40 protein-coding genes are annotated in these 44,404 nt (G+C 61.7%); 22 read left to right on the forward strand and 18 right to left on the reverse strand.

The features are described from left to right. A partial coding sequence (locus SGJ19_08680; protein ID MDZ4780313.1) for a DUF1501 domain-containing protein occupies positions 1–665 on the forward strand: 665 nt, incomplete at its 5' end. A gap of 358 nt (positions 666–1,023) precedes the next feature. On the opposite strand, the gene vsr is transcribed toward SGJ19_08680, so the two are convergent. From vsr to SGJ19_08705, 5 genes are all read right to left on the reverse strand, one after another. After that, positions 1,024–1,461 (reverse strand): DNA mismatch endonuclease Vsr, encoded by a 438-nt coding sequence (vsr, locus tag SGJ19_08685; GenBank protein ID MDZ4780314.1) that lies wholly within the window; start codon positions 1,459–1,461, stop codon positions 1,024–1,026. A 298-nt stretch (positions 1,462–1,759) separates the two neighbouring features. Then, positions 1,760–2,812 carry a DUF4928 family protein gene (locus tag SGJ19_08690; GenBank protein MDZ4780315.1) on the reverse strand — a complete coding sequence of 351 codons (1,053 nt, stop codon included), beginning with the start codon at positions 2,810–2,812 and terminating at the stop codon, positions 1,760–1,762. Then, positions 2,742–4,202 carry a DNA (cytosine-5-)-methyltransferase gene (gene dcm / locus SGJ19_08695; protein MDZ4780316.1) on the reverse strand — a complete coding sequence of 487 codons (1,461 nt, stop codon included), beginning with the start codon at positions 4,200–4,202 and terminating at the stop codon, positions 2,742–2,744. The genes SGJ19_08690 and dcm overlap by 71 nt, the downstream gene beginning before the upstream one ends. Before the next feature lie 276 nt (positions 4,203–4,478). Further along, positions 4,479–5,084, reverse strand: coding sequence for a DUF1349 domain-containing protein (locus tag SGJ19_08700; GenBank protein MDZ4780317.1), 606 nt, complete (start codon positions 5,082–5,084; stop codon positions 4,479–4,481). Then, positions 5,081–6,166: an NADH:flavin oxidoreductase/NADH oxidase gene (locus tag SGJ19_08705; protein ID MDZ4780318.1), complete on the reverse strand. Its 1,086-nt coding sequence runs from the start codon at positions 6,164–6,166 to the stop codon at positions 5,081–5,083. Before SGJ19_08705 ends, SGJ19_08700 begins: the two co-directional genes overlap by 4 nt. A 181-nt stretch (positions 6,167–6,347) precedes the next feature. Between SGJ19_08705 and SGJ19_08710 the strand changes: the two genes are divergently transcribed. Both SGJ19_08710 and SGJ19_08715 read left to right on the forward strand, forming a co-directional pair. After that, positions 6,348–9,347, forward strand: coding sequence for a PSD1 and planctomycete cytochrome C domain-containing protein (locus tag SGJ19_08710; protein ID MDZ4780319.1), 3,000 nt, complete (start codon positions 6,348–6,350; stop codon positions 9,345–9,347). A gap of 20 nt (positions 9,348–9,367) precedes the next feature. Further along, on the forward strand, positions 9,368–10,804 hold the full coding sequence (locus SGJ19_08715; protein MDZ4780320.1) for a DUF1501 domain-containing protein: 1,437 nt from the start codon (positions 9,368–9,370) through the stop codon (positions 10,802–10,804). Between the two features lie 22 nt (positions 10,805–10,826). On the opposite strand, the gene SGJ19_08720 is transcribed toward SGJ19_08715, so the two are convergent. The 7 genes from SGJ19_08720 to raiA all read right to left on the reverse strand — a co-directional run bounded on the left by SGJ19_08720 (position 10,827) and on the right by raiA (position 17,666). Then, positions 10,827–11,777: a hypothetical protein gene (locus SGJ19_08720; protein ID MDZ4780321.1), complete on the reverse strand. Its 951-nt coding sequence runs from the start codon at positions 11,775–11,777 to the stop codon at positions 10,827–10,829. A gap of 166 nt (positions 11,778–11,943) precedes the next feature. Continuing rightward, on the reverse strand, positions 11,944–13,638 hold the full coding sequence (locus SGJ19_08725) for an Rne/Rng family ribonuclease (protein MDZ4780322.1): 1,695 nt from the start codon (positions 13,636–13,638) through the stop codon (positions 11,944–11,946). Positions 13,639–13,723: 85 nt separating this feature from the next. Further along, positions 13,724–14,350, reverse strand: a complete 627-nt coding sequence (locus SGJ19_08730; protein MDZ4780323.1) for a TIGR03936 family radical SAM-associated protein — start codon at positions 14,348–14,350, stop codon at positions 13,724–13,726. A gap of 148 nt (positions 14,351–14,498) precedes the next feature. Further along, complete coding sequence (gene ptsP / locus SGJ19_08735) at positions 14,499–16,241, reverse strand: phosphoenolpyruvate--protein phosphotransferase (protein ID MDZ4780324.1); 1,743 nt, start codon at positions 16,239–16,241, stop codon at positions 14,499–14,501. A 229-nt stretch (positions 16,242–16,470) separates the two neighbouring features. Then, positions 16,471–16,758: an HPr family phosphocarrier protein gene (locus tag SGJ19_08740; GenBank protein ID MDZ4780325.1), complete on the reverse strand. Its 288-nt coding sequence runs from the start codon at positions 16,756–16,758 to the stop codon at positions 16,471–16,473. 19 nt (positions 16,759–16,777) lie between these two features. Further along, positions 16,778–17,254, reverse strand: a complete 477-nt coding sequence (locus SGJ19_08745) for a PTS sugar transporter subunit IIA (GenBank protein MDZ4780326.1) — start codon at positions 17,252–17,254, stop codon at positions 16,778–16,780. A 112-nt stretch (positions 17,255–17,366) separates the two neighbouring features. Beyond that, entirely contained in the window at positions 17,367–17,666 is a 300-nt protein-coding gene (gene raiA / locus SGJ19_08750; protein MDZ4780327.1) for a ribosome-associated translation inhibitor RaiA, read from the reverse strand. A 578-nt stretch (positions 17,667–18,244) separates the two neighbouring features. Between raiA and SGJ19_08755 the strand changes: the two genes are divergently transcribed. The 9 genes from SGJ19_08755 to SGJ19_08795 all read left to right on the forward strand — a co-directional run bounded on the left by SGJ19_08755 (position 18,245) and on the right by SGJ19_08795 (position 26,501). Beyond that, complete coding sequence (locus SGJ19_08755) at positions 18,245–18,652, forward strand: hypothetical protein (GenBank protein MDZ4780328.1); 408 nt, start codon at positions 18,245–18,247, stop codon at positions 18,650–18,652. Between the two features lie 68 nt (positions 18,653–18,720). Continuing rightward, complete coding sequence (locus SGJ19_08760; GenBank protein ID MDZ4780329.1) at positions 18,721–19,149, forward strand: hypothetical protein; 429 nt, start codon at positions 18,721–18,723, stop codon at positions 19,147–19,149. Further along, positions 19,146–19,412 (forward strand): hypothetical protein, encoded by a 267-nt coding sequence (locus SGJ19_08765; protein MDZ4780330.1) that lies wholly within the window; start codon positions 19,146–19,148, stop codon positions 19,410–19,412. The genes SGJ19_08760 and SGJ19_08765 overlap by 4 nt, the downstream gene beginning before the upstream one ends. 28 nt (positions 19,413–19,440) lie before the next feature. Beyond that, a complete protein-coding gene (locus SGJ19_08770; GenBank protein MDZ4780331.1) occupies positions 19,441–19,764 on the forward strand; it encodes a hypothetical protein in 324 nt (107 codons plus the stop codon). A gap of 299 nt (positions 19,765–20,063) precedes the next feature. Further along, positions 20,064–22,817 carry a glucosidase gene (locus SGJ19_08775; GenBank protein MDZ4780332.1) on the forward strand — a complete coding sequence of 918 codons (2,754 nt, stop codon included), beginning with the start codon at positions 20,064–20,066 and terminating at the stop codon, positions 22,815–22,817. 201 nt (positions 22,818–23,018) lie between these two features. Beyond that, complete coding sequence (locus SGJ19_08780) at positions 23,019–23,321, forward strand: hypothetical protein (protein MDZ4780333.1); 303 nt, start codon at positions 23,019–23,021, stop codon at positions 23,319–23,321. Positions 23,322–23,333: 12 nt separating this feature from the next. Then, on the forward strand, positions 23,334–24,239 hold the full coding sequence (locus SGJ19_08785; protein MDZ4780334.1) for a hypothetical protein: 906 nt from the start codon (positions 23,334–23,336) through the stop codon (positions 24,237–24,239). A gap of 95 nt (positions 24,240–24,334) precedes the next feature. After that, entirely contained in the window at positions 24,335–24,748 is a 414-nt protein-coding gene (locus SGJ19_08790; protein MDZ4780335.1) for a type ISP restriction/modification enzyme, read from the forward strand. A 358-nt stretch (positions 24,749–25,106) separates the two neighbouring features. Further along, on the forward strand, positions 25,107–26,501 hold the full coding sequence (locus SGJ19_08795) for a sigma-54 dependent transcriptional regulator (GenBank protein MDZ4780336.1): 1,395 nt from the start codon (positions 25,107–25,109) through the stop codon (positions 26,499–26,501). A 23-nt stretch (positions 26,502–26,524) separates the two neighbouring features. On the opposite strand, the gene SGJ19_08800 is transcribed toward SGJ19_08795, so the two are convergent. Together SGJ19_08800 and SGJ19_08805 are read right to left on the reverse strand one after the other, a co-directional pair. Beyond that, on the reverse strand, positions 26,525–27,778 hold the full coding sequence (locus SGJ19_08800; GenBank protein MDZ4780337.1) for a protoglobin domain-containing protein: 1,254 nt from the start codon (positions 27,776–27,778) through the stop codon (positions 26,525–26,527). A 56-nt stretch (positions 27,779–27,834) separates the two neighbouring features. Next, positions 27,835–28,344, reverse strand: a complete 510-nt coding sequence (locus SGJ19_08805; protein MDZ4780338.1) for a hypothetical protein — start codon at positions 28,342–28,344, stop codon at positions 27,835–27,837. Positions 28,345–28,807: 463 nt separating this feature from the next. Here SGJ19_08805 and SGJ19_08810 point away from each other — a divergent pair, with 463 nt between their 5' ends. The 8 genes from SGJ19_08810 to SGJ19_08845 are packed head-to-tail and all read left to right on the forward strand — an operon-like array spanning position 28,808 to position 35,996. Continuing rightward, on the forward strand, positions 28,808–29,896 hold the full coding sequence (locus SGJ19_08810; protein ID MDZ4780339.1) for a c-type cytochrome: 1,089 nt from the start codon (positions 28,808–28,810) through the stop codon (positions 29,894–29,896). Beyond that, complete coding sequence (locus tag SGJ19_08815; GenBank protein ID MDZ4780340.1) at positions 29,896–30,501, forward strand: hypothetical protein; 606 nt, start codon at positions 29,896–29,898, stop codon at positions 30,499–30,501. The genes SGJ19_08810 and SGJ19_08815 overlap by 1 nt, the downstream gene beginning before the upstream one ends. 2 nt (positions 30,502–30,503) lie before the next feature. After that, positions 30,504–31,889 carry a cbb3-type cytochrome c oxidase subunit I gene (locus tag SGJ19_08820; protein MDZ4780341.1) on the forward strand — a complete coding sequence of 462 codons (1,386 nt, stop codon included), beginning with the start codon at positions 30,504–30,506 and terminating at the stop codon, positions 31,887–31,889. Beyond that, complete coding sequence (locus SGJ19_08825; GenBank protein MDZ4780342.1) at positions 31,882–32,574, forward strand: cbb3-type cytochrome c oxidase subunit II; 693 nt, start codon at positions 31,882–31,884, stop codon at positions 32,572–32,574. The genes SGJ19_08820 and SGJ19_08825 overlap by 8 nt, the downstream gene beginning before the upstream one ends. Further along, positions 32,564–32,890: a hypothetical protein gene (locus tag SGJ19_08830; protein MDZ4780343.1), complete on the forward strand. Its 327-nt coding sequence runs from the start codon at positions 32,564–32,566 to the stop codon at positions 32,888–32,890. Before SGJ19_08825 ends, SGJ19_08830 begins: the two co-directional genes overlap by 11 nt. 51 nt (positions 32,891–32,941) lie before the next feature. Further along, on the forward strand, positions 32,942–33,118 hold the full coding sequence (locus SGJ19_08835) for a hypothetical protein (GenBank protein ID MDZ4780344.1): 177 nt from the start codon (positions 32,942–32,944) through the stop codon (positions 33,116–33,118). After that, on the forward strand, positions 33,115–35,298 hold the full coding sequence (locus SGJ19_08840; protein ID MDZ4780345.1) for a cation-translocating P-type ATPase: 2,184 nt from the start codon (positions 33,115–33,117) through the stop codon (positions 35,296–35,298). The genes SGJ19_08835 and SGJ19_08840 overlap by 4 nt, the downstream gene beginning before the upstream one ends. Continuing rightward, complete coding sequence (locus SGJ19_08845) at positions 35,295–35,996, forward strand: sulfite exporter TauE/SafE family protein (protein ID MDZ4780346.1); 702 nt, start codon at positions 35,295–35,297, stop codon at positions 35,994–35,996. The genes SGJ19_08840 and SGJ19_08845 overlap by 4 nt, the downstream gene beginning before the upstream one ends. 16 nt (positions 35,997–36,012) lie before the next feature. On the opposite strand, the gene SGJ19_08850 is transcribed toward SGJ19_08845, so the two are convergent. Together SGJ19_08850 and SGJ19_08855 are read right to left on the reverse strand one after the other, a co-directional pair. Further along, positions 36,013–37,794: a CRTAC1 family protein gene (locus SGJ19_08850; protein ID MDZ4780347.1), complete on the reverse strand. Its 1,782-nt coding sequence runs from the start codon at positions 37,792–37,794 to the stop codon at positions 36,013–36,015. A gap of 65 nt (positions 37,795–37,859) precedes the next feature. Next, positions 37,860–39,197 carry a tetratricopeptide repeat protein gene (locus tag SGJ19_08855; GenBank protein ID MDZ4780348.1) on the reverse strand — a complete coding sequence of 446 codons (1,338 nt, stop codon included), beginning with the start codon at positions 39,195–39,197 and terminating at the stop codon, positions 37,860–37,862. Between the two features lie 348 nt (positions 39,198–39,545). On the opposite strand from SGJ19_08855, the gene SGJ19_08860 reads away from it, so the two are divergent. Beyond that, complete coding sequence (locus SGJ19_08860; protein ID MDZ4780349.1) at positions 39,546–40,907, forward strand: trypsin-like peptidase domain-containing protein; 1,362 nt, start codon at positions 39,546–39,548, stop codon at positions 40,905–40,907. A gap of 203 nt (positions 40,908–41,110) precedes the next feature. Continuing rightward, positions 41,111–42,043, forward strand: coding sequence for a thiamine-phosphate kinase (locus tag SGJ19_08865; protein ID MDZ4780350.1), 933 nt, complete (start codon positions 41,111–41,113; stop codon positions 42,041–42,043). 107 nt (positions 42,044–42,150) lie between these two features. Here the strand turns inward: SGJ19_08865 and SGJ19_08870 are convergent, their stop codons facing one another. Both SGJ19_08870 and SGJ19_08875 read right to left on the reverse strand, forming a co-directional pair. Continuing rightward, complete coding sequence (locus SGJ19_08870; GenBank protein ID MDZ4780351.1) at positions 42,151–42,453, reverse strand: hypothetical protein; 303 nt, start codon at positions 42,451–42,453, stop codon at positions 42,151–42,153. A 192-nt stretch (positions 42,454–42,645) separates the two neighbouring features. Further along, the coding region (locus SGJ19_08875) for a TolC family protein (GenBank protein ID MDZ4780352.1) at positions 42,646–44,404 on the reverse strand (1,759 nt) is incomplete at its 5' end.

Genomic DNA, 44,404 nt, shown 5'->3' on the forward strand with positions numbered 1-44,404 from the left:
AAAATTATCCCGGCAATCAGGAACTCGCCGCGCGCATTTCCAATTTCGAAGTTGCCGCACGGATGCAAACCGCGGTCCCGGACGTCTTGAATCTCTCCGACGAAACCGCCTCGACGCGCCAACTCTACGGACTCGATAACCCCGTCACCGCCGAATACGGCACGCGCTGCCTGATCGCCCGCCGTCTCATCGAGCGCGGCGTCCGCTTCGTGCAGCTCTACCTCTCCGGCCAACCCTGGGACACGCACAGTAAGAACGCGGAGTCGCTCAAAGACCTCTGCGGAAAAACCGATCAACCCAGCGCCGCCCTCGTGAAAGACCTCAAGCAGCGCGGGCTGCTCGATCGCACGATCGTGATGTGGGGCGGCGAATTTGGCCGGCTACCCATCTCCCAGGGCACGGACGGCCGCGACCACAACCGCCACGCCAACTCCATCTGGCTAGCCGGCGGCGGCTTCCGCCAAGGCTACTGCCACGGCGCCACCGACGACTTCGGCTACAAAGCCGTCAATCAAATCCTCAACGTCCACGACCTCCACGCCACGCTGCTGCACGCGCTCGGCCTCGACCACCGGCAACTCACGTATCCCCACGAAGGCCGCCCCGGCAGCCTGACGGATGTGGCGATTACAAAAGCGAAAGTGGTCCGCGAACTCTTGGCCTGAACCCCCAACCCGTAGGTCAGGCACCCCAGTCGAAGCCAAGTCACGTCGCACCGCATCGACTTCAACCAACATCCCAAATTCCCGCCAGCCAATTGCCTGACAAATCGACGTCGTTTCCCGTCAGGCAATTTGCCGGCATCGGCTGAGGATGTTGCCGTAGTTGCATCAGCCGCTAGGCAATTTGCATACAACCAGGGTGCCTGAGCTACTGAACGGAATCGCTGCAAGCGCCAAGCCCCAAGGGGCGACCGACAAATCACGCCGCCCGCCCCAAGCCCAGGGAAGGCCCCTAATGACCTTGCCTGCAATGAAGTCCGTGGTGGCCTTCCCTGGGCTTAACGCGCAAGACGACGTCCTACTACGTCGCCTCCCCCTCCAAATCCTCCGCCAAAAACCTCTCCAATCGCGCCTTCAGCGCTCCCATCCGCCCCACTCGCGTCTGACACTCCCAAACCACCAACACGTTCCACCTCAACCGCCGCAGCGCCCGCCGACTCCGTCGATCCCGCGCCACATTCCGCGCAAACTTCGTCGCCCAGTAATCCGCTCGACTGGCCGGCATCGACCTCCCCGCCGCGCAACAATGCCGGTGCCAGAAACAGCCATGCACAAAAATAATCTTCCGCCGCGCAGGCAACACCAAATCAGGACAACCCGGCAACTGCGCCGCGTGAAGTCGATACCGACCGCCCAGGGAATGCACTAACCGACGCACGATCATCTCCGGCGTCGTATCGCGCGACTTGACCGCCGCCATGATCCGGGACCGCTCCGCCTTACTGAACACGTCGGCCATGTCGGCGATGCTCCGAATTTGGGAGCAAACAATGGAAAGAGTAGAATCCGCTCAGTCCTCAACCAACGGGAGCATTGAGATGACGGACCAGGATATAGCCGAGCTGAAAGCGGATTTTCTGGAATGGAGCGGCGGAACGCTTCCCGAATCGGAGTATCAGATTACGGTACATTGCGACTATGCGATGCCAACCATATTCGCTGAATTGGAAGTCCGAGACTGTCTGCGAACCTGGACGTAGATCAATAGTCTAACGTACCGCAAGCTAATCAAGGCGCTCGCGAAAGGGGAAACTCGTTCACGTTCTTTGCGTATCTTCGTCGGCCGTAGCAATTCGAATGCCGCCGCTGCCGGCCGATGGCAACCAAGTCTCGTTGTAGATCTCGATGAGCCGCGCGAGCTGCTCTAACACGCCCGCTGACGAAAAGCCGCCCAGTTCGGAGACGTTTTGACCTACGAAGGCTTCCACACAGAGTACCGCGACACGCCCGCGGCGATCTGCTGATACCTTTTTCTTGATGGTTGCTTGCCACCTTTCGCGGTCGCGTCTGCGTACCAATAGCCACACATCGAGACCGGTGTCTTGAAGAATTCCGTTGGTCTGATTTAAGTGTCGATCGTCCGGCGGACTTACGGTGACTTCGATGGCGGCATTACCTAAGCGAAAATCGGCTAGCGCTGTGCCGCTCGGCGTGTTTACGTTTTTTGGCTTGACGACTTCGCTCCCAAAACGAAGTTGCAGCTTTGCTCCAACGAGATACTCAGCGACGTCCTTAGCACGGTTCTTAGCTTGCGCCTGATCAAGAATGTCCTCGATCACCGCTAATGCGGTTCCGCAAGTGAACCGCGCCAATAGCGGTTTGCTTTCATTGATTGTCGTTAGTCGCGCGGACGCCACTGCTTGAGCGCTCGTCAGGAACTCTTCCCGCGACGTCAGTTGAAGTGACTCAAAGCCGCGCGCCTTTAGCCATGCAACCAGCGAGTTGATCCAGCCAGCCACAAACGACGACTTTCGGCCAAATTCGATGAGCGGCGACGTAAGTGAAAATCGTCGCAGTGCCGCTTGCACCATCTCGTTGTGATCGATCAGTTGAGTTCCGCTTGCGGCGAGGTGGTTTGCGGAGAGGTCTGTTTGTGTCCGCAGATGTTCGAGAAACCCCATCACGGTAAGCAATCTGGCCGGAACATCGCGCGACGTTTGCCGCATGTTTGCGTCAAGCCATACTTGAAAATCTTCTAGGTGTGGCGCAAACGCACCGTTTCCGTGCACAGTTGTCATATCAGTTGTAATTGCAAATTTCGAGCTGTTGTAGAATCCACTCCACCGCCGGCACGCAGACCGCGTCCCCAAACCCAAACAGCGCCTGATTCAGCGGCACGTCGATCACGTAGTCGTCAGGCACGCCCTGCAAGCGAGCGCACTCCCGCGCCGTGAGCAAACGGACTTGGTAGCGCCCGTGACCAGCCTTGAAGAGAATCTGCCGACCGCTGCCGCCTCGCGGCGTTCGCAAGCAGCCGGCGATGCCGTCCGTCCGCAGTTCCGCCATGCTCCGTCCGTGTCGCACGCGCCGAAACGCCGTCGCAAAGGAATAATTCCTTCCGGCAATCATGTGCGCCGCGACAGCTTCATGCCGTTCGCTCAATTGCGTCATCAAGTAGCTGGACCGTTCCTCGTTCCACCAATGGGGATCATCGTCCGGCAGGTCCTCCAAAATATCGGCAAGTCGCATGTTGCGCGTTGGCAGCGGCGGCATGTCTCGCAGATTCCAGCGAATCTCCGGGTGCGCGGCAATGAAATCGATCAAAGGCGCCGGCCGCGCGTCGCTGACTAACGCGAACGATTTGTGCTCGTCGTGGCCATTCAAGGTCGCTGTGACAAACAATCGCGCGCGGCTCTGAGGCGTCCATCGCGAAGCGTTCAGGATCACCGCGTCGACCGCATAGCCCAATTCGTTTAAAGCCAGCAGCGCCTGTTCGAAATCCTTCCCGCCATGGCTCATCAAGAAGCCGACCACGTTTTCCAACAGCACAGCGTGCGGACGCCGAGGCCCCAGGTCGCGCAAGATGCGGATGAGTCCCCAATATGCGGACGACTCCTTGCCGCTGAGCCCTTCCCAGCGTCCCGCGATCGAAAGGTCGTTGCAAGGGAACGACGCCGTGAACAGCTCGCAGGCAGGAATGCTCGCCGCGTCGAGCGAATGAATGTCGGCGACGGAGAGATGGTCGTCGTTGGGCCAATTGTGCCGGTACATTTCCGCCTTATTCGGATCGAGATCGTTCGCGAATACGACGTCCCAGCCCTGACGTTCCAGCGCCAACCGCACCAACCCGATCCCGGCGAAAAACTCCGCTGCTTTCGGCCGACGCCCGTTCTGGCCTTTCCCGCGCCGCACCGATAACCGATAGCGCCGCCCATGCATCCGCGTCAACGTGACTACTTCGCCAGCCGACACCTGGTGATGCTCGAAGAACTTTCGCACCCATGTCCGGCCCCGGAAAAAACCTCGCGGCGCGCCGGTCGTCGCGTTCGTGCCTACGTCGGTCGTGACGGTTTCACCCAGCCCGTCCAACTCGATCTCGATCGGCGACGGACCCGAGCCCATATGCTTGCCGCGCGCCGGACCGATACAATCCGGGGGCAAAAAATCGTAGATTCCCCGCACATACAGATGGCTTTGCCGCAGATTCCCCGGCGTCACCGTCAAGTAACGCACCGCCGAGTCTTCCGTCCCTCGACTCATGCAACTTCTCCCGCAATCAATCCGCCCCCCGTCGCGCAATACGGGGCAGGGGTACACCGTCTGCATAATAGCGCGACGCCGCTACCCACGCAACTCCCTCCACCCACCTGCTCCGTGTCCTCCGCCCCTTCGTGGCGAACCCTCCCCCTTCCGCGTGTTCAGCGTGTTTTGCGGGCACCATCTCCCCTCTTCCCCTCGGGCATTCCCACCACACCATCGCACGCCGTCGAACATCGGTTTCGTCGGCGCCAACTGTACCATCACGCGCCGGGCCGCCTACTCCCCACTCCGAACTTCCCCTAACCGGCGCGGTTGCCATTGGATTTCTGAGAACTCCGCCGTGCATTGTTGGCCCGTTGGCGACTGCGCCGAAAAGCCAATCCGTGGGCTGCGCAACGGGCCCAACGAAAAATAACGCACCAATCGCCAGACGCGACCATCCGTCGAGTAGTGAAACGCGATCGTCGTCGACATCACCGCGACGCGCAGGTAAACCTCATCGCCTGAAATCACGGCGGAGTTGCAGTCATCCGAGTTCCCGCGCGTGACCACCGAAACAATCATCGGCTCCCCGGCGGGCGAGTACTCGAAGCACAGCTTGGCCCATAAGTCGTCGCGCTCGCGAAGTTGGATCACGCCAGCATCGAACGTGGACGCAAACGCAACCTTCACGCGGGCGCTCAACATGAACTCCGGAACCGGCGGCGTGAACAGCGCACAAGGCGCATTGTCCTGCGGCGTCCCCGTCGCCGGATCAACGAACCAATCCGTGCGCTCCCCGGCGACGATCTTCAACGAATCGCCCGGCCCAACGCTCCAATCGAACGGAGAATTCTGCCAGTCGAACGCGACGGGAAGCGTCGATAAGTTGAAAGCGTTCATCGCTGGCGCACGGCCCGCCCATATTGCACCGGCAGCATCTGCCAGGCGTCCGTCACGCCGAGTTTGACCGCGGCGTGATAAGGCCAATACGGATCGCGCAGCATCTCGCGCGCCAGCAACACCATATCCGCATGCTCGTCGCGGATGGCGCCGTCGGCTTGTTGCGGATCAGTGATCATCCACCCGGCCGCCGTGGCGATGTCGGCTTCGCGGCGAATGCGACCAGCGAGGGGAATCATGAAGCCCGGCGCCCAAGGGATGTGGGAAATGTCGGGCGCAACGAAGCCTTGACTGACATCGAGCAGATCCAATCCCGCGGCCTTAAAGCGGCGCGCGGTTTCGATCGATTCCTCGATCGTCACGCCGCCGTCGAGCCAATCGGTCACGGACAACCTTGCCGTCAACGGCAGCCGCTCCGGCCAGACTGCGCGGACGGCGTTCAAGGTTTCTAGCATGAAGCGAATGCGATTGTCAAAGCTCCCGCCGTATTGATCGGTGCGCTGATTGGCCAACGGCGAATAGAACTCGTGCGCGAGATAGCCATGCGCAAAATGGAGTTCGAGCCACTCATAGCCCGCGGCCAAGGCGCGCTTCGCGGCCGCGACGAAGTCTTGCTTCACCCGATTGATGTCCTCGAGCGACATCTCACGCGGCACCTTTGGCAAATTGCCGCCGAAGGCAATGGCGGACGGGGCAATCGTGTCCCAGCCGCCGTCGTCGTACTCGATGTGATTGTCTCCGTCCCAGGGACGCCGCGCGCTTGCTTTGCGGCCGGCATGCGCAATCTGGATCCCGGGAACAGCTCCGTGTTCTTTCAAAAAACGGCCGATCTTCGCAAACGGTTCCACGTGGGCATCCAAATAGATGCCGCTATCAGCAGGGCTGATACGCCCCTCCGGGGACACCGCCGTGGCCTCGACGATCACCAGGCCGGCGCCGCCGACGGCGCGAGAACCGAGGTGCACGAAATGCCAATCGTTCGGAAAGCCGTCCTCCGACGAGTACTGACACATCGGCGAGACCGCGATGCGGTTCCGCAACTCCACGTCCTTCACGCGAAACGGGTCGAACAATCCGCTCATTGCAATGGCTTCCTCTTATCGTGCTGTGGAATCAGCGAGCCGCCCGGCCACAAAGCCAACATCGCCAGCCAATGATAGAGGAGACACGTTTGCCGGCAAGTAGTCGCGATGATTGCGGCTCCTCGCGGGTCCGGAGTACAATGGACCACGCTTTCGCCGCCGATCCGCCGAGAATGTGAACATGATGTTGCGGAGTATCCTGCTGCTGGCCATGATCGCCGCGCCACGTTCGGCCGCGGCCGACGAGATTCGGTTCAATCGGGATGTTCGACCCATCCTTTCCGAACATTGTTGGCAGTGCCACGGGCCAGACGAGGCGAACCGACAGGGCGAACTCCGGCTCGACGACCGCGACCAGGCGATACTTGATCATGGCAACGGCGCAACCATCGTGCCTGGCGAGGCGGCGAACAGCTTGCTGATGCAGCGGGTGACCAGCGACGACGACGGCGAGCGGATGCCGCCGGTAGATCATGGACCGCCGCTGGCCTCGAAAGAGATTGAAACGCTGCGGCGCTGGATTGACGAAGGAGCGCATTTTGAAGGGCATTGGGCGTTCCTGCCGATCACCAATCCGGCGCCGCCCGCGATCGAATCCGGCGAATCGGCCCACAATCCGATCGATCACTTTGTCTTGAAGCGGCTGCACGAAAGTGGACTACGTGCCTCGCCCGAGGCGGACAAACGCACGCTCTTGCGGCGCGTTTATCTTGATCTCATCGGCTTGCCGCCGACGCCGGAAGAAGCCGACGCGTTCGAGCGCGACACGCGACCCGAGGCGTACGAGGAAGTCGTCGAACGGCTGCTTCAAAGTCCGCACTATGGCGAGCGCTGGGGCCGGCATTGGTTGGACCAGGCGCGCTACGCAGACTCGAACGGTTACACGATCGACGCGGTTCGCGTGATGTGGCCGTATCGCGATTGGGTGATCCGCGCCCTTAATGCGGATATGCCCTTTGATCAGTTCACGATTGAGCAGTTGGCCGGCGATCTTCTGCCCGACGCGACGCGCGAGCAACGAATCGCCACGGGTTTCCATCGCAATACGCTCATCAATCAAGAAGGGGGAGTGGACGACGAGCAGTTTCGCATTGAAACGGTGATGGACCGCGTAGCCACGACCGGCGCCGTCTGGCTGGGCTTAACCATCGGCTGTGCACAATGCCACACGCACAAGTACGATCCGATCAGTCATCGCGAGTACTACCAATTCTTCGCGTTCTTCAATAACTGCGAGGACATGAACAACGTCGGCCCGACCGTCGACGTGCATGAAGGCGAATTGTTCCTGCCGGAGGAATCAACTCCGTTGCACGATGCATTGAACAACGGACTCGCGCACGTGGAACACCTGATCGCCCAGCGGCCAGCGCGTCGCGCCGCGTGGGAGCAAGAACTAGCAGCCAAGCTGCAAGCAACTGCTTCAACTCCGCCGCCGCAATGGAACACGGTGCCAATTCGTTCGGCCACCGCCGAAGCCGCCACCTTCACCGTATTGGAAGATCAATCGGTGTTGGCGACGCCGGGAATTCCCCGCGAGACGTATCTTATCGACGCCGCGCAATTGGTGCCAGGCACGAAGGTCGGCTCCCTGCGACTGCGATTCATTCCGCACGAATCGCTCCCAAAACAAGGGCCAGGACTGGCGACGAATGGCAACTTGGTGCTCAGCGCCGTTGAAGTGTATCTCGGCGAGGAGCGGTTGGCGCTCGTCGCCGCCAGCGCCGATCACGCACAGAAGGATTATCCCGTCGATTCCCTGATCGATGACGATTCCGGCACCGGCTGGTCGATCAACGTCGAGCCGGGATCGATTGCACAAATGAATGCCGAGCACGTCGTTATCTTGACGTTGGGCAGCCAGGTGGATGTCGGCGATCGCCCGCTGCGGTTTGTGCTCAAGCACGAATTGAACAACGACTTCAACGTTGGTCGCGTGCAATTCTCCGTCGCCGAGGAAGTCGTTGATCCGCTGACGGATCCGGTGTTCGTCGCGGCATTGATGGTCGAGGACGCCCAGCGCAGTGGCGAGCAGCGCAAGCTCATCGAAGGAAAGTTCGACGCCGGCGATCAGGACCTCAAAGCGGCACGCGCGCAATTGGAATCGGTCCGCGTGCAATTGGATCTCGGGCCGACGGTCAAGACGATGGTCCTGCGGGAAGCGTCGCCGCCCAGGAACACGTTTCTGCTGAAGCGCGGCGATTTTCTGCAGCCAGACAAGGACGCGGGACCGCTCACCGCCGGGGTCCCGCAAACTTTCCCGCCGCCAACGCCACGCGCGGACGGTGGCGCCTTCGATCGCTTCGATCTGGCGCACTGGCTCGTGGCGAAAGACAATCCGTTGACGGCCCGAGTCACCGTCAACCGCGTTTGGATGCATTACTTTGGGCGCGGCCTGGTGGAGACTGAGAACGATCTCGGTACGCGTGGCTCCGCGCCGACGCATCCCGAATTGCTGGATTGGTTGGCCTGGAACTTCATGAAACAAGGCTGGTCGCTGAAATCTTTGCACCGCACGATCGTGACTTCGGCGACCTATCGGCAGTCGTCACACGCCCGCGAGGATGCCGTCGCCGTCGATCCGCTCAACTTGCTGTTGGCGAGGCAGAACCGGCTGCGGTTGGAAGGCGAGATCGTCCGCGACGTTGCGCTCAGCGCTTCGGGAAAACTCTCCGCCAAGGTTGGCGGCCCGGGCAGTCATCCGCCGCAGCCGGACGGGGTCTACGCGTTTACACAGAATAAAAAGGTCTGGCGGACGGAAACCGGCGAGGGGCGTTATCGACGCGGCATGTACACCATGTTCTATCGCAGCGCGCCGTATCCCATGCTGAGCACCTTTGACGCGCCGGATTTTCAATCGGTCTGCACGCGGCGGCAGCGCTCCAACACGCCGTTGCAAGCACTGACCATGGCCAACGACGTCGCGATGTACGAACTGGCGCAGGAACTCGCGGCCCGGGCATTGGAGCAGTTTCCGGACAGCGAGCCGGACGCGTTGGAGAATCGCGTGAAGTTGATCTTCGAGCGAGCACTGAGCCGACCTCCACAGCCCAGCGAATTGAAAATGGTGATCGATTCCTTAGCACGGAGTAACGCGGCGGAGGCTAGCGACGAGCAGTCGCGTTGGACGGCCGTCGCGCGCGCCGTCATGAACACCGACGAATTCATCACCCGCGAATAGACGCGCACAGGAGCGATGGCGTGAATCCGGCAGCATTGCGAGCAACAACGCGGCGACACTTTTTCGGCGATTGCCGCGTGGGACTCGGCGCACTGGCCCTAGGGCAACTATTGGGCGACGCTCAAACTGCCGGTGCGGCGACGGGAGCACAAATCTCCGGCGCGAATGCCCCTCATTGTCCAGCCCGCGCCAAGCGCGTGATCTACTTGTTCATGGCGGGCGCGCCGAGCCAGTTCGAACTCTTCGACTACAAGCCGGAGCTACAAAAGCACGACGGCGAACCAGCGCCCGACGCGTTCTTTCCCAAGGAGAAGAGCTTCGCATTTATCGGCAAAGGGGCCAAGCTGCTGGGCACGCAACGGAAATTCGCAAAGCACGGCGCATGCGGCGTCGAGTTGAGCGAATTGTTGCCGCACATGGCGACGATCGCGGACGATGCTTGCTGGATCAAGAGCATGAAGACCGATGTCTTCAATCATGGACCGGCGAAGTTGTTCATGAACACGGGCTTTCAAGCCCCGGGGCGGCCGAGTTTTGGTTCCTGGGTCATCTATGGCATTGGCAGCGAGGCGGAAGACTTGCCAGGGTTCGTTGTGTTGCAGTCCGGGCCGCGCGGACCACGGGCCGGTAACTCGCTCTGGTCCAGCGGCTTCCTGCCGACCAATCTGCAAGGCGTACCGTTTCGCGGGACTGGCGACGCCATCCTTAACTTGCGCAGTCCGGAAGGCTGGAGTCCGGCGCGCCAGCGCGAATTCGTTGACCTGACGAATCAACTCAACCGCGAACGGCTGCAATTGACGGGCGATCCGGAGATTGCCACGCGAATCAACGCCTATGAGATGGCGTTCCGGATGCAGACCAGCGCGCCTGAGTTAATGGAATTGGCGGATGAACCGGCGCACGTGCTCGCGGCATACGGCGCGGAACCGGGGCAGGCTTCTTTCGCCAACAACTGCCTGCTCGCCCGACGGCTGATCGAACGCGGCGTCCGCTTCGTGCAGCTTTACCACACCGACTGGGACGATCACGGCGGCCCCAACGAAAACCTGGGCGAGCCGCTGGCGCGGCGCTGCCGTCAGATCGATCAGCCCTGCGCCGCGCTGGTGAAGGATTTGAAGGTGCGCGGATTGCTGGAAGACACGATCGTGATTTGGGGCGGCGAATTCGGGCGCACGCCGATGGGCGAAGTCCGCGAAGGCATTCCCGGCCGCGACCATCACGTCGAAGCCTTCACGATCTGGGTCGCCGGCGGCGGCTTCAAACCGGGACATATTCAGGGGGTCACCGACGACTTCGGCTACTTTGCGGTCGACGGCCAAGTTCACGTACATGACCTGCACGCTACGCTGCTGCACCAACTCGGCTTCGACCACAAGCAACTGACGTATCGCTTCCAGGGACGCGATCACCGCCTGACCGACGTCCATGGCGCAGTGCGGCACGAGCTATTGTCGTAGTCGGTCCGCGTGAAGCAAGGGATTATCGCTCCCGCCAAAACGCCTCCACCTCAATCCCCAGTTTCTCCCGCGCCGCCAAGACCTGCTCGTGAAAGCGCGCCGCGTCGCCGGGATAGCCGGCCGTGGGTCGCAAGTCTTTCACGTGGCCGGACCAGAAAGCGTTGAAGGCGTGCATCGCCAGTTCTCGCAAGTATTTGGCCGCCATCGAGGCCAACGCCGTCGGCGGCTGGCATTCTCCTCGGGCGCGGAATTCGATTCGCACGTTGCGATTCGCTAGCCGGCAATCGTAAGCACTGAGCGCGGCCCCTTCGCAACGCGGCGTGATCCAACCGTCGGCGAAACAATGTTGCAACACGCCGGTATAGTGATTGCGCCCGCCATGCTTGTCGCAGCAGATCAGCACGTCGTCGTCCGAAGTCTGCGCCAACGCTTGCGCGGCGAGTTGCAATGTCGCTTGCGAAAGCACGTGGGCCTTGTTGCCCAACCGGCGCACCTCGGCGTTGAATTCTCGCGGAAACAACGCGCGACAGTTCACGCTGACGAGCCGCCAACCATGCGTTTCGAGGATCGCAGACAACTCCTGACGTCGCGCGTCAATATCGTCGGGTTGACACGCGACCGGCCAGCGTGCGTGCGGCGCGGCGTACATGGTTTCCGCGTCGAGGGCAATCAATGCCGCGGGAGCGAGCTGCGTCCAGACGTCGCGCGCGTCGAATGGTGACACGCCGCAAGCTGCCAGCGCAGCGAGCAAGCAGCTTTCCAATCGCGCTAGGCCGACGCCCGGCGAATAGAGCTGCTTCGAATCGGCGATGGCCACGGTGCGATCAGCGGCCGGACCGACCGCTCGCGCCAAGGTCGCGAGCGCCTCATCAAGCGGCAGCGAACCGCCGTAATGCCAGACGGTCGCGCCGATCACCAGCGGCCCGAGGTTTGGACCGTACCCGGCTTCGTCCGTGCCGATGACCCAGGGCATCGCGTCCGTCCATGCTGGCTGGAGTGAATCACGCTCTTGGCGCGCCGCGCCGACGCGCGTTAAGCCCAGGGAAGGCTACCCGAGACGATCCATACAATTGGGTTCTCGATGGCCTTCCCTGGGCTTGGGCCGCGCGCCGTCTAACTCGACTCAAAGCGCACCTTCGTCAATCGAACGGAAATCGCACTTCGCGGCCGTTCGCGTCCATGCATTCGATCGACAGGGTTTCCGGCAGCGCGCCTTCTTTGTGATAAACCTGGACGACCATGTTGCCGTCGTCTTCGATCCGGGCGAGGTCGCGGCGTTTCTTGTTGTTGAGATACATCGCCACATCCGACGCGACGCCGACCGACACCTTGGCGACTTCCTCGCGATGCGCGATCAACATCAACAAACGCATCACCTCGATGGCCATGCTCTCCGCGGTCTTCACCACGCCGGTGCCGACGCAGCCGGGGCAATCGGTGTACACGCTGCGCTTCAAACTCGGGCGAATGCGCTGCCGCGTCATTTCGACCAGGCCGAACGGGCTGGTGCGCAGAATCTTCGTGCGGGCGCGATCACGTTTCACCGCTTCGCGCAAGGCGCGTTCGACGCCGCGGCGGTGTTTTTCTTTCCGCATGTCGATGAAGTCGTTGACGATCACGCCGCCCAGATCGCGCAAGCGCAGCTGCCGCGCGATTTCCCGGGCGGCTTGCAAGTTCATCTGGTAGGCGGTTTCCTCGGCCGAATCGTCGGCGCGGAAGTTGCCGCTGTTGACGTCGATCGCGACCAGAGCCTCGGTTTGATCGACGACGATCGAGCCGCCCTGGCGCAGAGGCACCTTGCGCTGATGGATGCGGCTGATTTCTTCATCGAGCCGATACTTGTGGAACAGCGGCTCCTTGCCGTCGTAAAGTTGCAGCCGGCTGACGTAGCGCGGCATGACGATTTGCAGGAATTCCTTCGCCCGTTCGTAGGCCGAGGCTTCGTCGATGTAGATCGCATCCACGTCTCCCGTGAAGATATCCCGGATCGTGCGGATGATCATGTCGCTCTCTTCATAGATGTCGATCGGCGCGGGAAACTTGCGAATCCGGCGCACGATGACCTTCCAGAGGCGCAACAGGTATGCCAGATCGCGCGAGAGTTCTTTCTTGGTGCGGTCGATGCCGGCAGTGCGGACGATGAATCCCAGCCCCTTCGGCGGATTCAATTCGAGCATCACGTCGCGCAGTTTGCGGCGGACTTCGTCGTCTTCGATCTTGCGCGAAACGCCGACTCGGCCCAGCGCCGGCATCAGCACCAGGTAACGCCCCGGGATGCTGATATACGTGGACAGCGTCGGCCCCTTGGTGCCAATGCCTTCCTTGATAACCTGCACCAGCACTTCGTCGCCGCGGCGGAAGATTTCTTGAATCGGCGGCTTGATACGGGGCCGCGCGCCGGGGCGCGGTCCGCGTCCCCGGCGGCGCTGGGGTCCGTCTTCGGAGATATCGTCGTCCACGTCCGCATCGACATCTGCATCGTGGCCGTTCTCATCGCCGTTCGGTTCGTGCCGTTCGGCGGCAGCAGGTCGGCGATCGCGGTCTCGGCCCCAACTCGGCGGCTCGATCGGACGCGAAGGATCGTAGCCGCCTTGACGGAAGTATTGCGGTTCGACGTCGCTGATATGGAGAAAGCCGTTGCGGCCGACGCCGAAATCGACGAACGCCGCCTGGATACTCGGCTCCAGATTGACGATTTTTCCTTTGTAAATATTGCCGACGTAGTTGTCCTGACTCGTTCGCTCGACGTAGAGCTCTTCGAGAATTCCATCTTCCACGATCGCGATCCGGCATTCCTCCGGCTGCGATACGTTGATCAGCATTTCTTGCTTCATGGGCTCACTTTCTGTGTCAGTCGTCGCCGAACGACGCGCTGTCCGCTCAGTGGCGGCGCGGCTGGTGCGGGCACGATCGCGAGTTTCAGTCATAGAGTTCCACTTTCGTGCGCGCGAGCGGACCGGAAGCCCGCTCCAGGTCGTTGAATTCGAGCGCGGCCAGCAACTCGCGTGGTCGCGCGGACACCGCGCGCGTCACCCGCAAGCGGATGCGCAACGCGTCGTCGGCTAATTCCAGGTTCAAAAGATCCGCGCGCAAATCCACTTGCCGGCCCCGCGCTTCGTCGCGCGTGACCAGGCATTCGGACTGCGCCAAAAGTCGTTCCACGGCGGCCTGTAGCTGGGGCCGCGAGGCGGCCGGCACGGGCACGGTGTATTCCACGGCTTGCGCCACGGCGGACGGCGCGCTCGCCGGCAAAGGCTCGGCGCGCGTCACGGTCCACCCCGGCGGGGCGTGTTGTCGCAACCGATCGAGCAGCATGTTGGGATCGATCGGCGCGGCTAGTTCCACTTCGCAGACTTCGTCCAATCCGACAATTCCCAAGGCCAGGGCCGACGGAAAACTCAATCGCGGCTTGGGACTGAATCGACCACTCATCGCCAATGGCAGCTCGGCCCGGCGAAACGTCCGTTCGATCGCCCGCACCAGATCGTGATGGCCGATCCAACACAAATCGCCTTCCTTGCGAAATCGAAGTTGATAGCGGGGCATGCGCGGGGATGAACGGTAGAAATGAAGGTTGAATCGATTTCGTAGGTCAGGCTTTCCAGCCTGACAGGTTACGTCGTAGGTATCAGTTGTTGTTGCGTCGATTGTCGATGTGTTAATTGTCAGGCTGGAAAGCCTGGCCTACGGTTTCTCAATGCACCAAATCCGCTGCTACTTTGCGCAATTCTTCCCGCAGGAACTGCTTGATATCGCGGGCGTTGTCCATCGTCAGAACACGGGCCGCGACGGCTTCGCATTGCGGAATCGTCACGGCGCGGCAAGCTTGTTTGATCTCCGGTACGGCGCTCGGCGAAACGCTCAGTTGGCGCAGCCCGAGTCCCAAGAGCAGCATCAAATAAATCGGGTTGCTGCTCATCTGCCCGCACAGGCTGACCGGTTTGTGGCAACGTCGCGCGCCGTCGCAGGTCTGCGCGATCAGTCGCAGCACCGCGGGGTCGCACGAGTTGTACAGATTGACCACGTCTTTGTTGGTTCGGTCGACGGCCAGCGTGTATTGAATCAAGTCGTTCGTGCCGATGCTGAGGAAATCGACGGCCGGCGCCAACAGGTCGATCATCACCGCGGCGGAGGGCACTTCGACCATGATGCCGACTGGGACGTCGCGCCTACAGGGAATGCCGTGCTCTTCGAGGTCCTCGCAAACGTCGGCCAGAATCATTTTGGCCTTACGCAGTTCCATCACCGTCGAGATCAACGGGAACATAATCCGCACGTCGCCGAGCACGCTGGCTCGGAGAATCGCGCGGAGCTGCGTGCGAAAGGTCGGTAGATGGCGCAACGATAAGCGAATGCTGCGCAACCCGAGGAACGGATTGCGTTCCGGTTCCAAGGCTTGCAGATGCGTCAACTTATCGGCGCCCAAATCGAGCGTGCGAATCACGACCGGTCGACCTTGCATGGCCTGCACGACTTCCGCGTAGGCGCGGTAGTGAACTTCCTCGTCCGGCTCGACTGTGGTGCCGAGGTATAAAAACTCCGTGCGGTAGAGCCCGATCCCTTCGCTGCCGCGCTCCAGGCAATGCGCGACCTCTTGGGGAAACTCGATGTTCGCCAGCAGCGTGATCCGCTCGCCATCGCCAGTCTGGGCGGGGAGATCGCGCAGCGACTCTAATTCGACCGCGTGGGATTCCTGATGTTCGACGCGCCGGCGATATTCCGCCAACGTCGCTTCGTCAGGACGAACGATGACGTTGCCATGATCGCCGTCGATAATGACTAGATCGCCAGAGGCGGCCTCATTCAGCAAATTGCCGACGCCCAACACCGCGGGGATCTCCATGCCCTGCGCGACGATCGCGGTGTGGCTCCCGGGGCCGCCAGCGTCGGTGGCGAAGCCCAGCACCAACCGCTTATTCATGCAGGCGGTTTCGCTGGGCGTAAGGTCATGCGCAAGCACGATCGCCGGCGAGGTCAATTTGGAGAAATCTTGCCGGGGCTGTCCGGAGAGTTGCCGGATCAACCGTTTTTCGATGTCGTTGATATCGGTGGCGCGTTCGGCGACAAAGCTGCCTTCCAGGGACTGAAAGACCTTCGCATAGCGCCGCAAGGTGCGGTTGACGGCGTATTCGGCCGAAAAGTGCCGCTCGCGGAGCAGTTGCTCCAGTTCGCCGCGCAGAATGGGGTCGCGGAGCATCTGCAGGTGGGCGTCGAAGATCGCGCCATAACGTGCGCCCAACTCCTTGGCGACGGCATCGCGATCGCGCGAGATTTCGGCGGCCAGACCTTGAATGGCGCCGTCGAGTCGCAGCAACTCCGCGTCCGCCGCGCTGGGCGGCAGAAACCGTCGAGGGATGTGTCCCCCTTCGCGGTCGATGACCAGGGCCTCGCCGATGGCGATGCCTGGCGAGACGGCGATACCTTCAAGTTTCTGCATGCGGTGTGTCGTCGCCGGATCAGGGCGGGATCGCTGGTAAATTCGCTGGAAAGAACCGAGCCTCGCTCAAGGGCGGACTAGCCGCCGGAGGCGCGGTTCGTTCAAGCGACCGCGTTCTACCACCACTGCCTGACTACGCCACACGATTCGATTGTTGCTCGGGCGTGCCGAACTCGCTCTATCTACTGCGCGAGTTGAAGACGCTTCGCCTCGATCGAACCTGCTTCGCTTATTCCTCGTGCGCTTCGTGAAACTGGTGAGCGATCAATTCCGCCAGGGCTTCGACAGCAGATTGCGCGTCTTCGCCCTCGGCTTCGATCACCAGTTCCGTACCTTGTTCCGCGGCGAGCGTCAGCAACGAGATGATGCTGCGCCCGTCGACCCTCTCGTGTCCCTTGCAGATTTCAATTCGGCACTTGTACTGCGACGCCACCTTGCCCATCTGGTCGGCGGGACGCGCGTGCAAGCCATTGGGGTTCACAATGGTGACGACGCGACGATAGGTAGATACTTCCATCTGCGCGCCGCCGCCGTGATTACGAACCAACCTGATTGCCGTCCGCCTCGTCCAGCAATGTCGTCACGTCCACCGCGGTTTTGGCTTGCTTCAAGAACCGGCAAAACGTGTCGTCCCGCAACTGGCGCGAAATATTCTCCAACGCCCGCAAGTGATCGCCGGGGCGATCCGGGGGCGAAATCAACAAAAACAACAGTTCGACTTTCTCGCCGTCGAGGCTGTGAAAGTCGACGCCCGAGTCGCTCACCGCCACGGTGCCGACCAGCCGATCGACGCTCGGCTGCTTGGTATGCGGAACGGCGACGCCTCGGCCGATGCCGGTGCTGCCCAACTCTTCGCGCTTGAGAATCGCTTTGACGATGCTTTCGTACTCATCCGTCGCGATTCGGCCGGCTTCCAACAAGGCCTGGGTCATCTCGCGGATCACCCCTTCCTTATCTTCGGCACGCAAGTTGGCACGAATCGCCTCGCGACTAATAAAGTCGGAGAACTTCATGCAGCCATGTCCTTTCTGAGTCGCCCCGCGCGGGCCTGAGTTATCAGGCGAACCGCGCTAATGTGTTTGCCGCTCGTATGGTGTGGCGCCACGATCCTCGGCCTGCGAAGGCCTAGCGATGGTGGTCCTGAACTTTCTCTTTGTACTTGCGGAGCTGTTGCTCCAACTTATGGACGGCCGCGTCGACGGCGACCATCAATTCCTCGGCCTCTTCCCGGGCCACGAAATCGTGCTTGTGTTCGGCCGAAACCAGAACTTCCACGACCAGGGCGTCCTTATTCTCCAGGTCGACCGCCACGGTGATCGCCGTCAGCCGCTCGAAAATGCGGGTCAGCTTCTCGAACTTGGCCCCGATCTTTTCTCGGGAGGCCTCGCTCAACTGCCCGTGACGCGCCGAAATGCTGACCTGCACGAATACCTCTCCTGAATGCTATCTAAGTGTTGCTGAGCTGGACACTTGCGCCATCCGAGCCAACGGCCCTGGGGCACAGCGATCAGAAGAAAGCCAAGCCCCAGCCGGCGCGGCTGGTCCATTCTAGCCCCTCCCCGGCGCCAAATAGGCGGTTCGACGAGGTCTGAGAAGTCGTAGATTCTAACACCGGCCCAGCAGGTTGAAAACGGGGGATAAAGAGGCCCCCCTAGGCCGCGCTTCGCGCTTCCTCCCCACCACCCCATTGCCGTCCCGCGGCAGTGGATTGACGTTTCCAGTTTTTGGAGCAGCCGCCCCGATTCAGGCCAAAAGCGCGCTAGTCGATCGGGCGTTCCCGGAAACTCGGTCGAACAGCTCGATGAGTTTGACCTCCGCGCCGCGCCGCAAGACAATAGGGGGGATGAAAGCAATCTGCGCCAGCATTCTGCCCCAACCCGTCGGCCCCGACTTTTTCCGGGCCTGCCCGTCGTGCGGTCGGCCCAATTTCCTGGAATTCAAACGGTCAGAACCGCATGAGCTACTGAGGGAACTGAGAATCTACGCCTGCAAATTCTGCGGCCATGAGTTGGCGTTCGGACGTGAACTGCCGCGACACGTCATTTGACCAGCGATCGGCGGGCGCGATGAAACCGCGGTTCTCGATTCTTGCGTTGCTGAGTATTACGGCGTTCGTGGCACTAACCTTTGCCGCAATGTTATCGCCGCTGTGGTCGGCAGTTTGGATCGTCGCGTGGTTGGTATGTGTCGCCCACTTCGTAACACATGCGACTGACACTTCAAATCCGGTAACGGCTGCGTGCGGACGGACGGCTATCGTTTGCATCCTGCTGTATTTGGTAATTCCGGTCCTGAACAACCAATACAGCATTGAATACCTGATCGCTGCGGTCGTCTTCGGACGCAATCCCTCGTCGTATATTCAACCGCAGTCAGTGCTTCAATATGCACTGGCTTTGGGATTCGGCTGAGTGGGCTACTATATGGCAATCCGGCACTACCGCCGGCAAGAAAAGCGGGCCAACCAGGAGAAGGTGGAATGAAACCCAGGTTTTCCATTCTTACATTGCTGGGCATCACGGCTTACTTGGCATTGGTGATTGCGGGCCTGCTCAGTGAAGTTTGGAACGTTGTTGCAATCGCCGTGTGGGCCATCGGAACACTCTTGTTGTTTGCAGTTGTTACCGGGCAGGCAAGCGGTCAAGTCCAATTTGCACGTGGATTTGTTGCCGGGCTAACGTGGAGTGGTATCACGTTCCTTTTCACCGTCAAGCTATGGCAGAGGTGGTTGTACGACGCTGCAAACGCATTGAGGGAGAGCTTCAACACTACTCTCAATATTTCGGAACTTGAAACCCATATCTTGCAGCTTATCGCCACCGCAATCGGCTTAGTCTTTGGCACATTGGCATGCTGGCGATACCGCGTGCTGGAACGGCGGGCTAATCAGGTGAAGTCTGGGGAATGAGTGACAATCCCTACCAATCCCCGCAATCAGATTTGACCCCGCCAGATTTGCGTCATCGGCGGGAGAAGTTGGTGGCCTGGCTGAAAGACCGGGCGCTACTTTGGCTAACCGGGTTTGGCGTATTTGTATTTCTCATGGTCATTTCCTTGACCTTGCCAAATATCAACAATTCCGTTGCCAAAGCAGTGTTGGCGGTTCTTGCCATCATCGCTTGGTGGACTCTTCAAAGCCGCGTACTTCAGAGGAAAACCCCGTCCCAGTAAGTAAGTACACTGGGACAGAGCACACTTCATGGAACGCTGCGATGACAATCGCGTGATGGACGAGAACCCCTACCGATCGCCGGAGACCGTTGGCGCCGGACACCCTGGTGAAATCGCACTCTGGTTCAGCCGCATCGTCTGGTTCGGCCTCGGCGGGCTGGGGGCGAGTGCCACGGCAATGGGTCTGCTGATTCTCGGCATGTCCATTCTCCAGTCCACGCGCGCCGCAGGCGTAGAAGTGCTCATTGGTTTCGGATTCGGTCTCGTCGTCGTTTGGATGGGCGGCTTCCTGGTCTGGCGTGCGACCAAGCGATTCAGGCGCCATGATCAAGCGCAGATCGCGATTCGATGATTTCGCGGTTCTCTTTATCGTGGCGCACGCGGCGTGGCCACGGCGAGCCGGCTACAGCGACGCTCGCGTAACATGACGCCCGACGATGGCAAGGCCGCGACGACCGCGTCGCTCGGCCGCATGGATGGCTAACAGGCCTCACGCCGTTTCGCGCGGAATCGACATCGGCGGCGCATCCGCCGTTTTTTCCCAGAGGCCCGCGCTTCCCAGGCGGTTCCCGCCCCTTGCTTGTCGCGGAACGAGCCTCCCGTGCCCCCTACGCCGTTCTATACTTCTAGGAACCGCGAACAGGGCCATTCATGACGCTTGCAACCGAACCTGGTGACGAACGCCGTCGACTGAGCGAAGCCGCGGACCGCACCCACAATTGGCAACGCTGGGGACCGTACGTCGCCGAGCGGCAGTGGGGCACCGTGCGCGAGGACTATTCCGCGCAGGGCGACGCCTGGGACTACGTCACGCACGACCAAGCGCGCAGCCGCGCCTATCGCTGGGGTGAAGATGGCTTGCTGGGAATCTGCGATCGCGAATGTCGGCTCTGTTTCTCGCTTGCGCTTTGGAACGGCCGCGACCCGATCCTCAAGGAACGCCTCTTCGGCCTCGCCGGCACCGAGGGGAATCATGGCGAGGATGTGAAGGAGTGTTACTACTACCTCGATTCGACGCCCACGCATTCTTACATGAAGGCGCTCTACAAGTATCCGCAGTCCGAATTTCCGTACGCGCGACTCGTGGAAGAGAATCGCCGACGCGGTAAGCAGGATGCCGAGTTCGAGCTCGTCGACACCGGCGTGTTCGATGAACACCGTTATTTCGATGTGGTTGCGGAGTACGCCAAGGCGTCGCCGGACGATATTCTGATTCGCGTCACCATTGCCAATCGGGGACCGGAGTCCGCAGCGATTCACTTGCTCCCGACACTGTGGTTTCGTAATTCTTGGTCTTGGGGTTGCACCCACGATGGTTGCGAGGTGAAACCGCGGCTGGAGGCAGCAGGTTTGGCGGCCATCGTCGCTCGGCATGTTTCGCTCGGCGAATTCCGACTGGATGTGGAACCGTCCGCCGGCGCTGAGCCCGCGGAGTTGGTGTTTACTGAAAACGAAAGCAATTCCAACCGCGTGTTCAATTTTGAGGACGGCAATCGCTACGTCAAAGACGCGTTCCACCGCTATGTGATTCAGGGCGACTCTCAAGCAGTCCACTCGCTAAAACACGGCACCAAGGCGGCGGCGATCTACCGTCTGACGATTCCGTCGGGGACGCACACCGTGGTCCGCATGCGGCTCACGAAGGCCAATGAAACGACGAGCCGGCCATTCTCAAACTTCGATGACGTCTTTGCCGAACGCATCGCCGAAGCCGACGCCTTCTACGCCGATCGCATTCCCGCTGCGCCAGGCAGCGAGACGGCGAATGTCGCGCGGCAGGCCTATGCCGGACTCCTGTGGAGCAAGCAGTTCTATCACTACGTGGTCAAGGACTGGCTGGCCGGCGACCCGGATCAACCGGCGCCGCCGCAAGAACGCAAGCAGGTGCGTAATCACGATTGGCCGCACCTGTTCAATCGCGACGTCATCTCGATGCCGGACAAGTGGGAGTACCCCTGGTACGCGGCCTGGGATTTGGCGTTTCACATGATCCCCATGGCAACCGTCGATCCGGAGTTCGCCAAGGGGCAGCTCGAACTGTTCTTGCGCGAGTGGTATCTCCACCCCAACGGGCAGATGCCGGCCTATGAGTGGGCGCTGTCGGACGTCAATCCGCCGGTGCATGCCTGGGCCTGTTGGCGCGTGTACAAGATGACCGCGCCCAGGGGACAGCGCGACGTCGCCTTCCTCAAGCGCGTGTTCACGAAACTGCTGCTGAATTTCACCTGGTGGGTCAATCGCAAAGACGAAACCGGCAACCATCTGTTCGCGGGCGGATTTCTGGGGCTGGACAACATCGGCGTGTTCGACCGTTCCAAGCCGCTTCCCGACGGCGGCCGACTGGAGCAGGCCGACGGCACCGCCTGGATGGCCTTCTATGCCTCGACGATGCTCGCCATGGCCTTGGAGTTGGCGCAACACGACGACACCTACGAGGACATTGCCTCGAAGTTCTTCGAACATTTCATCCACATTGCCGACGCCATGAACACGCTCGGCGGCCTGGGCCTGTGGCATGAAGGGGACGGCTTCTACTACGATCAAATCAAGGTGGGCGAGAGCGTTGCGCCGTTGGGGATCCGCTCCATCGTGGGCATCATCCCGCTGTTCGCGGTCGAGGTGCTGGAACAGGCCGACATCGATCGCCTGCCGGGCTTCCGCAAACGCATGGAGTGGTTCCTCAAGCATCGCCCCGATCTGGCCCGGCACATCGCGTATTGCGAACGCTCGGGCGTCATTGCGGATCGCGACGACCAACAACGCGGCCGCGGCCGCCGGTTGCTCGCCATCCCGTCGCACGAACGCCTGGAGCGCATGCTCCACTACTTGCTCGATGAAAGTGAGTTTCTGGCGCCGCATGGCGTGCGCGCCCTCTCACGGTATCATCACGAACACCCTTTCGTGCTCTGGGCCGACGGACAAGAGCACCGCGTGGAATACACGCCGGGCGAATCCATCACCGGGTTGTTCGGCGGCAACTCCAACTGGCGCGGTCCCATCTGGTTCCCGGTGAATTACTTGGTCATCGAAGCCCTGGAGCGCTATCACCACTTCTACGGCGACGAAGTGCAAGTCGAATGCCCGACCGGATCCGGCCGCGTGATGAACCTCTTCGAAGTGTCGCACGAACTGCGCCGCCGCATGGCGTCGCTGTTCCTGCCGGATGCATCAGGGCGTCGTCCCTGCCATGGCGACGATCCCCGCTACGCCACGGATCCTCATTGGAACCATTTTCCGCTGTACTATGAATACTTTCACGGCGACGACGGCCGCGGCGTGGGCGCCAGCCATCAAACCGGCTGGACGGCGCTGGTCGCGTCCATTCTCCGCGACCTCCAAACGCCGTCGAGCGACGGCGATCATCTCGCAGAGCCGACGCGCGCGGCAGCGACCGTTGAAGCGTAATGCGCGCGCGTGAGCGCGTGCCGCTCGCGAAGGCGAAAATCGCGGTTCCTCCCTGCCGAGGCCCCAGACCTCGGCCGCGGAAGACGATACATTCATGCCTGTCGCGCCGGGAGACCTGCGGTCGGTAGGGGTGCGGGGTCGGGAGACCCGCGCACAACGGTGGCGTCCGTTCCATTGCCATTCGAACAAAAAGTCGGCTCCATGGCGAAAAAACCCCAGCCGAGTAAGCAACACAAGTCGCTGCTCAAGCTGATCGACAAGTATTACGCCGACCTCGCCGACTTCGCGCGGCAGCACGTGTTGTTCGAGATGGGCACGCGCCAGGCCTTTCACCGCCTGCTGGCCGACGCCGGCAAACCGCACGGTTGGACGCTGATCGCCGAGCAGTCCAAAAAGGTGAACGGCAAGACCATCCGCCCGGACGGCACCTTCAAGGACGAAATGAACCTGGTCCGCGGGTATTGGGAAGAGACGTACGAATTGACTAAGTCCACTCGATTCTAAAGGTCAATTGCAATGTCGCATGGAAAAGGCAAGCGAGGTCAACGTAAGGACAAACGCCTCAAACCTAACAGTATTGGTGTCGATGGCGGCAAACTACCAGACGTACGGAATCAGCAATTCGAAAAGAAACAAGTTCGACACTTACCGGGGCAGCCCGCCAATCGCGATGCCGCGCCAACCACGCCGAAATCCCCACATGCGACCGACTCTGGCTCAAGCGAAACGCCACCAGGGCCACTCCGCGATGCGACAACTGGCGGGCACGGTGACTTGTGTGTTTCGGACCGACCAGCGACCACCGAGCGATTCGCTGAAGCGCAAACGAGATACTCTTGGTACCTACTACTGGCAACCGTTGCCGCAGTGTTCATTGCCGGCTGCCAAGTGTACTTAATGTATGCCCAGAATTGCCTTTTCGATCGACAGAACGGCATCATGGACAAACAGAACCTGATCATGACGCTTGAAAACCGGCCTTGGGTTTTCGGAATGAAAGTTCACGTCGAGGCGTGTAATGCAACTGAATCACTTAAGTTCAAGGTCACGACGAACAATTCTGGCAAGATCCCCGGCCGAATTCGATCCACACGCTATGCGGCATCCGTGGTGAGGAACGGCGATTCTGTGGATCGAGTCGTAGATGGAGCAAAGACTGATATCACGGGACCACTAAAGAATGCCGCTCTTCCACCGAATGCACCGCTGATTCAAGACGTGGACATGGGGCACGGGCTTTCCGCAGGCGACATCAAGTCGCTGGACGACAGGACCGGAGATTTGTGGGTTGTGGGACGCATCGAGTACGAAGGTCCGACTGGCGAACCTTATTTTACCCAGTTCTGCTACAGCAGCGGCGGCAGGGGAAATCCAGTGGGTCACGAGTTGCAATACAGTTCCCGTTACAACGATTTCAAGTAGACGCCTACTTACGGCCGCCTTGTTCCGACTCCCGGCGAACAAAAAGGCCGTGTCTGTTTCTTTTTCTAGGTTTCGTTGGGCTATTTCATACGGCAGTGTCTGGCTGCTTCACTTTCGAGCAGCTGGCCGAGCTGCACCTCGACTACGAGCAGCTCAAGCCGTGGGACTTGGAGCTCATCGAAACGCCCGGCGTGCCGCTTTCGTACCGCGTCGAGGACAAGATGCGGCTCGCGAAGGACAAGGAGCGGCTGGCAGTCAACAAGTCGCTGACGCTGGCCGGCATTCCGCCCGAGGCGTTCAACTACCGTCTCGGCAACCGCTCGGCGTTGGATTGGGTCATCGACCAGTACCAGGTCAGCACCGACAAACGCAGCGGCATCACCTCCGACCCGAACCGGGAAGACGACGAGCAATACATCGTCCGCCTGGTGGGCCAGGTGATCCGCGTCAGCGTGGAAACCGTGGCGATCGTGAACGCCCTGCCGGCGTATGCGGCCGAGAAATCGTAAACCCTGTTGCGCGCGGGTCTGTTGTGCGCGGGTCTCCCGACCCCGCACTGGCCCCGACCGAAGGTCTCCCGGCCCGGCGTGATGCATTGGAGACCTGCGGTCGACGGGAGTGCGGGGTCGGGAGACCCGCGCACAACAGCGGTCGGGAGACCGTGCCACGACAGGGACCTTGGCAAATCACATTTGGCCGACATGAGCCTCTCCGCACAGGTGGGCGCTTTCCGCACAGCGTTCCTACCTCGTCAATTCGTCACGTCCACGCACTTGCCCGGCAAAAGCGGTACTTCGCGCCCCGGCGACTCGGCGGCACGGGCGTTGCTGTACAATCGACAGCGAGACGAGCCACCAAGGACCACGTATGCAATTCGATCCAGCCAAAATCGACCTGCTCGTCGTCGACGACGACCGGGAATTTCGTGAAACCGTCGCGCGGCGGTTCGTGCGGCGCGGGTATCAGGTGCAAGAAGCCATTCACGGCGAGCAAGCGCTGCAGTTGGCCGAGCGACGGCAATTTGACGTCGTGATTCTCGACATGGTGATGCCGGGACTATCCGGCCTGCAGGTGCTGGAGCGATTGAAGATCTCGCATCCCGACTGCGAAGTGATTCTGCTCACCGGACAGGGGACGATCGAAACTGCGGTGGAAGCGATGAAACTCGGCGCCACAGACTTCCTGCAAAAGCCGTTTCCGCTGGCCGATCTGGAGTTGCTGATCGAAAAGGCGTACGACCGCCGCCAGCTCCGCAAGGAAAATGCGCAACTCAAGGCGGCGCTCGGGCGCGCGCAGCATGCGCCGGAGATCATCGGCAAATCGGCCGCCATGCAGGAACTGGCGCGTCTCATTGACCGCGCCGGACCGACCGACAAATCCATTCTCATTCAAGGCGAAAGCGGCACGGGCAAGGAGTTGGTGGCCCACGCGCTGCATCGGGCCAGTCCTCGGGCCGCGAAGCCGCTGGTGGTGATCAATTGCGCGGCGCTGCCGGAGAATCTCCTGGAGAGCGAACTGTTCGGCCACGAAAAAGGATCATTCACCGGCGCGATCGCCACGAAGCAAGGGCTCTTCGAAGTTGCCGACGGCGGTACGCTGTTCATTGATGAGATCGGGGAACTCGCGCCATCATTGCAGGCGAAGTTGTTGCGCGTGCTGGAGGACGGTTCGATGCGCCGCGTCGGTTCGCTGAAAGAGCGACGTGTCGACGTGCGGCTGCTGGCGGCCACGAACCGCGACATGCAGCAGGAAGTGGCCAAGAAAAACTTCCGCGAGGATTTGTACTACCGCATCAACGTCATGTCGTTGACCCTGCCGCCTCTGCGCGAGCGGCAAGGCGACATTCCGCTCTTGGTCAAAAAGATGCTGGGCAACGCCTGGACCATCGAGCCGGACGCCATGCAGGTGATCGAGGCGTACCCTTGGCCCGGCAACGTCCGGCAGTTGTTCAACGCGCTGGAACGCGCGCAGATCATGGCCGATGACCACTGCATCCGCTTGCGCGACTTGCCGGGCGAGATCATTCCCGCCCCCGGGCGCAACGACGATTCCTCGATACCGGCCATCAACAGCGACGCCCTCTCCGAACGCCAGCGTTTGCACATCAAGGAAGTGCTGGAACGCGAACGCGGGAACAAGTCGCGGGCCGCGCGCGTCCTCGGCGTCAGCCGCCGGAGCCTCTATCGACTGCTGGAAAAGTACGAGGGCGACCAGCCCTCGGACGGCATAACGCAGACGGCGCAAACGCCGGTGACGGACTGAGCGTCGCGCGACGCGAGATCACATCACTCCTCCTGCGCCGTGGCGAGCAGCAGGCGGATGTGGAACGCGCAGCCTTGCCCGGGCTGCGATTCCGCCCAGATCGTGCCTCCTTGTTGCTCGACAAGCGTCTTGGCGAAATAGAGGCCCAGCCCGGAGCCGGGCGTATCGCGATGGACGTCAAGCCGCCGAAACGGGACGAACACGCGCGTCAACTCGTGCGGCGGGATGCCTGGTCCGTTATCGATAATCGAGATCGTGCAATGGCGTTCGTCGACGTCCGCACGGACGGTGATTCTCCCCGCCGGTTTGTCGTTGTACTTGATGGCGTTCGATAGGAGATTGAAGAACACTTCGCGCAGACGCACGCGATCCGCGCGCACGACGGGGATGCGTTCCGGCAGCGTGATCGTGATGTGCTTCTGTTCCATCATGGGACGCAGTAGCTCCACGGTCTCCAACAACACCGGTTCCGGTGAGAGCGATTCCGGCGTTTGCTCTTCGTGCAGGGAGATCGCCGACTGCAGCAAGTCGTCGATCGTGTCGCTCATTCGCAGGGCGCGATTGCGCGCCGCTTGAATCAACTTGCCGGCTTCCCCCGGGATCTGGGGGCCGAACTCGTCCAGCGCCTCGTCGCACAAGTTGACCATGGTCGCCAGCGGCGTCTTCAAGTCGTGCGACGTTAATTGCGCGAACTGCCGGAGCTCGGCGTTCGCCTGATAGACCAAATCGAGCGCTCGACGCAGATTCGCCGTCATCCGGCTGAAGTACGCCTCGAGCGTCAATCCAATGTCGAAGAACACCGCTTTCTGTACCGCGCGCACCAGGGAAGCGAAATGCCGTGACGGTTCGTCCAACTCTTCCGCCAGCCGCTCCACGCAAAACTGCAGATACTTGCTGTAGGCGCCGAGAAACATTTGCGGGCTGATCCCCACGCGGGCGTGTACATCGCCGACGCGAAAGCAACGGTCCATGTATTCGTCGCTCCACTCGGCGGCCAACATCCGCCGCAGATGCTCCATCTGCGATTCTTTCAGGCGCTCCACGAGCTCCGGGTCGCGCAGAAAGCGGGCCGTGGCCTCGAACTTGAAGAGATGCTCGTAGAACTCATCGACGAACCGGGCGCGCGACGCCAGGAGTCGCTCGTTCAGCTCCTGGAGTCGCGCACGATCTTGTTCGTCAAACTCCAGGAACTCCAGGCGTTCGCGAAGTCCCACAATCTCCTGTGGCGCTTGATGGTCATCCTCCGGCGCCGGCGCTTGGTGATTTTCAGCGTCCATACCAGCCCATTGACTCAGTTAGTGCGGTGGATGCGTATCCCTGATGCGCAGTTGCCTCAGCCCGCGCCCGGCAAGGGCGCGGACCGAACCGCCAGATTCGCGGCCGCCACGATGACGCCGATCACGCCCAACAGCACGATCAGCGTCGCGACGCCGTACAAGGTGCGGATGCCGTCGTCCATCTGCGGTGGGCGCTTTTGACGCAACAATTTGCTGACGACCACGCCACAGACCCAACTCCAGTGCAACATCACATGCACCAGCACGCCCAGCGTCAACAGACTGATCAGACCGAATTGCCACCGGCTCCAGGCATTGTACGACCAGCCCCACAACGTCCAACCATCCGCGGACGTTCCCGGCGGAAACACGAATTGCACCACCAAGCCGACAGCTAAAACGGCCGTCAGGACGATCAGCAATGTCGCGTCGAGCAGCAAGTTGACCATGGTCCGCGACATTCGGACGGCGCTCGACGTCGTGCCCCCGGCACGTTCCGTCGGCGGGCGGTCGCAATCCTCGTGCATCTTCGTCGGGAGCGGCATGGAATCAACGGTGTTTGCCATAGGCCAGATCGGTTTTATGGAGATCGAATCGAAATGGCTCGATCTTCTACGCTGATCGCAACTCTGGAGCCAAACCACCAGGAACCATGGCGAATTGGACGCACCTACGCAATCCCCATGCGTCTGGTTGAGGATTTCGCACCATGCGGCGGCCATGCCACCGCCGGTTCCCGACCTCAAGTGTGCCAGATGGGGACACATTTTGCGACGAGCAAGTGTGCGGAATTGTCACGCGGCGCCGCAAACGATTTTTCCCGTCGCGCCGGTCGTCGCATATTGCTCCGTTCCCAACTCGTTACCGCGCCTGCGGTTCCCACGATTCGCCTGAGCCTAACGAAGCGCGCGGTCACAATTTCGCTCGCTTGGCACTCGATCTGCGGTGGAGCACGCCCAACGCTGACGCGTTTTTCTCCTTCCACATCCGCACAGCATGGACGCCACGCGTAGACGGGCCCGCTCGCCAATGAACCGATATCTCCGTTGCGCCGCGTTCCTGATCGTCGGCGCGGTGGCTGGCTGCGAGCCGGCCCAAGTACCCGAATGGAGCGCGAGCGAGCAGCTGAAGTCTCTGGAAGACGCCGCGGCGCGCGACAAGATCGTCGCGCAACTAAGCCCCGCGTTCGTCACGCGGCTGGCGCCGACACGGCCCGGCGCCGACGAGGAAGTCCGCGATCATTTGCAGTTCGGCGCTAAGCTTTACGCCAAGCGATGCACTCAGTGTCATGGCGTCAATGGCGATGGCGCCGGCGCCGCCGCGGAGTTTCTCAAGCCGCGTCCGCGCGACTACCGTCCCGGCATCTTCAAATTCACCAGCACTCCTTACGGAGAGCGTCCGCGCCGCGAAGACCTGCTTCGCACGGTGCGCGAGGGAGTTGTCGGCACGTCGATGCCGTCGTTCGCCCTGCTGCCTCCGACGGAGCTCGCCGCAGTCGTGGACTACGTGATTCTCCTGGCCCAGCGCGGCGAGACGGAAGTGTTGGCGACGGCTTACGCCGAGGCCGAAGAAGAAATGGAATTCAACGACGTCCATCAAGAAGTTGTCGCGGCCTGGCACCGCAGCGCGGAGTCGGTGGTGCGTCCGCTCACCGTGATGCCGGCCATGACGCCGGAATCCGTCGAGCTCGGCCGCCAGGCGTTTCTCACCGAAGGCTGTTCGAAGTGTCACGGCAATGACGGCCGCGGCAAGACACAGGACAACGTCGGGACCGACGTCTGGGGCTTCCCCACGAACGCGGCCGACATTACCGCCGGCATGCTGCACGGCGGGCAGCGGCCGATCGACATTTATCGCCGCATTTCGTCCGGCATCAACGGCACGCCGATGCCCTCGTTTCGCGCCGTGTTCGATCCGGAAGGCAAAGACCCGGCGACCGCCAAGGATCCCGACACGATGTGGCGTCTGGTGCATTACGTTCTGCATGTCGCCAATCAGCGCCGCGCCAGTTTGCCGCCGGAACCGAGCCTGCGAGCGCAAGGTCCGGCGGAGGAGACGGCGGCGAGCGCTGCGAGCGAAACTCCAAGTGACGGCGCGCCGGCGCCCGAGGGGGAATGATGAACGCCGATCAAAAATCCGAGGAACTGGAACGCCTGCGGGAGCGCGTGCGCGCACTGGAGGCCGAAGTCGAGCGCGAGTCCGAGCCGCCGTGGCAGCCGCCGAAGTTCTACACGGCGTATTACGCCACGACCGGCTTCCTGCTGGGCACGTTCGGCGCGGTGACCAGCCTGCTGTTCAACGTCGTCGGCGCGTCGCTGGTCGGCAAGCATCCGCTGGAGTTGATCCGCGTTTATCTCACCTTTCCGATGGGAGAAAAGGCGCGAGGCATTGATTCCGGCATGACGCTCGCCATCGGTTGCTGCCTCTACATCGGCGCCGGCATGTTTCTGGGCATGTTATTCCAGTTGGCCATCGCCCGGTTCGCCCCGAGGGCCTCGCTAGCCGGCCGGCTGGCGCTTTCCAGCGGCCTGGCCATCGGCGTCTGGATCGTGAACTACTATCTCATCCTGTCCTGGCTGCAACCGCTGTTGTTCGGCGGCAACTGGATCGTCGAAGAAATCCCCGCGTGGGTCGCAGCGCTGACCCATCTCGTATTCGGCTGGACGATGGCGGTGGTGTACCCGTTGGGTGAATTTCATCCCTACCGCGTGGAATCGGAGTGAATATGACCGACGTGGCAGTGAGCGAAAACATCCAGCACGTCGACGATCTGGTCGATCGTAAGCTGGTCCTCTGGTACTACCTGGCGGCCGTGACGTTTTTCGCCATTTCACTCCTGGGCGGATTGCTCATGGCGCTCCAGTTGGTGCGCTGGAATCCGATCCAGGGGATCGAACTGATGTCGCCAGGGCGCTGGCGAATGGTCCATACGAACGCCATTGCGTACGGGTGGCTGGCGAACGCCTTTCTGGGTTCGCTGCACTGGGCGATTCCACGGCTTACCTTGCGTCCCGTCGCGAATCGGGCCCTCAGTTGGTTTATTTTTGCCGCCTGGCAATTCGTGGTCCTGGCCACGGCCGTCGGCATCTTGCTCGGCGAAGCGCAAGGCATCGAATGGGGCGAAACCCCCGTCTGGATCGATCCTTTGGCGCTCGCCGGACTCGCCCTCGTGGCCGTCAATTTCATGGCGCCGATCGTGCGAGCCAAGGGACCGCTCTACGTCTCGCTCTGGTACTTCATGGCGGCGTTCGTCTGGACCTTCCTGACCTACGCCATGGGCAACTTTCTGCCTCAGTATTGGATCAGCGGCTCGAGCGGCGGCGCGATCGCGGGTTTGTTCATCCACGATCTGGTCGGGCTGTTCGTCACGCCGCTTGGTTGGGGACTGATGTACTACTTCGTGCCAATCCTGCTCAAGAAGCCGATCTGGAGCCATGGACTGTCACTTGTCGGTTTCTGGGGATTGGCCTTCTTTTACCCGCTGAACGGCATCCACCACTTCCTGTACACGCCGATCCCGATGTTCCTTCAGTACGGCGCCGTGATCGCCACGGTCGCCGTCGAATTGGTCGTCACGACGGTCGTGATCAACTTCTTCGGCACGCTCCGGGGTTCCGGCCGGGCTGTCGTGACGAACTTGCCGATCCGCTGGTTCTATACCGGAATGGTGTTTTATTTCATCACCTGCCTGCAGTGCGCCATGCAGGTGACGCTCACCTTCCAGGCGCTCATTCACTTCACGGACTGGGTCGTCGGACACGCGCACCTGGTGATGTTCGGCGTGTTCAGCTTCTGGCTGATCGGCATCATGGTCCACCTGATCCCGCGGCTGTGCGGCAACGAGTGGTACAGTCGCGAACTTCTCGAATGGCACTTCTGGCTCTCCGCCGGCGGCTTGTTCGTGATGTTCGTCGACCTGGGACTGGCCGGCATGTTTCAGGGCTACTTCTGGGCCTCGCTGTTGCCGTGGGACGTGTCCGTGGACGGCTCGTATCCGTTCTGGATCGTGCGCCTGTTCGCCGGCCTGGCGATCATCGGCGGACAACTCTGTTTCTTCTACAACCTCTATCGCACGCTCACAGCGCCGCGAGGAGCGACCGCGCATGTTTGAAAGTAAATCAGGCGTCTTGTTGATCGGCGGCATCGGCTTCTTCCTGTTGGCCTTCGTGTCCAACGCGATGGTGCCGATCCGCATGTACCAAAACCTGCCGGAGCAAACCGCGCAGCAATTGGTCAACGAGAACCTCGCCTACCAGTTCGAGGATCTGCACAAGCGCTACCCCGAATCGTTCGAGGCGGCATATGGTCAGCCGCCAGCCGACGCGCCTCAGCAGGCGACTTGGTATCGCGAGCAAGCGGCCGGCGCACTGCTCGTGGGGCGCAAGGCCTACGTCGCCGAAGGCTGTTGGCATTGCCACAGCCAGTTCATCCGCCCAGTCTCGCGCGAGGAAGACCGCTGGGGCGCGGTCTCCAAGTCGTGGGAATATCAAAACGAACTCCAGCGCCCGGTGATGTTCGGCACGCGGCGAGTTGGGCCGGACCTGACGCGAGAAGGAGGACGCCGCGCCAACGATTGGCATGCCGCGCACTTTTTTAAGCCTACGCTGGTGAGCGCCGATTCGCCGATGCCGGAGTACCCTTGGTTCTTTGACGGCAATCCCAACCAGCCGAACGCGCGTGGGCTCGGCCTCATTACTTACATCCAATGGCTCGGTTCCTGGCACGAGACCTACCCGTATTACGAGCGCTACGAACCGCTCGCGGCCGTCAACAGTGGAGGGGAAGATGAAGAGTAATCCCGAAACCGCGCCAGCCGATCTTCGCGCCGCGCGCCTGCGACGCCTGGTGACCGGCGCACTGGCCGTGGCGATCCTGATTCCCAGCTTGTGGGGCTTCGGCACCAAGTTCGTCGAGTTCGTGGCGCTATATCGCGGCGACGCCGACGGCGCATTCGCGGTCTCGCCAATCTTGAACTACCTGTTGGCCAGCCTCGGCTTCTTGTGCCTATTCGGTTGGGCCACGCTGCACGGCATGTTCCGCGACATCGAAAGCCCCAAGTACGCCATGCTGGAAAACGAGCGCCGGTTGGACGCCGGGCATACGTCGGGCTAGCGTACTGCGTTCTTAGTACAGCACTATTTGCCCACCCGAAAGCAACCCGCCATGGCAGAAGTCGAAGATCCCGGCGCTCGCGAAGAACACCAACACCACCGTTACATGGGCAGCCGGATTCCCTGGTACGTGCGGATGATCTGGATTTTGTTCTGGATCTTTGTGGTGTACTACACGATCCAATACCTGTTCCCAGACCTTCGCGCCAGCCTGTTGGCCCCGACATGACGAGCGCGCCGTCTGAGACTTCCGCGTGCGCCTATTGCGGTCTGCCGCTTCGCGGGACCGTGGCGGCGGCGGCCGGCGCGGAGCCGGACTACTGCTGTTTCGGTTGCCGTCTCGCGGCGGCTGTCAACGATGAACGCGGCGATCACGGCGCCGTGCGCGGCACGCTCACGCGGCTGGGACTCGGCGTGTTCTTCACGCTCAACGAGAGCGTGTTCAGCATGGCTCTGTGGACCAGCGACGTCTACTCGCACGATGCCAGCGGCGGCCCAATGGCCAGCACGCTGGAAGATCTGTTTCGGTATCTGAGCTTGCTGTTCGCTTTACCGGTGCTGTGGCTGCTCGGCGGTCCTTTGGCCGCCAACGCCTGGCGTGATTTCCGCCGCGGCCGCTTTTCCGCGGACCTGTTGCTCGTGGCCGGCGTGTTTGCTTCGTTCGCGTACTCGATGGTCAACGTGTTCCGCGACGCAGGTCAGATCTATTTCGAAGTCGGCTGCGTCGTGCTCACGATGGTCACGCTCGGCCGCTGGCTCGAAGCCACCGGCAAACTCAAGACGACCGAATCGCTGAGCGCCTTGGAAAAACTGCTGCCAGAGTTTGCCCAAGTCCGGCGCGACGAAGGCTGGGTGAAGACCCCGCTCGCGGAGGTCCTGGTTCACGACGTCGTGCGCGTGTTGCCCGGGGAGCGCCTTCCCACCGACGGAGTACTGTTAAGCGCCGTCGTGACCGTCGATGAACAACTGCTCACCGGAGAAAGTCGCCCGGCGGTGAAGGAACCCGGCGATACTCTCCTGGGAGGCGCGCTCAATCTCGACGGTGATTTACGGATGAAAGTCACGGCGCCGGCAACGGCAGGGACGCTCGCCCGGTTGATCGACGCGGTGCGTAGCGCGCGGCTTCGCAAGGGACGCTACGAACGCCTGGCCGATCGCGTCGCGGCCATGTTTACGCCGGTGGTGAGCGTCATCGCCGTCGCGACGCTCGTCGCGCATGCCGCGTGGTCTGGGTGGGAAGCCGGCTTGATGGCGTCGCTGGCGGTCGTCTTAATTGCCTGCCCGTGTGCGCTCGGCATTGCCACGCCGATGGCCGTCTGGGCGGCGCTGGACGCGGCCGCTCAGCGACAAGTGTTGTTCCGCCATGGCGAAGCGCTGGAGCGACTGGCCGAGGTCCGCGCGATCCGCTTCGACAAAACCGGCACGCTGACTACCGGCGTCGCCGAAGTCTCCGACGCCGTATTTGGCGACAGCGTCGACGCCGACGAAGCGCGCGCCGTGACGGCAGTCCTGGCACGGAGTTCGCAGCATGTGTTTTCGAGCGCTCTCACTTGCTACTTCGATGCTGCACCGGACGAATCCCTGATCGGCGACGTGCGCACCGTGCCCGGCCGTGGATTGCTGGCTACGCGCGCCGCCGATGGCAGGGAAGTGATTCTCGGAAACCTGGCCTTGATGCGCGAACACGCCTTGTCGCTCGACGAAGCGGTCGCCCGCCGTGTTAATCGCGCTTTGAAACGAGGCGAGTCCTTCACGCTCCTAGGTTGGGCGGGACAGGTACATGGCGTGTTTGTTTTTCGCGAGCAACTCCGCGAAAGCGCCGCCGCGGCGCTGAACGAATGCGCGGAGCTCGGGTTGGATCTTGCCGTCCTGACCGGCGATCACGCGGCCCGCGGCAAATCCTTGGCCGGCGCCCTGAGGATTCGTGTCATCCCGGAGTTGCTTCCAGACCAAAAGTTGGTGGCGATCGCCGCTGCGCAGCGGGAATACGGCGCTGTGGCGATGGTCGGCGACGGCGTCAATGACGCTCCGGCCTTGGCCGCCAGCGACGTTGGCATCGCCATGGGCCAAGGCGCTGATCTTACCCGCGCCGCGGCCGCGATCTGCCTGACGAGCAACGACTTGTCCCGCCTGCCTTGGGCGATTGCGCTGGCGCGCAAGAGCGTCCGTATCATGCGGCAGAACCTCTTCTGGGCGTTCGCTTACAACGTGCTCGGCATCCTCCTGGCCGCGGCAGGCTGGTTGAATCCGATGTGGGCAGCCGGCGCGATGGTCGTCAGCAGCCTCGTCGTCGTGGTGAATTCGCTGCGGTTGCGCGACGATCCAGCGACTGGCGCGTCGACGCAGGTCGCCTGGCCGGACGCGCCGCTGTCGGCGCACGCGCACCAAGCTGAGGAGTTGCACGCATGATCGAATGGCCGCTGATCTTGCTGGGCGGGTTGCTGGGCTCCGCGCATTGCATCGGCATGTGCGGCGGCTTTGCGATGGCAATCGGCGCCGGCGCCAACAGTTGGTCGCAAAACCTTGGCAGGCAACTCATTTACAGCCTAGGCCGTGTGACCACGTACGCCGCGGGGGGCGCCATCGCCGGCTTTGGCGGCATGCGACTTGCGCGGGCATGGGAAGGCTGGATCAACGTCCCCGCCGTGCTGGCGCTCGTGGCCGGAGTGCTGCTTATTACGCAAGGCGTATTGGCGACCGGCCTCTGGCGGCCGAGTAATCGCCACTTTCAACACCTCGCCTGTCTGTCGGGCTCGATGTTCCGCTCGTTTCTCTCCGCGCCAGGTTGGAGCGGCATCTTTGTCGCAGGTTTGTTCACCGGCTTCTTACCCTGCGGCCTGGTCTATGCTTACATCGCCCTGGCCACGAGCGCCGGCGATTTCCTGAAGGGCGCAGCGGTCATGGCCTGCTTCGGACTGGGCACTTGGCCGATGATGATTCTCACCGGCGCCGGCGCATCGCTCGTCAGCGTGCAAACGCGCCGCAAGCTGATGTTCGTCGCGGCCTGGTGCGTCGTCGCGACCGGCGCCATCACGATCGCGCGCGGATACGGCTACCTCGAATTACCGTCACGCCCGGCAGCGCAGACCTGCCCGTTTTGCCGCTAATCCGTATACCGCCCTGCTAATCCACGGCCTGCCCCGCGCCCTGCGCCACTGCAATCGTGCGGTCCACGCCATCGACAGGGAAGCGTTCCTGCTTGCCGTCCGGCCAGGTGACACGCAGCGATTTCACTTCGGCATGCTCGCCGAGTCCGAAATGCGCGCGGGGATCGTTGCTAGCCAAATAGCTGTACGCCGGATTCGCCTGGCGGACGAGTTTCTTGCCAGCCAGTTCGATCGAGACCTGCGCGCCGTGCGCATCGCGCTTGCCGGTGCGCGTGCGCACCGCCAGCCAATGCCGACCCGCGCGCGCCACATCATTGCGGAAGATCCGCAGCGTGTTATCCAGGTTGTTGGCGACCAGATCAAGATCCCCGTCCTCATCCAGATCGCCAACGGCAAGTCCGCGCGTGACCTCCGGCCGCGCACCGAATTCGCCGGTCTTCGGACCGAGGAATTCGAACTTGCCTGTTCCGTCGTTGGCAAACAATAGTTTGGGCTCCCCGAAGCGATTCCAGAACGCGCCGAGATTCGCGCCGGGAAAGACCGGTCCGCGGGTGACGCGCCCGTTGGCGATCGCGATATCGAGATCACTGTCGAGGTCAAAATCCAGGAACGCGCAGCCCCAGCCGGTATACGGGCGGTCGATCGGCGCCATGCCGGCGTCAGAGGTGGAGTCCGTATAAAGTCCGTCGGCCGAAGCGAGGAACAGCGTATTCGTCTCGCTCGTGATGTGGGTTTTCAGCAGGTCGAATAATCCGTCGCCGTTAACGTCTCCGGCCGCGGTTCCCATGCCGGCCTCAACGCGCCCCGCGCCGTTAAAGGCGCAGCCCACGATGGCGGCCTCGTCGTTAAACGTGCCGTCCTGGCCGTTGATCCAAAGTTGCGCCGGCTCTTCGTCGTTCGCGACGTAGATATCAATCCAACCGTCGCCGTTGAAATCGCCGGTGACGAGGCCCCAACCCCGCGCCGGCGCGGTCATCTTGGCTTCGACAGTCACGTCGCTGAACGTGCCGTCGCCGTTGTTGCGGAACAGCGAATCGGCCACGCCGTCGAACGTGTGCGGGCCGCAGTAATCCAGTTCGGCGTCCGACGCGGAACCCTTGCAGCGCTTGTTCGGGTCGAAGATCGCGAAACGCACGACAAACAAATCGAGATCGCCATCGCGGTCGTAGTCGAGGAACGCGGTCGAGGAACTCCAGTGATGCTCGTGCGGGAATCCGGCCGCCGCCGTGACGTTCTCGAAGGTCCCGTCGCCGCGGTTGCGATAGAACGCGTCGTACCCGTAGTTGGTGACGTACACGTCGAGATCGCCGTCGTTGTCGACATCGCCAATCGCCACGCCGTGGCCGAAACCGGGATCGTTTAACCCCGCGGCGTCGGGCACTTCGCGAAACGTATGATCGGGCTGCTGCTGGTAGAGTCGGTTCGGCGCCGGAGTATCGAACGAGCCAGGCGGGGCATGGCAGATCTGGTAGATATCCAAGTCGTCGTCACCGTCGTAGTCGAACAGCGCCAGGCCGCCGGGGGTGATTTCCGGCGTTTGATATTTTCCATCGGGCCAAGGCCCAGCGGGGTTCTTAATGCCCGCGGCCTCGGTGATATCGGCGAAAATGGCGTCGCCGGCCGGTGGAAGATTGGTGACGGCGCTGCCGCCCGTTGTTTCGGCTGCGACTTCTTTCTTTGCGGAGGACGTGCCGCTCGCGTTGGGCGCCGCCGTCGAGGAAGTTGTGTTCTGGGCGCCGCAAGCGCTCGTGATGATCAGGCCGAGCGCGGTGAGCGCCGTCGCCGTGAAGCGTCGCATAAGATGGCCGTCGAGATAAGTTGAAGAGAAGCGTCGGCGCGCACCAGACGTAAGTGCGGCAACGATCATGATCCAGGACTGGTCGCCGGCGTCAAGGTTGCGCTCCAAGCGCGGGCCTCGGATTCCGACGCAAACGGACCGACATTTTCCAGGGCGCCGCGCAACAGCGTCTTCGCCTGCTCGGTCTCGCCGGCAGCCTCAAGGATGCGCGCCGCGTAGTACGCCGCGTCGCGGCTCAACTGAGCATTCGCCTTGACGCGCTTCAGACTGGCATGCGACTCGGCCTCCTTGCCGTCGCGAAAGAGCGCCCAGGCCAGGGTGACCGCAGCGTCGGCGCTCTCCGGAAACCGTTGCGAGTTGATCGCGGCGAGCTCCACGGAGCGCTGCACTTTGGCGGCATCATCGCTGGACGCGAGCGTCCAGGCCAACAGATTCACCACCAAGATGTTGCCCGGCATCGATTCACGTAAGGCTTCGAGTTGCACTTCCGCGTCGCTGAGTTGACCTTGATAGAACGCCGCCTGCGCCGACAACAACCTCGCGTCGAGCGAGTCGCCGTTCAACTTGATCGCCTCCGCGGCATGCTTGGCCGCGGCCTCCAATTGTCCGGCTTCCCAATTCCATTGCGCTGCGCCGAGCTGCGTGCGAAAGTCCTGGGGCGCTTTGTCGAGCGCGTACTTGATCCACTCCTCGCCTTTTGCCAGCTGATCTTGTTGCAAAAAAAGCATCGCCATCATGATCGGCGCCGGCGGGCCGCCGGTGGCATTGGCGGTCGCGAGTTGAAACTCAGCGAAGGCCTCTTTCTCTCGCTTGAGCATGAAATACGCGCGCCCTAGGCGCTGATGTGCGGCCATCTTTTTCGGGGCAACTTCAATCCAGCGCTTGAGCCGGGTGGTCGCCAGTTCCCATTGCGTGCGGGCCTCGGCGACCGCCGCCAGGCCGGCGCAGAGCCGGCCTTCCAACTCCTGGCGGCGGTCCTTGTTTCCCTTGAACTCTTTCCACAGCGCTTCGCCGCGCCCGTACAAGGCGTCGGCTTCGGTCCAGCGTCGTTCACGGATCAGCAGGTCGCCCAGAATTAGTAATGTCTCGGGATCCTCAGGATGCTCGACCGCGGCCTGTTCTAGCGACAGCCGACCCGCGGCGTAGTTGTCGCTACTGAAATAGAGATTGGCGAGCATGATTCGCGGCGGCGGCAAGTGCGGATAGTCGGCGGCCGAAGTCTTGAGCCGCTCGAACGCACCGTTCACGTCACCCTGCTCGAACATCTCAATCGCGGCGCGAATTTCCGCCGGGTGCGTCGCCGCGCCATCGTCCGAGGACGGAAGTTCAATTGGCGCTGCGAAGCACACCGGGCCAAGGCCACTCCCCAATAGGGCGCTAGCCAGGAAAGCAGAGCGAAACATGCGGGTCCCAGAAGCCGGGTAAAGTAGTGTGTTACTCTCACCAGTATAGTCGCCCGCGTGGCAGGAATAGTCGTTTTCGCCAATTCCCTTTGGCCTGCCGACGCTCATGCCGCAGCACCGGCACAAGCCGGAAAGTTTAACAACAGGCAACGTACCTAACGTCAACCTGGGTTGAGTGTTCCGGTTGCTAGCACGAGAGGTGGAGCAAGCCTCTGGCGGGGGACGATTTAGTCAGCGAGTCCACCTGCATTGGCAGGCCACGTTCGCGGCCCGCACCGCGCTCGTTCGCCCGCCTGGCAGGATTGGTTGAGAGTGCAGCCACGACCCCACTCCGGCCGCCCGACCCCAATGCGCTACCGACAACTTTGTTCGCCCGCCTATCGCGCCGCTTTGACCTTGGGGCTGAGCCTCTTCACAGGCTTCGCCAATGTGCCCCTTCGTCCCGCGGCGGCTTCCGAGCTGCGGGAAACCCCGATCGTCAAGGTCATCAACGCCGCTCGGGAATCGATCGTCAACATCCAAGGCGAAAAGACGGTCGCCCAGGACGACGGGCAGCATGGCCCGGGAGAACCCTACCGGCGCGTGAACGGCATGGGGACCGGCGTGGTGATCGACGCCCGCGGTTACCTGCTGACCAACCACCACGTCGTGGACGGCGTGCGGCGGATTAACGTTGCGCTGGCCGACAAGCGGAACTTCACCGCCACGGTGATCGCCCGCGATCCGCAGACTGACCTGGCGATCTTGAAGATCGACACGAAGGAATCGTTGCCCGTGATCTCGATCGGCACGTCCAGCGACTTAATGCTCGGCGAGTCGGTGATCGCCGTCGGCAACGCCTATGGATACGACCACACCGCCACGCGCGGCATTGTGAGCGCCCTGCATCGCTCGGTGCAAGTCAGCGACGTCCAAAACTACGACGATCTGATCCAGACCGACGCCAGCATCAACCCCGGCAATTCCGGTGGCCCGTTGATGAATATCGACGGCGAAATGGTGGGTATCGTCGTGGCCGTTCGCGCCGGCGCCCAGGGAATTGGCTTTGCCATTCCCGTCGATAAGGCCCTGGCCGTCGCGGCCGAAATGCTGAATCCGCAAAGCCTGGGCGTGGCCTGGCACGGCGTCGAGGCGAAGCACCTGGCCGGCAAATCGCCTGGCTTCGTGGTCGAACGCCTGGCCGATTCGAGCCCCGCCGCGTCGGCCGGGCTGGAGCCGGGAGACACCGTGCTTTCCGTCGACGGCGAAGCGGTGGAACGCCCGCTGGATTTCGAACGCTGCCTGTTGGGGCGGAGAGCCGGTGAGGAAGTGAAGGTCCAGGTCGACCGGAACGGAGAATCCAAGGAACTGGCACTCACGTTGGCCACCTTGCCGGGGGGAATTCCGGCCGATAGCGACCCCGTTTGGGGGCTATTGGGCTTGAAGCTCAAACCGATCCCGTCTAAACAGTTCCAGCAATATCGTTCCCGTTATCGGGGCGGTTTGACGGTTTTGGAAGTGCGTCCGGACGGCCCCGCGGCGAAGCAGGGGATCCGCCGCGGCGACGTCCTGGTCGGCATGCATGTCTGGGAAACGATTTCGCTGAATGATGTAAGCTATGTGCTCAATCGGGAAGACTTCGTCGACCTGGATCCACTGAAGTTTTACATCCTCCGCGACAACGAAACGCTCTTCGGACATATGACCGTCTCGCGACGATTGCAGAAGTGATTTCGTTGGAAACGCAGTGGCGCTGAGACGCAGAGGAGAGGTGCGAGGGAGAGCGGATCAACGATGCGAGGCAGGATGCTCGCAACCTAGAGTCCGCTGAGTGCTTGGTTCGTAACTTCTAGCCTCGTACATCACGATTTTGACTTCTTTTCGGCACGGATGCCCATGTTCATTCGACCCCCGCGACAGTTGTTGACCGGAACATGGAATTCGAGTTCCTCGCCTGGCTCGCTCGACGGCTTCCGCCCGACCCACGGCTCGGGCTGGGGCCCGGTGACGACGCTGCCGTATTACGGCTGGCCGACGGCGCAGAATGCGTCGTTACCAGCGACCTCGTCGCCGACGGCGTCGACTTCCACCTCGCGGAAGCTGGTCCGCGCCGCGTAGGTCGCAAGGCGCTCGCGGTGAATCTCTCTGACGCGGCGGCCATGGCCGCGCGGCCGACTGCGGCGATCATCAATCTGCTACTGCCTCAGCACGGCGCGCTGCAACTCGCGCAAGAACTGTACGAAGGCTTGCTGCCACTTGCGGAACGCTTCGGCGTTTCCATCGCCGGCGGCGATACGAACACCTGGGCCGGCAAGCTGGCCGTGAGCATTACGTTGATCGCCGAACCGACCGCGCGCGGTACGCTGCGGCGCGACGGCGCAAAGCCCGGCGATCGCATTCTGGTGACCGGCGCATTTGGCGGCTCGATCTCCGGACGGCACTTCGATTTCGAGCCGCGTGTCAGCGAGGCGATGCGCTTGCATGCCAACTACGAATTGCACGCGGGACTCGATTGCAGCGACGGTCTGGCCATCGACCTTTGGCGCATAACGGAAGCCAGCGGCTGCGGCGCGATCCTCGATCTACCCAGCATCCCCATCTCCACCGCGGCGACCGCCCTCGCGGAACAAGAACGCCTCGCCAATAATCCCAAAGCGCGCACCGCGCTGGAGCACGCCCTCGGCGACGGCGAAGACTTCGAACTGATCCTAGCCGTCCCGCCAGAAGAAGCCGCCCGCCTTCTGCGCGATCAACCGCTGGGCATTCCAGTCACCGACATCGGCAGCATCACCTCCGCGCGCGGCCTGACGGCGAAACACGGGGACGGAACGGTAAAGGTGCTAGAGCGGACGGGGTGGCTGTACTGAGTGAAATGATCAGCGCATTGCCTCCTTACCATCTCCTTTACTCCGCCGGACAGAAAAGGGGGGACAAAAAGGTGACAGGAACGAATGGCCCTTGAACATTTCTAACCCTATGCCGCCATTCGTCTTTTGTAGTGGTCACGTGGTTCGCGCATGAGTTTGCCTTGTTTGGTTCGTCGTTTTCTGACTCGCGGCTCGATTCGGTCTGGTCGGCTGCCGACGACGTTAGTCGCAATGGCATCGGGCAGCGCATGGCGCCAGTCCGCCGTCGCGAGGCGCGTGGTCAACAGCGGCAACAGGTTGGTGATCGTTTGCAGCGCCCCTTGGAAGCTCACCGTCCAGGGCGGTCTGTCCGCCTGAATCGCCGCCACGGCCATCAGTTGGCGGATCAGGTTATGGGCCGCCAAGTGCATGGATAACTCGGCGTTTTGCAGCGCAAGTGGTCCATCTGGAGCACGGTCTTGAGGCTTCTTAAGTTGAGCTCGGGTTACTTGAAAGCGTGGGTAGCTGGGGCCTAGCGAGTACGCTCGACCCTAGCCACCCACGAATCTTGATGACCCGAACTCGTAGTCTTGACGGAACACAAGTTCCTTCTGAGGGCGTGCTCAGTTCGCCGGAGGCGGCAAATCCGGCGTCGGCGGTTGCGGGGGCATGTTTTCTTGTTGCTGCCGCAGGCGTTGCTCTTCGCGCAGAGCCTTGATTTCCTCCGGATCAATATATGGATCCGGCCCGATATGTGGCTTGCGCGAGATCGGGTCGCGCAAGTCGAACGTATTCTCCGACGGTTGGTTGCCGGCGGGATACATCGGCGTATTCGGCGTCGACGGCATCGCGCGCGGATACGTGCGATCCGGGAGCAACCGCGTGAAGGGCCCAATCGCACGGAATCGTTCTTCGTAGAACCGCACGCCGTGCGTTTCGAGAATCGTGCCGGTCTGTTGCTCTAGATTCGCCAGTTCAATGTTGTACTGCGATAGCGACTGGGCCTCTTGACTCACCGCGTTGCCCCAAGATGTGATCGCCGTGAGCACGTTCAAGTAGATGGTTTGGTTCGCCACGAATTGCGCGAATTGGGCTTCCAGGTTGACCCGAGCCGCCTCGCGCAGTTCGCGAAACGCCAGGTACTGTTCGTAGAACTGAGCCAGACTGCGCACGCTGTTTGCCAGATCGTGCGTGGCGTTGTGCATGCCCTGATTGAGATTCGCGCGATCGCGGGCGATCAATAACTCTTGCTGGCGCACGCCGGCCCGACCAGCGCGCAGGCCGAGCGGCACCGAAAACGTCACGCCAGCAGTCCAATCGGTGAACGCGCCGTCTTCGGAGCGAATATAACGATCGTCAGGCGTGCGTCCTTCCAGGCCGTTCCAGCGGTAGAGCGCCATGGCGTCGAGTTGCGGCAGCGCATTGTTCCGCGCTTGGATGAGTTGCTGATAGTCCGCGTCGAGCACCAGTTTCAGTTCGATCAAGTCCGGCCGCTGTTGCTCGGCGAGCGACAGGAGTCCGTACCACTCTGGCTGCACGCGCCCTCGCGCCGGCGGCGTCACCGGGATGAATCGCAAATCATCACTGGGCGGCAAGCCGAGTAAATTGCGAAACGCCGCTTCCAGTTGTAACAGGCTCGCCTGGGAGGAAATCAGATTTGCCCGGAATCCGGCCAGGGCCGTGCGGGCCTGGGCCACGTCGGCCAGATCCACGGACCCCGCGCTCAACCCCGCCTCGGCTCGCTGGAGCGCTTCCGTGCCTTGGAGGACCTGTTGTTCGCGCGCCCAGACGTCGGTCCGCGCGAAGACGATGTTCCAATAGCCTTCGATGGTCCCGCGCACCAATCCCTGTACGGAGTCCTTCATTTGGAAGAAGGAACGCTCCGTGTCGATTCGCGCTAGTACGATCGGCGCCCGATTGAACGCCGGGCCGAAGCCCTGCAAAATCGGCTGCGTCATTCGCATGTCGGTGGCCGTCGTGGTCTGCGAATTCAGTGGCAGCCCAAAGGCGTCGGTGCGGAACGGATTGATGTCGTAATTGACGCTGCCCGTGCCGCCCAAGACGTTGGTTTTCGCCAGGCCCGTCGTGGACCGGAACTGGTCGTTTTGGTTTCCGGTGATAAAGGAAGTGACGGGCGGCCCGATCGGCGGTAGCGCTTGCGCCTGCGGTTGCTCGAAGTGCGAGAAATCGTTTTGGGATTCAATCCTAGGGTCGAAGCGTCCACGTTGCACGTCGATCTGCGTGTTGCTGATCGCTGGGTCGTAAATCGTCGCGCCGCTCGAGGACGCCGACACGCCCGTCAATACGCGAATCACTTCTGAGTTGCGCAGCGAGATCTGAATCGCGTCGTCTAGCCCCAAATACTGTTGACGCAGCCCGGTG

Source organism: Planctomycetia bacterium, from assembly GCA_034440135.1.
Taxonomy (GTDB): Bacteria; Planctomycetota; Planctomycetia; order Pirellulales; family JALHLM01; genus JALHLM01.

Excerpts from the sequence above, each read along its gene's own strand:
- SGJ19_08850 (MDZ4780347.1), bottom strand. The coding sequence starts at position 37,794 with ATGCGACGCTTCACGGCGACGGCGCTCACCGCGCTCGGCCTGATCATC.
- SGJ19_08835 (MDZ4780344.1), top strand. The coding sequence starts at position 32,942 with ATGGCAGAAGTCGAAGATCCCGGCGCTCGCGAAGAACACCAACACCAC.
- SGJ19_08720 (MDZ4780321.1), bottom strand. The coding sequence starts at position 11,777 with ATGCCCTGGGTCATCGGCACGGACGAAGCCGGGTACGGTCCAAACCTC.
- SGJ19_08705 (MDZ4780318.1), bottom strand. The coding sequence starts at position 6,166 with ATGAGCGGATTGTTCGACCCGTTTCGCGTGAAGGACGTGGAGTTGCGG.
- SGJ19_08830 (MDZ4780343.1), top strand. The coding sequence starts at position 32,564 with ATGAAGAGTAATCCCGAAACCGCGCCAGCCGATCTTCGCGCCGCGCGC.
- SGJ19_08725 (MDZ4780322.1), bottom strand. The coding sequence starts at position 13,638 with ATGAAGCAAGAAATGCTGATCAACGTATCGCAGCCGGAGGAATGCCGG.
- SGJ19_08820 (MDZ4780341.1), top strand. The coding sequence starts at position 30,504 with ATGACCGACGTGGCAGTGAGCGAAAACATCCAGCACGTCGACGATCTG.
- SGJ19_08810 (MDZ4780339.1), top strand. The coding sequence starts at position 28,808 with ATGAACCGATATCTCCGTTGCGCCGCGTTCCTGATCGTCGGCGCGGTG.
- SGJ19_08785 (MDZ4780334.1), top strand. The coding sequence starts at position 23,334 with ATGTCGCATGGAAAAGGCAAGCGAGGTCAACGTAAGGACAAACGCCTC.
- vsr (MDZ4780314.1), bottom strand. The coding sequence starts at position 1,461 with ATGGCCGACGTGTTCAGTAAGGCGGAGCGGTCCCGGATCATGGCGGCG.
- SGJ19_08780 (MDZ4780333.1), top strand. The coding sequence starts at position 23,019 with ATGGCGAAAAAACCCCAGCCGAGTAAGCAACACAAGTCGCTGCTCAAG.
- SGJ19_08775 (MDZ4780332.1), top strand. The coding sequence starts at position 20,064 with ATGACGCTTGCAACCGAACCTGGTGACGAACGCCGTCGACTGAGCGAA.
- SGJ19_08730 (MDZ4780323.1), bottom strand. The coding sequence starts at position 14,350 with ATGCCCCGCTATCAACTTCGATTTCGCAAGGAAGGCGATTTGTGTTGG.
- SGJ19_08740 (MDZ4780325.1), bottom strand. The coding sequence starts at position 16,758 with ATGGAAGTATCTACCTATCGTCGCGTCGTCACCATTGTGAACCCCAAT.
- SGJ19_08710 (MDZ4780319.1), top strand. The coding sequence starts at position 6,348 with ATGATGTTGCGGAGTATCCTGCTGCTGGCCATGATCGCCGCGCCACGT.
- SGJ19_08865 (MDZ4780350.1), top strand. The coding sequence starts at position 41,111 with ATGGAATTCGAGTTCCTCGCCTGGCTCGCTCGACGGCTTCCGCCCGAC.
- SGJ19_08860 (MDZ4780349.1), top strand. The coding sequence starts at position 39,546 with ATGCGCTACCGACAACTTTGTTCGCCCGCCTATCGCGCCGCTTTGACC.
- SGJ19_08805 (MDZ4780338.1), bottom strand. The coding sequence starts at position 28,344 with ATGGCAAACACCGTTGATTCCATGCCGCTCCCGACGAAGATGCACGAG.
- SGJ19_08800 (MDZ4780337.1), bottom strand. The coding sequence starts at position 27,778 with ATGGACGCTGAAAATCACCAAGCGCCGGCGCCGGAGGATGACCATCAA.
- SGJ19_08760 (MDZ4780329.1), top strand. The coding sequence starts at position 18,721 with ATGAAACCCAGGTTTTCCATTCTTACATTGCTGGGCATCACGGCTTAC.
- SGJ19_08845 (MDZ4780346.1), top strand. The coding sequence starts at position 35,295 with ATGATCGAATGGCCGCTGATCTTGCTGGGCGGGTTGCTGGGCTCCGCG.
- SGJ19_08700 (MDZ4780317.1), bottom strand. The coding sequence starts at position 5,084 with ATGAACGCTTTCAACTTATCGACGCTTCCCGTCGCGTTCGACTGGCAG.
- SGJ19_08840 (MDZ4780345.1), top strand. The coding sequence starts at position 33,115 with ATGACGAGCGCGCCGTCTGAGACTTCCGCGTGCGCCTATTGCGGTCTG.
- SGJ19_08745 (MDZ4780326.1), bottom strand. The coding sequence starts at position 17,254 with ATGAAGTTCTCCGACTTTATTAGTCGCGAGGCGATTCGTGCCAACTTG.
- SGJ19_08855 (MDZ4780348.1), bottom strand. The coding sequence starts at position 39,197 with ATGTTTCGCTCTGCTTTCCTGGCTAGCGCCCTATTGGGGAGTGGCCTT.
- SGJ19_08755 (MDZ4780328.1), top strand. The coding sequence starts at position 18,245 with ATGAGTTGGCGTTCGGACGTGAACTGCCGCGACACGTCATTTGACCAG.
- dcm (MDZ4780316.1), bottom strand. The coding sequence starts at position 4,202 with ATGAGTCGAGGGACGGAAGACTCGGCGGTGCGTTACTTGACGGTGACG.
- SGJ19_08770 (MDZ4780331.1), top strand. The coding sequence starts at position 19,441 with ATGGAACGCTGCGATGACAATCGCGTGATGGACGAGAACCCCTACCGA.
- SGJ19_08825 (MDZ4780342.1), top strand. The coding sequence starts at position 31,882 with ATGTTTGAAAGTAAATCAGGCGTCTTGTTGATCGGCGGCATCGGCTTC.
- SGJ19_08815 (MDZ4780340.1), top strand. The coding sequence starts at position 29,896 with ATGAACGCCGATCAAAAATCCGAGGAACTGGAACGCCTGCGGGAGCGC.
- SGJ19_08765 (MDZ4780330.1), top strand. The coding sequence starts at position 19,146 with ATGAGTGACAATCCCTACCAATCCCCGCAATCAGATTTGACCCCGCCA.
- SGJ19_08795 (MDZ4780336.1), top strand. The coding sequence starts at position 25,107 with ATGCAATTCGATCCAGCCAAAATCGACCTGCTCGTCGTCGACGACGAC.
- ptsP (MDZ4780324.1), bottom strand. The coding sequence starts at position 16,241 with ATGCAGAAACTTGAAGGTATCGCCGTCTCGCCAGGCATCGCCATCGGC.
- SGJ19_08870 (MDZ4780351.1), bottom strand. The coding sequence starts at position 42,453 with ATGCACTTGGCGGCCCATAACCTGATCCGCCAACTGATGGCCGTGGCG.